Here is a 49247-nt window from a genome sequence, read left to right as displayed (position 1 = left end):
ACTCGACGCTCGACGACGACGAGGAACTCGAGGACCTCGAGACCGAGAAAGAGACGAGCGCGTAGACGGCTCCGCGACGCCGACCGATCTCCGCCGCGACGTTTTCTCCGACCGCCGTGGGCACGTGGCCTAGCGGACAGGGCGAGAGGTTCCTAACCTCTCGATCGCGGGTTCGAATCCCGCCGTGCCCGCTACCTGCGAACGAAGTGAGCAGTAGCGGCACATGCGGGATTCGAAGCAGGGAACGGAGCGAGCGTAGCGAGCGAAGTGAGTGAGGTTCGAATCCCGCCGTGCCCGTTCCGTCGCTTCGCTCAGTCACGGGCACGGCCGACCCTCGCTCGCTCACCTGCGTTCGCTCGCGAGGATCCCGCCGTGCTTTTTAATTAGTCCCGCCAAGCCGCGGAAACGACCGCCACGCGAGCCACACCGAGAACGCGGCGATCGCGAGCGTCGCGCCGGCCAGGGGCGGTCCGGGGTCGTACAACAGGGGCGGGTGGTAGCCGAGGCCGTAATCGAGGACGACGTTGCCGACCGCGAGCGCGAGGGCGACGGCGAGCGCCCCGCGCGTCGTCCGCCCGAACGCGGGGAAAAGCAGCGCGAGCCCGACGAAACAGAGGTGCGTGCCGAGCACGCCCCAGTAGTAGATCCAGGCGTCGGGAGCCGCGACGTACTGCGAGAACGCGAGGTTCAGCGAGACCAGCGGCCAGAGGCCGAAGGTGATCAGCCAGACGAACGCGAGCGTCTGGAGGTATGCCAGCGCCCGGGAGGTCGGCGCGTCGGCGACCGCGCTCCCGCCGGCCCGAACCGTCGGCACGAGCGCCAGGAGGACGGCCCCGCCGAGCGCGACAGCGACCGCCGAGTCCGCGTACAGCGGCCACAGCGGGACCGGCACGTCCCCGGCGGTCGGCGCGTAGTAGCCGACGCCGACCGCGAACATGAACGCGACGAACGCGAGCAAGACGCCGAGGCTCCGCGGAGTGCCGAGCAGCTCCTCGGCGATCGCCGCGCGGACCCGACGGCGGACGGACGGTCGCCTGAGGCGGCCGAGAGAGCGAAGGACCGAGCCGTCGTCCGGTTCTGTCACGCCGGCACTTCGGTCGCGGGGGATAAAAACCGCCCTCTCACTCGGTAATTATCAGAGTCGGGGTTTTGCGAGACACCTTTTTTAACGGCGGTAATGTTGACGGAGTCATGGCAACCGAGGACGCCGAGCGTTCGCCCCAGTCGTCCGACGAGGCGGCCGGAGTGCGGTCGGCGTCCGACGCGTCCGTCGTTCCCGTCGCGAGGGGTCGATACTCGTGGCGGGCGTTCCTGACCGACCGCGGCCGCCGCGACGCCGCGACGGAGTTGTACGCGGACGTGGGCGACGAGCCGGCGGTCCCGGCGAGCGCCGTCGCCGCGCACGCCGAGGACGAGGCCGCCCGCGTGATTCGCGCGTCCGGCGTCGACGAGCCGTTCGTGGCCGACGGCGACACGCCGGTCTCCGGGCACGGGACGCCCGAGGCGGGGACGCTCGTGGCCGGCGACGGCCACGTCGTGCTCGACGGCGACGCCGTCGTCCCCGACGGCACGTCGACGGCGGCGGCGGTCTCCGACGCGTTCAACGTCGAGCCCGAGCCGGGCCCGAGAGACGCGGAGAACGAGTCGGGGACCGAGGAGGAATCGGCGGCAGCGAGCGACGAGCCGGGTGCGGACGACTCGGCGGACGCCGATGAGGTGGACACGGACGACGCGGAGACGGACGACGAGGAATCGGACGCCGAGGGGCCCGGGGACGACGCCGACGGCGATACTGAGGAGACGGAGGCCCGCCGCGACGTGGAAGACGCGCTCGTCGTCGGCAGGGGGGGCGTGCCCGGTACGGTCGCCGTCGCCGCCGCGGACGTCGAGACGGTCCCGAGGCGCGCGCCGACCGCCGAGGAGTGGGCGCGCGTCGACGTCGACCCGAGCGAGTTCCTCGGGTTCGATCCCTCGGAGACGGGGTATCGCGTCGGAGCGGCCGCGGCCGTCGGCGACGTCATCTGGGACCTGTGTTCGGCCCGGTACGACCTCTACGAGGTGCCGGTGCTCAAGGGGTACTACACGTGGGACGACTACCGCGACGAGTTCTTCCTCGACGAGCAGGGGAACCCGCCGACCGACGAGGAGGGCGAGCCCCTGGCGTTCACCTCCGAGGACAAGACGGCGGCGCTGGGGTTCGACCCGGACCGGACAGAGGAGCTGCTGGACGCGGGCGGGACCGCCGCCACCGACCTCGCAGACCTCGTCGACGAGCGCACGGTGGACGTCAACCCCGAGGTCGACGAGGACGAGTTCTTCTCGACGGCCGCGGGCGACACCACCCTCGCGAACCGATACGACCTGGAGAAGGCGGTGCCGATGCCGAAGAAGACCCACTTCCGCGAGATAGAGCGGTACTGGGTGAACAAGCCGTACGCGTTCGTGATCGTGTTCCGGTCGACGAAGGAGAACGAGGTGAAGTACTACGCGGTCCAGCCGTACCGGACCGCGATCGAGACGGACCTCGTCGAGTTCATGACGGGGAAGCTCAGGACGTCGATCAAGTACGCCGACGAGGCGATAGCGGGCGGCGACGAGGCGTTCCGCAAGGACGTGATCGTCGACGAGGCGCTCACCCTCCTCGACCGGTACGACCTCTACGAGCGCGAGGACGACGACCGCGGGGTCATCGACGACCTCGTCGACGACGTGGTCGATCGGTTCGGGTTCGACGTCACGGAGGGGATCGCGGCTCGAATCACGGAGTCGCTCGGCTACGAGCCCCCCGCGGAGTCGGACTCCGAGTCGACGCCGACGAAGATACTCGCGCGACCCGAGCCGGCTTTGCTGGCCGAGGACCCGGAGACGCTGTCGACCCATCAGGTCGAGAAGCTGCTGTACTACCTCAAGCGCGACTTCATCGGCTACGAGCGGATCGACCCGATCAAGTACGACATCAACGTCGAGGACATCTCCTGTGACGGATACAACTCGCCCGTCTTCGTCTACCACTCCGACTACGAGCAGATCATCACCAACGTCTACCACGAGACCGACGAGCTCGACGACTTCGTCGTGAAGCTCGCGCAGCGCTCCGGCAAGGGGATCTCCAAGCGCCGGCCGCAGGTGGACGCCACCCTCCCCGACGGTTCCCGGGCCCAGCTCACGCTCGGCCGGGAGGTGTCCGACCACGGGACGAACTACACGATCCGCCAGTTCAACGACGTCCCGTTCACCCCGATCGACCTGATCAACTGGAAGACGTTCTCGCTCGACGAGATGGCGTTCCTCTGGCTCTCCATCGAGAACCACAAGAGCCTGATCTTCGCGGGCGGCACCGCCTCCGGGAAGACGACGAGCCTGAACGCGGTCTCCCTCTTTATCCCCTCGAACGCGAAGATCGTCTCCATCGAGGACACCCGCGAGGTCGAGCTTCCCCAGCGCAACTGGATCGCCTCCGTCACCCGGCCCTCCTTCTCCGACGACGACAAGGGCGACATCGACGAGTTCGATCTGCTGGAGGCCGCGCTCCGTCAGCGTCCCGACTACATCGTGATGGGCGAGATCCGCGGCGAGGAGGGTCGGACCGCCTTCCAGGTGATGTCGACGGGCCACACCACGTACACGACGTTCCACGCCGACACGGTCGGCGAGGTGCTCAAGCGGTTCACCACGGAGCCGATCAACGTCTCGAAGACGATGTTCACGGCCCTCGATCTGGTCTCCGTCCAGACCTCGACCCGGGTGCAGGGCAAGAAGGTGCGCCGGAACAAGTCGCTGACGGAGATCAACCACTACGACGCGGAGAACGACGAGATCAACGTCCAAGACGTGTTCCAGTGGCAGGCGGAGACGGACGAGTTCCTCCAGATGGGCGACTCGAACACGCTCGAGGACATCATGTTCGACCGCGGGTGGAGCCGCGAGACGCTGAACGAGGAGCTTCGGGAGCGTCGGGTCGTGCTGGCGTACCTCATCGACCGCGGACTCAACAGCTACGCGCAGGTGGCCGCCACGTTCCAGGCGTTCATCAACGACCCCGAAACGGTGCTCGCGCTGATGGCCAACGAACAGCTGGAGCGCTCGCTGGAGGACCTCCGGGAGATGGAGTCGGTGCTCATCAACGTCGACCGCGACAAGGAGGAGATGGTCCCCCGACCCGAGCCGGACGAGGCGGGCCGCGAGGAGGTCGAGCGGATCCTCGCCGACGCCGACGACCTGTTCGCGGAGTACCGCGGTCGGATGCCCGAGTCCGTCGCCGACGCGCTGCTCGAGGTGGCACCCGCCCCGGACGTCGAGGCGTCGCCCGACGCCCCGCACGAGACGCTCGCGGAGACGGCCTGCGAGGCGGCGGCGAACGACTCGGCGACGAACGGGTCGTCGGGCGAGAGCGACCCGGCGACGAACGGGCCGTCCGAGGTGAACGGCTCGCCGGTCCCGACGATCGACGACACGCGGGCCGAAGCCGACGGCGACATCGACGCTGATGCCGGTGTCGACACTGACACCGGTGTCGACGCCGACGCCGATGTCGACGGCGAGGACGAGGGACCGATCGACTTCGACGAGCCGTTCGACGGGGGTGTCGACGTGTTGGAGCCGGCCGTCGAGCGGGGCGAGACGAGCGATGTCACTCACGACGAGGCAGACGAGAGCGCCTCTGAAGGGGGAGACGAGAGCGCGTCCGAAGAGAGGGACGAGAGCGACTCCGAGGAGTCGGACGGGGGAGAGAGCGAGGACGACATCGGCGACTGGGGGTTCGGCACGGTCGAGTCCCCGGAGGAGGGGTAGCGCCGTGTCCCCGAGGAGGCGGTTCGCGTGAGTCTGGACACCGGGGTCGGTGGCGGGTCTGCCGACGCCGACGTCCTCGCGGAGCTGTTCTACCCCGTCTTCGAGCTCCTGTTCGACGCCGACGGCGACTTCGTCGGGGACATCGAGCGAAAGCTCGCGGAGGCGCGGATGCCGGACCAGGTGGAGATGTACGTGTCGCGGGCGCTCGGCGCCGGGCTGCTCGTCGGTGGACTCCTCTGGGCGCTCGGGACGCTGATCGGGTACGGCGTGTTCTCGCTCGGACTGATCGACCCGAACGCGCTCTCCCTCGGCATGCCGGCGCCCACGCCGGCGATCCAGGAGCTGCTGCGGTCGCTGGTCGTGCCGGCGGCGGTGCTGATAAGCGGCCTCGTCTTCGGCTCGCTGGGGTTCGCGTCGGGGTTCGGCGGCGTCGTCGCGGTCCCCTACTCACGGGCGTCCTCGCGGAAGCGCGAGATCAACCTGCTGCTGGCGGACTCCGTCTCGTTCATGTACGCGCTCTCGGTCGGCGGGCTCAATCAGCTCGAGATCCTCCGCGCGATGGCGACGGCGGAGGACACCTACGGCGAGGTCTCCCGCGAGTTCCAGAGCATCGTCAACGAGACGGAGTACTTCGGGACCGACTACCGGAACGCGATCCGACAACAGTCGATGGAGACGCCGTCCGACGAGCTCTCGCAGTTCCTCGCCGACATGCTCTCTATCGTCAACTCCGGCGGCGACATGGAGAGCTTCCTGAAGGACAAAAAGGAGAAACACCTCCGCACGTCGAAACAGGAGCGCGAGATGACCTTGGAGACCCTGGAGCTGTTCGGCGAGATGTACATGACGCTCTCGCTTTTCCCACTGCTTCTCATCATCATCCTCGTCATCATGGGGATGATGGGAGAGTCGGACGACTTCCTACTGTACGCGACGGTGTACGTCCTGATCCCGCTGACGGGTGTCGGCTTCCTCGTGCTCGTCTCCACCGTCAAGCAGGACGAGCCCGGCGACGGCTACCTCCGCCCGGACGGAGGGAGCGAGCGGCTCAGACAGACGAGCCGGGAGGGGTTGCTCCACTTCGGACTGATCGAGGGGTTCGTCGGTCGATTTGGCGTCTTCGACCGGATCCGCGACCGGGAAGGGACGTACAAGACGAAACAGATCGTCTCGGCACCGCACGTGTTCCTGCGCGACAACCCGCTGTACACGCTGGCGCTGACCGTGCCGGCCGCGGTCGCCGTCGTCGCCGTCGCGGCGCTCACCGGCAACGCGCCGACGACCTTCGACGGGTGGGTCGACCGCCCCGTCTGGTCGGCGTTCGTCTGGATCTACCTCCCGGCGTACCTCGTGTTGATCCCGCTCGCGGCCTTCCACGAGTGGAGCCAGCAGTCGAAACGGGCGATCACGGGCAAGCTCTCCGAGAGCCTCCGGAAGCTCTCCTCGGCGAACGACACCGGCCAGACCCTGCTGGAGTCTGTTCGGACGGTCTCGGAGACCTCCACCGGCCAGCTCGCCGAGGAGTTCGAGGTGATCCACGCGAAGGTGAACTACGGGATGAGCCTCCGGGACGCCATGGTCGAGTTCAACAACACGTACGCGGTCCCGCGGCTCGCCCGGACGGTGAAGCTGATCTCGGAGGCCCAGGAGGCCTCCTCGCAGATCACGGACGTGTTGACGACGGCGGCCCAGGCCTCGGAGAACCAGGACGACATCGAGCGCGAGCGGCGGTCCCGGACCCGGATGCAGGTGGCGATCATCGTGATGACGTACGTCACGCTCCTCGGTGTGATGGCGATTCTCCAGACCCAGTTCATCGACGTGATGGGCGGGCTCTCGTCGCAGGCGGACGGCGGCGGGGCGGCGGCCGGGGGCGCGGGCGGCGGCGCCGGCTTCGGGGGCGGTGGCGGCGTCGACCCCGACGTGCTCTCGATGCTCTTCTTCCACGCGGTGACCCTGCAGGCGGCGCTCTCTGGCTTCATCAGCGGCTACATCCGCAACGCCGACATCATCTCCGGGGTCAAGTTCGCGGTGATCCTGATGACGCTCGCGCTGGGGGTGTGGATCTATGTCGGCTGACCGGCGAGCGGACGACCGCGCCCAGACACCGATCGACTTCGCCGTCGGCGCGAGCGTGTTCCTGTTGACGCTCGGGTTCGTGATCGCCTTCGTCCCGACGGTGTTCGACCCCTTCGCGGGCGCCGCGACCGCCTCGCCGGCCCTGAGTGACCGGGTCGCCGCGGGGCTCGTCGGCGACCTCCTCGTCGCGTCGCCGACCGAGCCCGCGGTGTTGTCCCCCGCGTGTACGGCCGCGTACTTCGAGGGCGACGGGGGGAACGCCACCCTCGCCGACGCGGCCGGCTGCCCGGCGGGAGTCACGAACGACACGGCCGCGGAGTTCGGGATCGACGACGACGTGCTCGTCGTCGTCCATCCCATGGACGAGGCCGACCCGGTCGACAACGCCTCGACCGTCTCGTTCGACACGGAGTCAGGCACGCGGGCGGTCGAACTGCGTCGGAGCACGAGCGATCCGGTCCGCGTGGACCGCGGCGGCGTCAGCGTCTCGCAGCGGCTCGTCTCGATCGACGGGACGCAGTACCGACTCACGGTGTGGGTGTGGTGACCGTGCGACCGACCGACGACCGCGCGCAGGCGCACACGCTGGAGGCGTTCGCGGCGGCGATCCTGATCGTCGCCGGGCTCACCTTCGCGCTGCAGGCGACCGCGGTGACCCCGCTGTCGGCCAGCACGTCGAACCAGCACTTGGAGAACCAGCAGCGGGCGGTCGCGAACGACCTCCTGGAGACGAGCGCGGCGAACGGCGATCTCGAGGCCGCCCTGCTCCGCTGGGATCCGGACAGGGAGACGTTCACCGACAGCCGGAGTCCGAGGTACTTCACCGGCGGCGGACCGCCGAACGGGTTCGGCGCGGCGCTGAACGAGAGCTTCGGCGACCGGCGGATCGCGTTCAACGTCCACATCAGACACGGGCCGGACAACGCGGCCGAGACGACGCTTGTGAGCATGGGTGCGCCGAGCGACAACGCCGTGACGGCGACGCGAACGGTCGTCGTGACCGACGACGCGAACCTGACCGCGCCGGGACACGAGAACACGACGCTGCGGGCGCTCTCGGACGGGACGGCCGACGGCGAGTTCTACGCGACCGACGCCGCTCCCGGCGCGGTCTACGACCGACTGGAGGTGCGCATCGTCGTATGGCAGCTGTGATCCCGGGGCCGTCCGACGGCGACCGCGACGGTCGGCGGTTCCGCGTCGACGCTCGGGACGACCGCCGGTTCCGCGACGCCGACCGCGGCCAGCTCCTCCTGGTCACGGGGCTCGTCGTGGCCGTCTCCCTGGTGGCGCTCGTGGTGCTTCTGAACGCGAGCATCTACAGCGAGAACGCCGCGACCCGCGGGATCGAGGCCGCCGACGGCGAGGCGCTGGAGGTCCGCGCCGCCGCGGTCGAGGAGACGGGGGCGCTGATCGACGGGACCAACCGGGACCGGCCCGCGAACCACTCCGAGGCCACGGCGGCGGTCGAGGACGGCATCGCCGATCTCGACGAGTACCTCGCCCGTGCGTACGCCGATCGAGGTGGGGTGACCCACGTGGCGGGCGACGCCTCGACGATGCGGAACGGGAGCTACGTGACGGGTAACCTCACCGCGAACGGCACCGGCGACGCGAACGCGACCCTCGCCGCCGACGTCAACCGGACGCGGGGCTTCGTCGTCGAAGTCAAACCGGACACGCTCGCGTCCACGAACGAAGCCGACGCGTCCGACGACGCGTTCTTCATCGAGTTCGGCAACGCGAGCAACGACACGCGCGAGGTGTACGTGTACGAGAGCGACGACAACGTCACCGTCGCCGTCGGGGAGAACGGAAGCGACCCGAGCGTCGTCTGCTCGACGCCGTCCGCCGACCGCGTCGGGGTCGACCTGACGGGCGACCGGACCGGCGACGAGCGCTGTCCGGGGCTCTGGGCGGCGAGCGCCGGGTCACTGAAGGGTCCCTACGACGTGTCCATGGAACGGACCGACGAGGCGAACGGCACAGTGACCGCGACCGCGCGTCCCGACTCGGGAGACGCCGTCGGCTCGGACCTGACGGCGACTCCGGCGGTGTACGACGCGCAGATCGAGTTCGGCTACCGGACCGCGGAGCTCCGGTTCGAGACCGCCGTCCGGGTCGCGCCGGGTGAGCCCGATGCGTGATCCCGCGGGCGCGGGTGACCGCCGCTTCCGCGGCGACGAACGCGCGGTGAGCGTCACCGTCGGGTACGTGCTGACGCTCGCGATCGGCGCGGTGCTGCTCTCCGGGATCGTCATCGGGATCGGGGGCGTGGTCGACTCGCAGACGGACCGCGTCGTCAGAGGCGACCTCGCCGTGGTCGGGCAGACCGCTGTCGCGAACCTCGAGAGCGCGGACCGGCTCGCTCGCGCGGCGGAGGTCGACCGCCCGAGCGACGCCGACTCGGCGAACGTCAGCGTCGCGGTCGACCTCCCGACCCGGATCGCCGGCCGGCCGTACCGGATCGCGGTCGATAACCGGAGCGTGACGCTACGGACCGACGATCCGGAGGCCGTCGCCGAGATCCCCCACGTCGCGACGGTGCCGGTCGAGTCCTCGCGGGTGCGAGGCGGTCCGATCCGGATCCGGTACGACGGCTCGACGGGTCGACTGGAGGTGACGGAGCGGTGAGCCTGCGGCGGGTCCGCACGGTCTCGGTCGGGGGCGTCTCCTCGCTCGCCGGCGACGACCGCGGCGTGAGCAACGTCGTCGGCTACGTCCTCGTGTTCTCGCTGATCACGGTGACGATCGGGGCGGTGTTCGCGGTCGGCATCACGGGCGTGGAGGACCGTCGGGAGGCCGAGCGGGTCGCCAACGTCGAGCGCGCGTTCGACGTGCTCGACGATAACCTGCGAGACGTCCAGCGGTACGGCGACCCCAACCGGGCGACGGAGGTCCGGCTGGCCGGCGGCGCCCTGTCGGTCTCCGAGGAGACCCGCTTCGTCCTCGCCGACACCAACGAGACCGGCGACGTCGAAACCGGCACGTTCGCCGAGTGGACGTCGAGGGCGGTCACGTACCGCGAGGGAGATACGACGATCGCCTACGAGGCCGGCGCGCTGGTCCGCGGCGACGGCGACGGCTCCGTGATGCTGTCCGAGCCGCGATTCGTCGCCGTCGACGGACGGACGACGGTGCCGATCGTCGCGCTGGTTCGCGGCGACGGCGACGAGCGAGTCGCCGGCGACGGGACCGTCCAGATCACCGCGGTGGCGGATTCGAACGACGACTCCGAGACGAGGCGCTTCGACGCCGCGAGCGGCGAGACGCTGTACCTCTGGGTGGAGACTGACCACCCCGACGCGTGGGCGCGCTACTTCGACCGCGTCGACGGATTCGAGGACGCGACGCCCGCCGACGCCGACGGCGTCGCCGTGGCGGAACTGACTCACGACGACCGAGTGTACGTGCGCGAGACGGTCCGGTTCGTCGAGCTGCGGCGCTGACGTCCGGCGAGTCCCGACCCCACGTCAGCGGCCGCGCGCCCGTTTAATCGTCCTCGACCGTCACCCGGTGGCGGGAGACGTGGAGGTGACTCACGACGGGGACGGACTCCCCCTCGAACGGCTGGAGGGTGGCGAGCGACTCGTCGTAGTGGAGGCTGAGGTCGGCGTCGTCGAACGCGAAGCTCCCGGAGGTGAACGAACCCTTGAACGTCATCTGGTCTTTCAGCTCCACGTCGCTCGTGGGTGCGTACATCACCCCCGCGACGTCGATTCCGTTCCCCTCGTCGCCCTCGAAGTAGATCTCGTCTCCGCTCGAGTACAGCCACAGGTTCTTCGTCACGTCGTCGTCGGCGACGATCCGCACCTGGTCTTCCACGTCGACGTTGCCGGTGTTGTACAGCTCGAATCGGGTGTCGTTGGTCGTCTCGATCGACGCCTCGTCTCGAATCCCGACGGCGCCGTCGACGAACAGCTCGTTGCGATTCCCGCCGTCCGCGCGAATCCTGGACCCGTCCTGCATGGCGAGGTCGCCCTCGAGGAGGACCGCGACGTTGTCGTCATCGGTGCCGTCGTCTTCGCCGACGAACTCGATCCTGCTGTCGGCTTCCCTCACGTCGAGTCCGCCGTCGACGTGGACGGTCGCTCCGTTCTCGATTCGGAGCGTGCTGCCGTTGGAGACGGTGATGCCGCCGGTCACGTAGGTATCTTTACTGATCGTTTCGACCGTCCCGTCGTCAAGCTCGAATCCGGTGACGGTGTTCGATTCGAGGTCCTCACCACGGATCCGATTCATCCGCTCGGTTATCGCCCCGGAGATTGGGTCCGCCCCCTCGAGCGAGTCGTCGGTCCGCCGCTCGCCGGTGACAGTCAGCTTGTCTTCCTGTCCGGGGGCGATGTTGTAGGACTCCGCGACGAGATCGCCGCGGATCTCGATCGACTCGGTGTTTCCGCCCCCGCCGGCGGTGAGTTTGAACTCGTTGGTCGTCTGGACAGTCGCGGACTCGTCCGGGTCCGAGGCGTCGTACGGCTCGTCGCGGGAGTCGTAGCTGTCTGCGTACATCGTGTCGATCCCTCCCATCTCGAGCTCGGACCGGCCGACCGCCGAGACGCCCGCGCTGAGCGTCGGATGAACGGTCTCGGTCCGGAGCGCGACCCGGACCTCCGTCTGGGACAGCTGGGTCACGTTCGCCCGCGTCCGGGTCTCGAAGAACCGCCCCCACGCCTCCGCGTACTCGCTCTCGACCGTGATCGTCACGTTCCCGCCGAGCAGCGGGTTCGACACGTTCTCGGACGGGAACAGCCCCTCCGGGTGGTCGGACGTGCCCGTCACGACGGCGGCGTCTCCGAGCCGCCCGTCGACGCCGTCGATCGTCACGAGGGGCAGCGTGAGGGTGTCGCCGCGGTAGTGGAACTCGGGCGGGGAGACCATCCACGAGCCGTCGCCGTTCGACCGCCAGACGCCGCCGCCCTGGTACGCCACCCGGTCGTCGCCCCGCTCGTAGACGATGGCCCCGAGCGTGACGTTCTTCGTCGTCGTTTCCAGGTCTCCGGCGTCGTTTTCGGCCTCCGCCTCGATGCGCATCACTCCCGCCTCGTCGTCGACGCGCACGTCGGCGTTCCGACCGGGGTCGAGGCGGACGCGCTGGCTCGTCGACCCGCTGTGCGCGACGAGGCTGGCCTTCGAGTCCACCTGCGTCATCGCCCCCTCGATCCGCTGGACGTCGGCCGACGACTGCACGTCGGCGAGCGTGGTTGACCCCAGCGCGACCGTCACGCCGACCGCCGTGATCGTGAGTCCCAGCAGGAGGACGACCCCGATCACCTCGCTCTGGGCGCGGTCGGGACGGTGCATACGGGCGCTACACCGGCGGCACGGATAAACGTCGACACCCGAGTATCGAATCTGAGATCGGTGCAGTCCGCGCCGCCGCGCTCGCCTCTCGGGCCACGTCGCGGCGAGCGTCGCCCCCGAGCGCACGACCTAAGCCGACGGGCCCGCTCCGTTGTCGTATGACAGAAGAGTTGTACCTCGCCGACGACACGGTGACCGCCTTCGAGGCGACCGTCGAGCGCGCGCTCGACGACCGCGTGGTCCTCGACCGGACGCACTTCTACCCGACGGGCGGCGGGCAGCCCCACGACACGGGCACGCTCCGCGTCGCCGCCGACGAAGAGTGCGAGGGAGCGAGCGCCGCATGGGAGGTCGTCGACGTCCGGAAGAAGGACACGATCTACCACACCCTCGCGCCGGCCGACGGGAGAGGCGATCCCGCACCGCCCGCTCCCGGTACCCCCGTCGTCGGCGAGATCGACTCGGCTCGTCGAGCCGCCCACTCGAAGTACCACACCGCCCAACACCTGCTCTCCGCGCTGCTTTTAAACGAATTCGACGCGCAGACGACGGGGAACCAGTTGCACGAGGACCACGCGCACCTCGACGCGGCGTACGACCGCTTCGACGACGCCGACCTCGACCGGATCGAGTCGCGACTCAACGAACTCGTCGCCGACGGGCGACCCGTGACGAGCTACGCGATGGACCGCGCCGAGGCCGAGGCGAGCCTCGACCCGGAGCGCACCCGCATTCACCTCCTTCCGGACTCGATCCGGGAGCTCCGAATCGTCGAAATCGGCGCGGCGGACGCGGACGAGGCGGGTCTGGGGCGCGACGTCGACCCCTACGACCGAACCGCCTGCGCCGGGACCCACGTCGGGAACACCGCCGAGATCGGCGAGGTCGTCGTCACCGGCCGGGAGACGAAGGGGGCAGACGAGGAGCGCGTCCGGTTCGCGCTCGCCGAGCACCTCGACGGCGACGAGTGAGGCGCTCGGGGGACGCTCCCGCTCGTCTGCGATCCCGCCGCTTATATACGATCCGCGGCTGGTTCCGCCATGAAGTTCTGCGACGAATGCGGCTCGATGATGATGTCCGGCGAGGGCGAGGACCACTGGGTGTGTAGCTCCGAGGACTGCGACAACGAGCTCGGCCGCGAGGACGACGACGACGAGTGGACCACCGAATCGCAGGTCGAGTCCGAGGTCATCGACGTGAGCGACGCGGAGGACAAGGGGCTCCCGCAGACGACCGCCCACTGCCCGGAGTGCGGCAACGACCGCGCGTACTGGTACATGCAGCAGATCCGCTCGGCCGACGAGTCCGAGACGCGCTTCTTCGTCTGCACCGAGTGCGAGCACAAGTGGCGCGAAGACGACCACTGACCCGGCCCGCGGCGGCCCCTCCCGGTCGCCCGTCTCTCCGCCCCTCCGCCGTCCCGCCCGCGACCGCTTTTAATTACCTCCCCGGTGAACGGCGACCATGGACCCGCCCGTCGTGCCCGCCGACCGCCTCGGCGGCTGGCGACGCGTCGCCGAGACGACGGACCGACCGTTCGTCGCCGGCCCCGTCTCGGTGACCGCGAGCACGGTGCGCTACGAGCGGTCGGACGCCCCGGGGCCGCGGCCGTTCTGCTTCGCGAGCCGTCTGCGGATCCGCCCGGAAACCGCGCCGAACGTCGCGCTCACGCGGCTGGTCGAACGCCGGGCGCGGGAGGGGTTCCGCGATCGGCTCGCCGAGCGCGACGTCGAGGCGGTCGAGCGGCGCGGCGACCGCGAGATCGCGATCGATGACCCGGACGCCTCGCGCGCGACGCTCTGGACGTTCCGCGGCGACTGCCGGACCGACGCGGCGGACGGGCGCGACGGCGAGGGAGCCGGCGCGGTCCCGGTCGAGGCGCTGCTCGCGGTCTGGGCGACCGACGAGTACTTCCTCGCCGGAGGCGCCTACCCGCTCGACGCCGGCGCCTACTCGGACGGTCGCGGTCCCGCGGACGCGCGGCGGGAGCTGTTGGGGATCGTCCGCGGGGTCCGGCCGCCGGCGCGCGGGGCGAACCGGGACGGAAATGAGTGAGGCGATGGCGAGTGGCGGACGCGACGGTCGCGGCGGCTCAACAGGCCGCGGCGCCCGCGCCCGACTCGATCGGGGAGCCGTCGTCGCGGTAGTCGGAGTCGCCGACCGCCCCGTCGAACATCGGGAGATCGAGTTCGTAGGCGTACAGCACGTCGAACGCCGCGAACGGGTCGACACCGTTCGCGATCGCCTCGCGCGCGGTGAGCCGGACTCCCGCGGCGAGCGTCACGATGGGGTCTCCGTCGAGCGCACCGGCCGCCTCCACCCCGAACTCGTTACCCGCGGCGGGGTCGGTCAGCACGGAGAGGTGGACGACCGCGTGGATCGTCGCTCCCGTCTCGCCGATCGAGATCGGGTACCCCTCGCCCGCGAAACACCGCGTCGGGGGCGTGGCGGCGGCCGCCGCTGCGGACGGTCCGTCGGGAGCGTCACCGGGGGCGGCGACGCCGTCTGGCTGCGTCTTCTCCGCGCCGTCCGGCTGCGTCTTCTCCGCTCCGTCCGGCTGCGTCGCTCCCTCGCCGACGGCCGCCCCGCTCGCGACGAGCGCCGAGACGAGGAGCAGCGCGGCGGCGAAGACCGCGAGCCTGACCGCCGAGGGACGGGTCATCGGCTCGGAGTACGGGGGGGCCCGGTAAAACGACGTGCCCTCGGCTATCCGATCTGATACTCCAACGGGGACGGCGTCACGGCGAGTCGAGGAGCCCCTCGACGAGCAGTTCGCCGGAGGCGACGTTGGTCGCCAGCGGGACGTCCTTCACGTCGCAGACGCGGAGCAGCGCCGAGATATCGGGTTCGTGCGCCTGCGCCGTGAGCGGATCGCGGAGGAAAACGACGCCGTCGATCGCGTCGTTGGCGATCATCGCGCCGATCTGGAGGTCACCGCCGTAGGGGCCCGACGCCTGCCGGTTCACGGCGAGGCCGGTCTCCTCGGTGATGCGCTTCCCGGTCGTCCCCGTCGTCACGAGTTCGCAGTCGTCGAGGGCCGCGGCGTGTTTGGTGACGAACTCCACCATCTCGTCTTTCAGCTGGTCGTGGGCGATGAGCGCGAGTCGCATGGACCGAAGTTACCGCGTCGCCTGTTAAGTACTCGCGTCGGCGCAACGCCGACCGCGGCGTGCGGGGAGCGGAGAAAGGCGCGCGTTCGAGCGTCGCCTTACTTAAATCGGAACGTCTCCAGGTTCTTCGGCGCGAACGTCCGCATGTTGTAGTCGTGGTACAGCGCCGACGAGAGGTCCTGCACCGAGCGCTCGTCCCCGTGGACACAGAGGACCTTCTCGGGCCGCGGGTTCATCGTCTTCACGAAGTTCTCTAACCCCTGCCGGTCGGCGTGGCCGGAGAAGCCGTCGACGACCTCCGTCCCCATCTCGAGGGTGAGGGTGTCGCCGCGGCTCCCGCCGCCCCAGCCGTCGACCGGGATCTCGTCCCAGCCGTTCTGGATCCGGCGTCCGAGGGTCCCCTGCGCCTGGTAGCCGACGAAGACGAGATTCGAGTTCGGGTCGGGACCGATGTGGCGGAGCCACGACATGATCGGCCCGCCCTCGATCATCCCGGAGGTGGAGATGACGATGCACTGATCGCCGTCGGCGACCTCCTGTCGCTCGTCCTCGCCGGCGTCGATGTGGTTGAACTGCTCGGCGAGGAACGGGTTCTCGTCGTCGTGGAAGATCCGGTCGCGGAGGTCGTCGCGGAGGTACTCGGGGTAGGTCGTGTGGATCGCGGTCGCCTCCCAGATCATCCCGTCGAGGTGGACGGGCATCGTCGGGATGTCGCCCTCGCGCATCGCCTCCTCTAAGACGAGCATGATCTCCTGGGAGCGCCCCACGGCGAACGCGGGGATGACGACCTTCCCGCCCTGCTCGTACGTGTCGTTGATGACGCGCTTGAGCGCCGCCTCGGAGTCGGCCTGGTCGGTCTGGTAGTCGTCGCGGCCGCCGTAGGTGGACTCCAACACGAGCGTCTCGACCCGCGGGAAGTCGTTGACCGCGCCGTTGAACAGGCGGGTGTCCTCGTAGTGGATGTCCCCGGAGAACGCGACGTTGTAGAGCCCGTCGCCGATGTGGAAGTGCGTGACCGCGCTCCCGAGGATGTGGCCCGCGTTGTGGAAGGTGAGCTTCACGTCGGGCGCCACGTCGGTGACGTCGCCGTACTCCAGCGGGATTGTGTGTTTGATCGCGTCGCGGACCTGCGCCGACTCGTACGGGGGCGTCCGCCCCTCCTTGGCGGCGACGTCGAGGTAGTCCAGCGTGAGCAGCCCCATCAGGTCGCGCGTCGGCTCGGTCGTGTAGATCGGGCCGTCGTAGCCATACTTAAACAGGAGCGGCAGCAGCGCCGAGTGGTCGAGGTGGGCGTGCGTGAGGACGACGGCGTCGATGGTCGCCGCGCCGGCGCCGAGCGCCTCGGGGACCTGGAGGTACGGCACCTCGCCCTCCGCGCCGGGCTTGTCGCCGCAGTCGATGAGGATGCGCGTCTCGGGCGTCGAGAGGATGAAGGCGGCGCGGCCCACCTCTCGACAGCAGCCGAGCGTCGTGATCCGGACCCACTCGTCGTCGGACATCTTCTCGCGGTGGATCTGCCGACCGACGCGTTCGAGGATGTCGCGGCGCTCCTCGCGCTCGGTCTTCAGGAAGCCGCGGACGTTCGAGACGGTGGACGACTCGATCGGCGGCGTCCGAACGACCTCGGGGGTCCACCCGACCTCTTGGGTGATCTCCCGCAGCGTGGAGCCGCGGCGGCCGATCACCATTCCCGGCTTCTCCGCCTCGATGACGACCTCGCCGGTGTCCTCGTGGAAGTCGAGGTCGGTCACCCCGGCCTCCTCGGGGATGACCTCGCGGACCTCCTTCTCGGCGCGTGACGGCGGCGAGAGGGCGCTGGGATCGGGTCGGACCGTGATTCGCTTCCGGAGCTTGGAGGCGAGCCGGCGAATCAGGTCGCCGTCGCCGGCGAACCGCTTCGGGTCGCGGGTGTACACGACCAGTTCCGGGCCCTCGTACTTGACGTCGGTGACCGTGATGTCGTTCGGAATCTCCTGTTCGATCTCTGATTTCAGGGTATCGAGCTGCTTATCGACTTGACTCATATCTTACCGCGGGTAGTTGGGGCCGCCGTCGCCGTCGAGTCGGGCCGGTACGTGGCTCGTCGCCGAACGGTCGACCGTGACGGGGTAGGCATAGTGGTAGTACTGTCCGTAGGTGGCACCGCGCGGGAACAGCCGGCGAAAACCCGCTTGAATGGACGTATACTCCCGTTGTTATAAAACCCTTCGCAAAGGGCAAACCCCTTTTCCCGCCGCCGCCCTCAGCACTCGCATGCGCGTCACCCCGGAGACGGTCCGCGACGAACACGCGTGGGTGCGCGACCGCGACCAGGTCGTCGTCCCCCTCATCAACGAGATCCGCGATCGGCTCGGGACGCTGTTCGAGACGGAGGTCGATCCGGTGACCCGCGAGGCGTACCGCCGCGAGGTCGACGCGGTCTTCGCCGCCGGCGAGGTCGCGGTCAACGTCGCCGGCTGCGTCGCGCTCCTCCGCGACCTCGACGTCGCGGACGACTACCCCGGGTTCGTCCTCGACGAGGTGCTCGGCCGCGAGCTGGCGGCGACGGTCGCCGGGGGTCGGCCGCTCTCGTTGCTCGCGGAGGCGACGTTCCACTTCGCGGACGTTCACGTGAGCGAGGACGAGACCGCGCCGGGCGACGACACCGGAACCGCCGGCGCGGACGACCTCGACGCCGCGCTCGCCGCCGGCTTCCAGACGCGGCTCCCGGGCTGGGCGTGGCGAGAGGAAGAGAGCCCGTTCGCGGTCGGCTCGGACGGCGACGCCTGACCGGAGAGCGGCCGCCGCCGAGGCTACACGGTCCGGCTCGCGACCGTCTCGTTTCCGGCGTCGTCGACGACGGTGAGCCGGACCTCGGCGACCGAGGCTCGCCGGCTCTCGAGGTCGTCGACCCCCGACGCGGTCTCACCGCTCACGCTCGTCGAGACGGCGTCGGCGACGCTTCCGTCGCCGGTGAGCTGTTCGCTCGTGACGGTCGCGAGGTCGCCGTCGGCGTCGGAGACCGACCACTCGACCGTCTGGCGCGACCAGTTGGGGTTGCTGTCGTCGGTGACGACGAACTCGTCCACGGCGGGCGCGCTGTCGCCGTCGCCGCTCTCTTCCGTCTCCGTGACGCTCGCGGTGTCGGTCGCCGACGCGCCCTCGGTGTCGGTCACGACCAGTTCGACGGCGTACTCGTTCCCGCTGCCGTCGTCGCCGTCGGCGACCAGCCGCGTCGTGTCGCTCGCCGCGTCGCCGCTCACGTCGACCGCGGTCGTCTCCTCGGTCGCGCCGGCCGTGTCGTCGGTCAGGGTCAGGTCGACGGCGTCGAGGTTCCCGTCCGCGTCGGAGACCGCCCACGAGACGTCGAACTCGGCGTCCCCGTCGTCGGTCTCGACCTCCGAGACGGCGAGGTCGTCGACCGCCGGGGCGTCGTTCCCGTCGTCGGTGCCGCCGACCGCGTCCGCGACGTTGAGCCGTCCCGCTCCCTGCTCGTTGTCGGCGAGGCCGACGTCGTCGGCCGCGTCGAGGAGGGCGGTCCTGACGGCGTCGCGCTCCGTGGTTCCGTCGGCGATCACTTGCGCGGCCGCGCCGGCGACGTGCGGGCAGGCCATCGACGTGCCCGAGAACTCGGCGTAGTCGTCTCGAGGGACCGTCGAGAGGGTGTCCACGCCCGGCGCGGCGATCTCGACCTCCGGCCCGGTCGAGGAGAAGTCGGCGAGGTCGTCGTTCTCGTCCGTGGCGGACACGGCGATGACCCGGTCGTCGCGGGCCGGGAAGCCGACGCAGTCGGTGCAGGGGCCGCTGTTGCCGGCGGCGGCGACCATCACGACCCCCCGATCAGCCGCGTACCCGACCGCGTCCGCGACGACGGAGGAGTCGCTGTCCGCGCCGAGGCTCATGCTCTGCACGTCGTGTCCCTGGTCGGCGGACCACTCGATCCCGGCCGCGATGTCGTCGAACGAGCCGGAGCCGTCGCACGCGAGCACCTTCACGGCGTGGAGGGTCACCTCGGGCGCGACCCCGAGGACGCCGGTCCCGTCGTCCGCGGCCGCGGCGGTCCCCGCGCAGTGCGTCCCGTGGTCGTTGTCGTCGTCCCACTCGGCGAGGCACTCGTCGATGTCGTTGCCGCCGCCGCCGCCGGGCCCGCCCCCGCTGCAGTTCGTCGTGCACGCGGCGTCGGTGGTCGCGTAGCCCTCCCCGAGGTTCGCCTGGAGGGTCTCGTGTTGCGCGTCGATCCCCGTGTCTATCACGGCGACGTGGACCCCCGTGCCCGTGTTGCCGTCGTCGATCGCCACGTCGGCGTCGGTGATGTCGATCCCGTACGGCGTCGTCTGCTCGAACGCCTCCATCGTCCCGTTCTCCTCGACGTACCGGACGTTCGGGTTGTTCTCGAGGTTCGCGACCGCCCGCGGCGACGCCCGGATCGTCAGCGCGTCGAACGCGAACTCGCGTTTCACCTCGGCGGCCGCGCGCCTCGCGGCCGATCGCCCGGCGTCGTTCTCCACGCCGACGTTCACCTCGACGAGGTCGTCCGCGGACGCGTTCCCGGCGACCCCCAGCGCGCCGAACGTCCCGGCAGCCGTGAACAGCACCTCCCGTCTATCGAGTAATATGTCATCAGATGACATGATTTTCTGCTCTGATTACTTCGACTTAATTCTTTGGGATATTTAGTAAGGAATATAGCTCAGCGGTCGAAATGAGGTCGCTCTCCGGGGCTATCCGGTGTGTGAGCGACTACACGGGAAGCGTCGCGGTGGGTCGCGCCTGCGTACGCGGAAGCGTCGCGGTGGCTCGCGTCTGTGTACGCGGAAGTGTCGCAGTGGCTCGCGTCTGTGTACGCGGAAGCGTCGACGGTCGAGCGCGTCTACGACGTGAATTTCCGGAGGAACTCGTAGCCGCGGTCGAGCACCGCGTCGGGGAGGAACCGCGCCAGGACGCCGACGCGGGCGGTGGTGCCCGGCTGGACCCGGGCGGGCGGCCGCGTCGCGCTCGCTGCGTCGTAGATCGCGCCGGCGACGAGCTGGGGCTCGACCGCGCCGGGACCGTCGCCGCCGACCAGCTTCGCGTCTTCGAACATCGCGTAGAAGGGCTCGTACGCCTCGGTCCGCTCGACGCCGTCCGCCTCCTCGGGGTCGGTCTCGTTCTCGGCGCGCGTCGAGAAGTTCGTCTTCACCGGGCCGGGCTCGACGACGACCACGTCGACGCCGAACTCGGCGACCTCGTTGCGGAGGGCGTCCGACATCGCCTCGACCGCGAACTTCGAGCCGCTGTACACGCCGCCGCCCGGGAACGAGACGCGCCCGGCGACCGACGAGAGGTTGACGATGGTGCCGTCGCGCTCGCGGCGCATCGCCGGCAACACCGCGCGGATGAGCCGGTGGGGGCCGTACACGTTCACGTCGAACTGCTCGTGGACCCGTTCCGTCGACACGTCCTCTATCGGACCGAACTGGCCGTACCCCGCGTTGTTGACCACGGCGTCGATCGCGCCCTCCTCGTCTAAGACGCGGTCGACGACGCGGTCGACGTCGGACTGATCGGTCACGTCCAGCGTCGCGAGCTCGCAGCCCGCCTCGCCGAGCGTCTCGATGTCCGCGGGGTTCCGGGCGGTCGCGTACACGGTCCACCCCTCGTCGTTGAACGCGTGCGCCGTGGCGCGGCCGATACCCGAGGAACAGCCGGTGATGAGTACCGTCTTCTGCACGCGTCGTCGGTCGGCCCCCGTCGACATAACTCTCCCGACCGGGCGGTGGACGTCCGTTGGTCTCGCGGAAAAACTCGGGTGCGGCGGGTCGCTTACTCGTCGTCGGACTCCTCTTCGTCCTCGTCGGTCGCGAGCAGGTCGCGGTCGTCGAGGATCGATTCCAGCTCCTCGGCCGAGCGCTCGGTGTAGCCGTCCTCGGCCGTGATCGTGGCCACGCCGACGCCGTCGGGCGCCAACTCGCCGTCGTTCGACTGCGCGAGGGTGTCGAGCGCGAGCCCGACCGCCTCGTCGGTGGAGAGCCCCGCTTCGTACTCCGCCTCGAGGTAGTCGCGGAGGTCGCTCCGGTTGGAGCCGATCGAGAGCGCCTGCCACTCGTAGGGGGTGCCGGAGGGGTCGGTCTCGAACAGGCGCGGTTCGCCGTCGTCGACCCCGCCCACGATGAGCGCGACGCCGAAGGGGCGCGCCCCGCCGACCTGCGTGTACTGCTGGATGTGGTCGGTGATCGTTTTCGTCAGCGTCTCGATGCCGATGGCCTCGCCGTATCGAAGTCGGTTGACCTGCGCCTGTCGACGCGCGAAGTCGATGAGCTGACGCGCGTCGGCGACGTGTCCCGCGCTCGCGACGCCGACGTGGTCGTCCGCCTTGTGGAGCTTCTCGATGCTCGCCGGCTCCATCAGCGAGGAGCGGGCGCGCTTGTCGGCCGCGAGGACGACGGCGTCCTCGCCCCGGACGCCGACGCTCGCCGTTCCGCGTTTTACCGCCTCCCGGGCGTATTCGACCTGGTAGAGCCTGCCGTCGGGAGAGAAGATGGTGATTCCTCGGTCGTACGCCTGCTGTTGAGATTGGCCCTGCATGATATCACTCGATGTCGAACGCCGCCGCGCCGACGTAACCCGACCCGACCCGCACGTCGTACGCGTCATCGCGCACGACGGCAGGTCGCTCGGCGTCCCGGAACGCGACGTCTCGCTGTGTCGAAGATGCGCCCGCGCGACCCATATATCTTTCCTCACAGGCACGCACCGTCCCCGAGATTCCACGGACGTGGATCCCGACGGAGCGGCCGTCGACCTCGCTCACGCAGGCGATCGCGGCCCGCGCCTCGTCGACGTGACCGCGCCGCACTCTGACGACCGCCTCGCCGACGCCGTCGCCGTGTGTGAAATCGAGCAGCGCGAGGTCCGCGTCGGCGCTGCCGGCGTCGCCGATCAGGTTGCCGGCGGCGTACCAGAGCGCGCGCTGGAACGCCCGGCGCCGGAGGTCGGCGTCGGGCCACGTCTCGATTCCGAGCGCGACGTACCGCCACCGCGGTCGGAGGTGTTTCGGGAGGTGTTTCATCCGGCGGGCGTCACTCCGTCTCCGAGTCGTCGTCGAGCCGCTCCGCGACGATCACGGCGACCTGGTCGTGGACGCGCTCGACCGCCGTCACGGCGAACCCCTCTGCGGTGAACGCCTCGACGAGGGTGCCGACCGTCGCGGGATCGTCGACCTCGGGGCTGTAAAACGGCGCGTCGGCGTCCGGTCCCTCGAAGAAGGCCACGTCGCCGAGGACGATCCGGCGGGCGCCGGTGGCGGCCATCTCGCGGATCGCCTCGCGCTTCTCGTCGTCGGCGAGGTGGTGGAGGGCGAAGTTCGAGGTGACCGCGTCGACCCGCTGGCCGGCGTCGACCCCGGGCGCCCGAAACTCGCCGTACGCGAACTCGACGTTGTCGAGGCCGCGCTCCGCCGCCTTCCGGCGCCCCTCGTCCATCATCCCCTCGCTGATGTCGCGGGCGAGGACACGCTCCGCGTCGGGCGCGAGCGCCAGCGCGATGGCGCCCGTGCCGGCGCCCAGGTCGAGGACCACGTCGTCCGGGTTCGGGTCGGCGTAGTCGACGACGAGGCCCGCGCAGGCGTGGTACTCGTCGCTCTTGGAGTCGTCGTACGTGGCGGCTTTCTCGGAGAAGCGCGCGGCGTGCTCCTCAACGCTCTTCTTCATACCTCCCACGTCGGACCCCCGGCTCTATGAAGCCCTCGGAGCGCCGCTCCCGGTTGCGGGCCGCGACGTCGCCCCACGCCCGGAGCCCCTCGCGGACCCACTCGGGGTCGAACCCGACGGCCGCCGCGGCGGCGACGAGCTCGCGGGGCGCGCGGAGCGCGAGGTGCGACCGCGCGTTCGCGCTGACGACGTGGGGCGCGTCGTAGTACGTCACGATCTCCCGGAGCTTCCGGAGGTCCGCGAGCGCCCGCACCCGCTTGCCGCCGCTCGCGCGGAGCACCGGACCGAGGTCGAACTCCACGTGGACCCCGTTGTCGCGGGCCGCCTTCGCGAGGACGTGGTTGAAGTCGCCCGGCCCGCTCATCGGGCGCGCGAGCACGTCGACGCGCGGCTCCTCGACCGCGAAGCGGTTGAGGCCGTCGTCGCCGCCGACGAGGCAGACGACGGTGCGCTCGGACCGGTAGTTGCCGACCGATCCCGAGGCGCGCGTGGCGTCGTCGACGTCGATCTCCGCCGCGTCGACGACGTCGATCCCGTACTCCTCGCGGAGCGACGCCGCCTCGGCCGAGGGCTCGCCGGTCCCGCCGGCCGGAGCGAGCGCGTCCCGCGTGCGGACGACGATCCCGTCGTAGCCGTACCGCGCCGCGGTGGCCGCGTGGCGGGCGACGGTCGCGTCGCCGTCGGGGTGGGCGTGGACGGCCTCGTACATGCTCGGCCGTTTCGGCCCCGCCGGTATCGTCGTTGCGCTTTCGGGCGGCGCGCCCGCTTCGGGCGGGCGACGGCGGGTCGACGCGGCTCGTCCCCCGAGGGGTTTTTGCGTCCCTCGGGGAAACCGGAGCGCATGAGCGCCGATCTGGAGGAGAAGACGGGCCGCTACGAGCGGATGCTCGCGGACGCGCTGGCGGTCGCCGAGCCGCGGCCGCCGGCCGACACCGCCCTCGGCGACGCCGCGGCCGACGTGGTCGAGATGGCCGAGTCGTACCTCGAAGACGGGCGGCACTTCCGCGAGGCCGACGACCCGGTCAACGCGCTCGCGTCGTACTCGTACGGGTACGGCTGGCTCGACGCCGGCGTCCGGCTCGGGCTGTTCGCCGTCCCCGACGACACCGAGCTGTTCACGACGTGAGGTGCGGTCGAGGCGCGCCGGCGATCTCGCCGCGGGCCGCCCGTCTCACGCCGACGGGTCTTCGAGCCGCGACCGCGCGGCCCCCGGCGCGTCGCCGAGAATCCGGATCGGCGTGCCGGCTTCGATCGCGCCGTCCTCGACGATCCTGGCGCGGAGTCCGCCTCTGTGGACGAGCGCGTCGTGGAGCCCCTCGCGTTCGAGCAGCGACTCGAGATACGAGCACGGCTCGCAGAGCTCGACGCCCTCGCAGGTCGCGTCGCCGACGCGGAACCGCGCCCCGACGAGACGGTTGAGCCCGATACCCCTGGTGGTGAGGTTGCGCCGGTGCTCGTCCGGTCCGACGGCGATCCCGTAGTCGCGTTCGACGGCGTCGAGCGTCTCGGCCTCGATAAGCGACAGTTCGCGGCTCACGTCGCGCGCCGACTGCGAGTAGGTCCCGCGGTCGAGAAAGTACCGGTCGCCGCGCAGCCCTCGCCCGGAGACCGCTTCGGCGCTGTCCCGCTCCTCCATGGGCGCGCCCGACTCGGGCGCGACGTGAATCGCCTCGATCCGTCCGGTCATGGCGTCAGCAGGTCGACGACCGACAAAGCGGTTGCGGCGCGAGGGTCGTCGACGTCGCGTCACATACCGATCGACGCGACCGACAGTCGTCCGTTTATAAGGGATCGCTCCCGTCCCGCTCGCGCAGACCGGCGAGGACACTCGCCGTCCCGTCCATGTACGACTCCTCGAGGACGACGTCGGCGGCCTCGCGGGCGGTCGCGTCCGCGTTGGCGACCGCGTACGACTCGCCCGCGACGGCGAACGTGGAGGCGTCGTTCTCGCTGTCGCCGACGGCGACGAACCGGTCGGCGGGGAGGTCGAGCGCGTCGACGACGCGTTCGAGTGCTCGACCCTTGCTCACGTCGGGCGACTTGACGTGGTACGCGTAGCCGGTGTCGACGACCTCCACGCGTCCGTCGGCCTCCGCGGCGACCTCGCGGAGCAGCGCCTCGTCGGCGTCGAGCGACAGCGCCACCTCCGTCTCGCGCCAGCGGTTGACGGTGTCGCCGGCGCCCCACCCGATCTCCCCGCCGCGCGCCTCGAACGCCTCGACGACGGCCCGCGGAGCCGCCGGATCGCCGAGAACGATCGTCTCGCCGTCGACGTACGCGACCCCGCCGTTTTCGGCGATCACGACCTCGGGCCGACCGAGGAAGTGCGCCAGCCCGACCGGATAGGGGAACGACTTCCCGGTCGCGAAGACGACCGGCGCGCCCCACTCGGGCAACAGCTCGAAGACCCGGGCGTCGATCCGGCCGCTCCCCGTCGTCAGCGTCCCGTCGATGTCCAGCGCGAGGGGCGGAACCATACCGTCGATGGGGGGGCCGGGCGCAACTGTCTTGCGTTCGCGCGCGGCCCGGCGGACGATCGAAAAACGCCGCGGACGTCGACCGCGGCGGCTTGGTCAGCCGACTCGGCTCAGTTCCGCCACGCCGGCCGGTCGAACAGCGCTTCGAACACGAGCGTCGGGAACCGCGGCACGAGCCGGCTCGGGGGGCGGCCCTTGCCGTCGCTCCGGCGGACCGTCACCCGGTCGAGCAGCCCCGCGTCCGCGAGCTCGTAGAGCACCCGGCGCACCGTGGACGCCGAGAGGTCGACGTCGGGCCGCGAGGCGATCGTCTCCGTCGCGGCGCTCACAGAGGACCGGTCCTCCTCCGACAGCCTGACGAGCTCGTACAGCAGCCGCCGCCGGCTCTCGGAGAGCGCGAGGACGCGTCCCAGCGCCACGCCGGGCATCGGGACGGCCTCGATCCCCGCGTCGAGGTCGGTCGGTCGGATCGTCGACGCCCCGGCCCGCTCCGCGCTGATCGCGGCGCCGGTGACCGCGGCGAGCGCGTCGTGGGCGTCGCCCTCGGCCCACTCCGTCACCTCGCGGATCTGGTCGTGGCTGATCGCGTCGCGACCGAGCCCGGTCGAACACCGGCTCGTCAGCAGTTCGACGAGCACGTGCCGCCGATACGGCTCGAACGTCACGGTCGCCCCGGGCTCCCACGCGATCGCCTCGGGCGGGTCCCGGCCCAGGCACACGGGGGCGATGTGCTCGCTGATCGCCGTGAGCCACTCGACGACCTCGGACGCGTCCGGCGTCTCGGGCTCGTTGGTGTGATCCACCGCAACGACCACCTCCGGTCCGGTACGGAAGCCGTCCCTGAGCTCGTCGACCAGCTCGTCGGTGCCGATCCCGTGTTCGGGGATCGGGTCGTCGCCGAACGTCGAGAGGACGCGGTGGTACAGCTTGAACCGGGTCGAGCCCCGCCGCGCGTCGACGTACACGAACCCCGGGAGCGTCGGTTCGACCGCCCGCGTCGCGGTCTGGATCGCTCTCCGCGGCCCGCTGTGGGCCGCGAGGCGTTCGAACAGCGCGGAGACGACGGCCGACTTCCCGCTTCCCTTCGGGCCGTGCACGTAGGTACTCGGCGGGAGCGACCCGGAGAACGCCGGACTGAACACGTCGAGCAGGCGCTCGAACGACGGCCCGCGGCCGGTCGGGGAGTCGACGTGCGTGACGGGAGAGAGGGAGTCAAGATCGACGAGGACGTCGGCCCCGGTGTCGTACCCCAGCCGACGTTCGATCCGGTCGTCGATGTTCACGGTCGTCCCTCCTCAGTGGTCAGACGTCGGTCGTTCGAAACGGTCGAGGGACTCTCCCCGTGGCGGCTTCGGTGCAAGAGATACCGAGCGACTGTCACCAGTGAGCGGGCTTGTACCGGTTGATAACGACCGTTGAGATCACGAACATCGCCCCGCTCATGACGCCTGTTATCAGCCCGACGACGAGTCGAACGGCGAGCGTCCCTTCCGAAACGATCGCCATCACGACCGCCACGATAGCCATCACGACGAGGAGATTCCGCCGATCCCGCTCCTCGAACCCCAGCCGATCCAACATACCAGGTCATCCGCGGCGCGGTAATTAAATACCCCACGTTCGACCCGCGACGGCGACTCGGCGTGACTGCCGTACCGCGGGCGTGTGCCGTCGAGTCAGCGGCTACTCCGCCCCGATGGAAACCTATACGACCGTCGGGTGGACTACGACCGGTATGTCGAACGATCCGGCCGTGGAGACGCTGCACACGGTCGACGACCGAAGCAAAGTGATCGCCGTCCTGGCGACGCTGGCCGCGTTCGGAGCGGGCATGTTCACTATCGGCGACATCGAGTTCGTCTCCATCGCCGCGGCGGCGGTCGGCGTCGGCGTGCGGTTCGCGTCGGTCTGGTGGGGCGCTCGCGTCTTCGTCGAGGACGACGCGGTGAGGATCGCCGACCAGCCGACCGCCGGAAGCTACCACCACGGAGCGGTCGGCACCGCGCTCGCGGCAGCGGGTGCACTCGCGCTCCTCGCCCGGTACTTCGGCGGCGAGGTGTCGACGATCGCCGTCGCCGCCTCGGCGACCGCCGTCGTCGCGTTTCTCGGGCTTTCGGCGTTGCTCCCCGACTGACCGTCGCACCCGCTCGTGGACGGCCTCGCACCGGATGCTCTTCGGACGGCTCCAACCGACCGCAGGCGAGCGAAATGCCATGATAAAATACTGCCGAGAGTGAGGGCGCGTTAGATTCCCGTTCCGGGGATCCAGACGGCCCAGTTGAGCAGCCCGGCGATGACCAGCAGCCCGAGCGTCAGCGTCCAGACCACGATGGCGGCCGCTGGCGGGTCGAAGTGCGTGTCGGAGTGCGCGTAGAACACGCGCTGGGACGCCTCGCCGACGAGCGCGGAGAACAGCCCGAACACCGCACCGAACAGCAGTGCGGGCGTGGCGCCGAACGCAAGCGGCGCCGTCAGGTCCGCCGCCGCGACGTCGGTGAGCATCAGGATGCCCTCCTCCCACGTGGAGAGGAACGCGGTCGCCCCCGCCAGCGTCATGTGGTGTGTGACCGGGATCCGGTCGACGCCGAGGTTCAGGAACAGCAGTGACGCCGCGCTGATCCCGAAGCCGGCGAACACGGCGATGAGGCCGTGTCCGCCGCTGATCATGTTGTAGGTGATGACGGCTGCGCCGAGACCGGTGAAGAAGCCGATCGCGGCCACGTGCGACCACTTGTACATGTTCGGGAGCCACGGCTCGACGGCGAGGCGGTCCTCGCTGTCTTTTCCGCCGTCGCCCTTGACCTCGCCCGGGTCGCGCATCTCGCCACGCTCGAACGGTCCCATGTCGAAGTAGCCGCTCGCCTTGTCGCTCACCTTGCCGACGATGCTGTAGCCGAAGACGGCCCTGACGACGATCGCGCTGATAACGATGCTCACCGGGATCGGGTCGACCGGCAGCGCGAGCTGTCGGGAGATCTGTTCGATGAGCACGCCAAAGATCCCGAAGACGGCACCAACGGCGAGGACGTCCGGCTTACTCCCCAGCGCGAATCCGATGTCTTTCGCGTTGTGGTAGTCGAACCCGGACTCCATGTAGCCCTTGTTGGCCGCGTACCCGGCGGCGGCGACACCCCCCGCGAAGGAGATGTGCGGCCCGAACACCGGACCGAAGCCGACGTCGACGCCGAACCCCCCGCCGCCGAGTGACCCTCCGATCACGAGGAAGCCGGTGAAGATGAACGCCGGCAGCGCACCGAGCGCCGCCCCGAACGCGCCCCCGGCGAGTGCGCCGAGGAGGATCCCCGGGTTGGTGAGGCTCTGGATCACGTCGGTCGGCGCTCCGGGCTCGTACCCGACCTGCAGCACGGTGTCGGCCGCGACGGCCAACTCCGGGACCAGTTCGACACCCATTTATTCGTCCTCCTCGTCGTCCTGCGCCCAGTTGAGGGAGCGTTCGACCGCGTCGTCCCACCGGCTGTACAGCTTGTCGACCTCAGCCTGGTCCTTCTCGGGGGTGAACTCCCGATCGATCTGCCAGTTGTCGCGGAGCTCGTCGACGCTGTCCCAGTAGCCGACGGCGAGGCCGGCGGCGTACGCCGAGCCGAGCGCCGTGGTCTCGTCGACCTCCGGCCGGGCGATGTCCGTCTGGATGATGTCCGACTGGAGCTGACAGAGGAAGTTGTTTTTAACCGCGCCGCCGTCGACACGGAGACTCGTCATCTCGACGCCGGAGTCCGCCTCCATCGCTTCCGCGAGGTCGCGAGTCTGGTAGGCGATGCTCTCGAGCGTCGCTCGGACGATGTGCTCTTTGCTCGTCCCGCGGGTCATCCCGACGATAGTCCCGCGAGCGCGGCCGTCCCAGTGCGGGGCACCGAGGCCAGTAAACGCTGGGACCATGTAGACGCCGTCGGTCGAGTCCACCGAGCGTGCCAGCTCCGCGGTCTGAGCGGCGTTGTTGATCAGGTCGATGTCCTCTAAGAACTCGATCGCGGCGCCGGCGATGAAGATCGACCCCTCCAGCGCGTACTGGACAGGCTCACCGGACATCTGGAAGCCGACGGTCGTGAGCAGGCCGTTGTCGGACGCGACGGCCTCCTCGCCGGTGTTCATCAGGTAGAACGCGCCGGTCCCGTAGGTGTTCTTCGCGTCGCCCTCGTCGAAGCAGGTCTGTCCGAACAGCGCGGCCTGCTGGTCGCCGAGCGCGCCGGCGACCGGGACCTCCTCGCCGAGGAAGCCGTCGGCGTCCGTGTGGCCGTAGTAGTCCTCGTCGGAGGAGGGTCGTACCTCGGGGACCATCTCCTTGGGGACGTCGAACTCGTCGAGGAGGTCCTCGTCCCACTCCATCTCCCGGATGTTGTACAGCATCGTCCGAGAGGCGTTGGTGACGTCCGTGATGTGGTTGCCCGTCAGGTTGTAGATGAGCCACGAGTCGATCGTGCCCATGACGAGTTCGCCCTCGCGGGCGCGTTCGCGGAGGTCACCGCCGCGGGAGGCCTGCATTTTGAGCGGCTCCGCGTTGTCGAGGATCCACTCGGTCTTGGTCGCGGAGAAGTACGCGTCACACTCCAGTCCGGTCTTCTCGCGGATCTCCTCGACCTTGCCCGCCTCCTGGATCTCCTCGACGCGGTCCGTCGTCCGCCGGTCCTGCCACACGAGGGCGTTGTGGACCGGCCTCCCGGAGTCCTTGTCCCAGACGATCGTCGTCTCGCGCTGGTTGGTGATCCCGATCGCGTCGAGCTGGTTCGCTTCGAGCTCCGCGTCCGCGAGGCCGTCGAGGACGACCTGCTGCGTGTTCTCCCAGATCTCGATCGGGTCGTGCTCGACCCATCCGGGGTTCGGGTATATCTGTTCGTGCTGTTCGTATGCGTTCGCGACGACCTGCCCCTCGTGGTCGAACACCATGAATCGGGTACCGGTCGTCCCCTGGTCTATCGCACCGACATACTGTGTCATGTTTTGGATCCCTCCTGTGGCGCTGGTCCGTCTGCGGCGATGCCGCCGGCCCACTCCGGGCCGGTCCCACGCGGGACGCGTCCCGGCCCGCCCGGGAGTCGGTTCCGCGGAGTGACCCGCCTCGACAGACCGCGTCCGGCACGCGCGCCGGACCAACGGCCGAATTTCGGCGGGCATCAGCGTCGTCGCCGCGGGATATCTTCACGGAAGCTACCACGCCGTTCGTGAACATAATGTACTACCATAATAATCTAACTGTTAAAATCCGCTTCCGAGAGAGATTTAAAAAGGTAATATATAAACAAATCGCTCATCCCACCGATTGCATTACTTGAACGACTCTGATAGTTATGCCTGCCGCTGGGGAGGAGGTAAAGTAAAGTGGGCGCAGGCCGAGCGCTCGGTTATGGATCAACAGGTGGACGTCGTGGTCGTCGGCGGCGGATCGACCGGCTGCGGCGTCGTCAGGGACCTGGCGCGACGGGGACTCGACACCGTCCTCGTCGAGAAGGGGAACCTGACGCACGGCACGACCGGACGGATGCACGGGCTCCTTCACAGCGGGGGTCGGTACGCGGTGTCCGACCAGAAGAGCGCGAGGGAGTGTATCGAGGAGAACCGAGTGCTCCGCGACATCGCGGCGCACTGCGTCGAGGAGACGGGCGGGATGTTCGTCAAGCGTCCCGAGGACTCCGAGGAGTACTTCCAGGAGAAGTTGGAGGGCTGTCGCGCGTGCGACATCCCCGTCGAGGTGCTCGACGGCGAGGAGGCCCGTCGCCGCGAGCCGTACCTCGCGCGCGACGTCGAGAAGGCGATCGCGCTCCCGGACGGCGCCGTCGACCCGTTCCGGCTCTGCGTCTCCAACGCGGCCGACGCCCGCGAGCACGGCGCGCGGATCGAGACGCACGCCCCGGTGACGGACGTGCTCGTCGAGGACGGCGAGATCGTCGGCGTCGAGATCGAACACGAGACCGGTCCCGGCAAGCGCGTGCACCGCGAGCCCGGCACGACCGAGGAGATCCGCGCGCGCCACGTGGTCAACGCGACCGGCGCGTGGGCCGGGAACGTCGGCGAGATGGCCGGCGTCGACGTCGAGGTCCGCCCGTCGAAGGGCGTGATGACGGTGATGAACACCCGGCAGGTCGACACCGTGATCAACCGGTGCCGGCCGAAGGGTGACGCCGACATCGTCGTGCCGCACGAGACGGCCTGCATCCTCGGCACGACCGACGAGGAGGTCGACGACCCGGAGGACTACCCAGAGGAGGAGTGGGAGGTCGACCTCATGATCGAGACGCTCTCGGAGCTCGTGCCCGCGCTGAAGGACGCGCGGACGCTGCGGTCGTTCTGGGGCGTCCGCCCCCTCTACGAGCCGCCGGGGACCGGCACCGAGGACCCGACGGACATCACGCGCGACTACTTCCTCCTCGACCACGAGGAGCGCGACGACCTGCCCGGCATGACGACCATCGTCGGCGGGAAGCTCACCACCTACCGGATGATGGCCGAGTCCATCTCGGACCACGTCTGCGACCTCCTCGGCCACGAGGCGACCTGCGACACCGCCGACGCGCCGCTGCCCGGCTCCGAGAGCCCCGCGCGGATGGAGGAGCTCATGGACGAGTTCGGCCTCCGATCGCCGGTGGCCCGCCGCTCCGGCCAGCGGCTCGGGTCGCGGGCCGACGACGTGCTGTCGGAGTACGACCCGAACCCGGTCGTCTGCGAGTGCGAGGGCGTCACGCGCGCAGAGGTACAGGACGCCGTCGGCGAGGCGGGCAGCGACCTCAACGCGGTCCGGCTCCGCACCCGCGCCTCGATGGGGAACTGCCAGGGCGGCTTCTGCACCCACCGGATCGCCTCGGAGCTGGCACAGGAGTACCCGGAACCCGTCGTCCGCGACGCGGAGGACGAGCTGTACCAGGAGCGCTGGAAGGGCCAGCGCCACGCGCTGTGGGGCCGCCAGCTCTCGCAGGCGATGCTGAACCACCTGCTGCACGCGACGACGATGAACCGCGACGGCGACCCGGCGAACCTCGACGGCGAGGTCGACTTCGGCGCTTTCGACGCCGGCCCCGAGTCCGGACCGGCCGGATCCGAGGGCGGCGAGTCCGGCACGGCTGCGGCCGACGGTGGTCGCGCAGCGGACGACGCGACGACCGACGGTGGTCGCGCAGCGGACGACGGTGGTCGCGCAGCGGACGACGCGGCCACGGACGGGGGGAGCTGATGGCGATAGACAGCGACGTCCTCGTCGTCGGCGGCGGGCTGGCGGCGATCACGGCGGCGATCTCGGCGTCCCGCGAGGGCGCCGACGTGCGCCTCGTCTCCCACAAGGCGAGCACGCTCCGGCAGGCCTCCGGACTGATCGACGCGCTCGGCTACGTCCCGGCGACGGAGCCCGCGAAGCCGCTCCGCGAGGGGCCGCCGACCGCGGGCCGCGAGCTCGACCGCGACGAGTGGCCCGACCCGGAGGGCCCCCTCGCCGACCCCTTCGAGGGGATCGACCGGCTCCCCGAGACGCACCCCTACCGGATCGTGGGCGCGGACGCGCTCCGAGAGGGACTCGACCTGTTCGACGAGCTCGCCGGCGACGCGTACCGCGGGAGCCACACCGACCGCAACGCGCTCGTGCCCACCTTCGGCGGGAGCGTGAAGCCGACCGCGCGCTACCCGGCGGCCGCCGAGGCGGGGCTCGCGAGCGACGACGGACCCGCCCTCATCGTCGGGTTCAGGTCGCTGACGGAGTACGACGCGCGGGCGTTCGCCGGCCGGCTGGAGGCCGCCGGGGTCCCGTTCGACGTCGCCGGCGCGGAAGTGGAGTTCGCCGAGGCGTTCCGGGCCGACACCAAGGTCACCCGGCTCGCGAAGGCGCTCGACCACGACGAGGCGATCGACGGGGTCCCCGCCCGCGAGGCGCTGGCGAAGGCCGTCGCCCCGCACCTCCACGACGTGATCGACGAGGCGGGCGGCGTCGACCGCGTCGAACGCGTCGGCTTCCCGGCGTTCCTCGGCGACGAGCGCGGCGACGAGGTCCGCGCGGCGCTCGCCGACCGGCTCGGCGCGGACGTGTTCGAGATCCCGATGGGGCCGCCGAGCCTCCCGGGACTCAGGCTGGAGGACCGGCTCTACGACGCGCTCGACGCCGAGGGCGTCCGGTTCGAGACCGGCAACCCCGTCGTCGGGATCGAGACCGAGGCGGACGGCCGGGTCGAGACGGTCGCGGTCGACCGGAAGGGACGCGAGACGCCCTACGGCGCCGACGCGTTCGTCTTGGCGACCGGCGGGCTCGTTGGGAAGGGACTCGATTCGGACCGCGAGGGCGTCCGCGAGCCCGTCTTCGACCTCCGCGTCGAGCAGCCCGACGACCGCTACGAGTGGTTTGTCGACGACGCGTTCGGCGACCAGCCGTACGCGCGCTTCGGCGTGCGGCCCGACGAACGCGGGCGCCCGCTCGACGGCGACGGCGAGGCACAGTACGCGAACGTCTTCGCGGCCGGCGCGGTCGTCGGCGGCGCGGACGTGGCGCGCGAGAAGTCCGCGAGCGGGGTGTCGCTCGCGACCGGCCTCGTGGCCGGGCGGCAGGCGGCGACGGAGGCGACCCAATGACACGAGACACAGACGACGACACGGGGGAGGCGAACGGAACGGACGGCGACAGCGACCACGGGGGCGAGACGCGGGTCAGTCCCGGCGTCCCGGAGGCCGGCCGCGACGAACAGCCGTCGATATTCGTCCCCGACGACGGGGAGGTGGCGGCGGGCCCGAACGAGGCCGCCGAGCGGCCGGCCACCGATGGTGGACGCGCAGCGAACGACGCGGCCACCGATGGTGGACGCGCAGCGAACGACGCGGCCACCGATGGTGGACGCGCAGCGAGCGACGCGGCCACCGACGGCGGGGTCGAGAGCGCGACCGGCGGCTCTGAGTCGGCGGAGCTCGACCCGGACGCGTACGACCCGGTCGACGTGTTCCCCGGCGGCGACCTCGACCTCCGGGAGGGGGCGGACTCCTGTTATAAATGCACGAGCTGTGACACCTCCTGTCCGGTCGCCGAGGTGGACGAGGAGTTCCCGGGGCCGAAGTTCCAGGGCCCGGAGCAGTGGCGGCTCAAGCGCAAGGACGACCACGACATCGACGAGTCGATCACCTCCTGTTCGAACTGCATGCGCTGTGACGACGCCTGTCCGTCTTCGGTGCCGCTCTCGCAGATGCACAACGAGGCGCGCGGCCAGTTCGTCGAAGAGCAGATGGAGAAGCTGTCGGTGGAGTACGTTCGCAACCGAATCCTAGCGAACTACCACACCTCGGCACAGCTCGCGAGCGTCTTCCCGCGGACGGCATCATTCGTGATGAACTTCGGCCCGGTCCGCTGGGCGATGGAGAAGACGATGGGCATCCCGAAGGAGCGCGACTTCCCCGAGTTCGCCACCGAGACGTTCCGCGAGTGGTGGCAGGCCCGCGGCGGCGCGCAGGTCGAGAACCCGGACAAGCGGGTGGCGTACTTCCACGGCTGTTACTCCAACTTCAACACGCCGGAGGTCGGCAAGGCGATGGTCAACGTGTACGAGCACTTCGGCTACGAGGTGATGGTGCCCCCGCAGAAGTGCTCCGGCACCCCGATGTTCGCGAACGGCATGCTGAAAGACGCGCGCCGACACGCGGAGACGAACGTCGAGAGTCTGATCGAGGCGATCGGCGACGGCGCCGACGTGATCGCCTCCTGTACCTCTTGTTCGATGTCCCTGCGACAGGAGTACCCCGAGCTGTTCGACATCCACGGGATCGACGACGTCTCCGAGCACACCTACGAGGCGCTGGAGTACCTCCGGATCCACGAGGACTTAGAGAACGAGCTCGCGGGCACGACGCTCGCGGACGAGCAGTCCTTCGCGTACCACGCGCCGTGTCACGCCCGCAATCAGGGGCTCTCCCGGCAGGCCGTCGAGACGTTCCGCGACGTCGACGGCGTGACGATGGAGGACGTCGGCGACTCCTGTTCCGGCATCTCGGGGACCTACGGCTGGAAGGAGGAGAAGTACGAGAAGTCGATGAAGATCGGCGAGGAGATGTTCGAGCACATGGAGGACGCGGAGGGCGACGTCGGGATGACCGAGTGTCCCACCTGCGCGATGCAGATGGAACACGGCACCGGCTACGAGATCAAACACCCGCTCCAACTGCTCGAAGAGACGGTCGCGGCCTGATCGGGCGTCGTTTCGGTGTCGGGATCGCTCGTCGCAGCCTCGCACCGCTCCGAACGCCCCGCCGACCCGGTGCCGGGGAGACGGAGCCGCGCGGCTGACGCGGGAGGTGGACGTTCGAAGGAGCGTGCGTCCGCGCGGTGAGCCGGGATGTCGAGCGGACTTCATCTCTTAAGCACAGGCCCGTATTTATTTTTCTCGGGGTGAATCCAACCCGTGAGTTCATATTCCCTGAGCGGTGACGGGGGACCATGTTCACGGAGCGGTCCGACCTCGTCAGCGACGACGACCCGATCCGCGGGTACGGCGTCGCGGTGACGCCGGGACGGGACGGACCGCTCGTCTTCGTCGCCGGGTACGGCGAACCGAACCGCCTGTACGCCCGCGACGGCGACCGCTTCGTCGACACGGCCTGCGGCATCGTCGCGGACGGGACCCGCCACGGGATGGGCGTGTGCGCGGCCGACCTCGACGCCGACGGCTGCGAAGAGGTGTACGTGCACAACTGCACGATGGGCGTCGACGGCGGCGGCGACCCGGACCTCCTCTTGAGTCGACTCGAGTCCGACGGCTACCGATGGACCGACGTGTTCGCGCTCCCCGTGAACGCGGACCGCCTGGACGTGCGGGCCGGGCGCTCCGTCGCCGCGCTCGACCGACTGGGGACCGGTCGGTACGGGGTCGCGGTCTCCGGGTACGCCGCGCCCCTCGCGTTCTACGAGCTCGGAGACGACGGGGAGATCACCGACATGGCCGACGCCGTCGGGCTGGACGTCGACGGCGGCTGCCGCTCCCTGCTCGCGGTCCCGCACTGCTCCGGGGAAGGCGACCTGTTCGCGGGCGTCGAGCGCGGCCCGAACCGGCTGTTCCGGAACGAGAACGGCCACTACGCTCCGACTCAGGGCGGGGCGCTGGCCGATCCCGCGGGGGACACCCGGGGCGCCGCCCTCGTCGACGAGGGCGGCACGTTCGCCTTCGCGGTCGGCAACGAGGCCGGTCCCAACCGCCTCCTTCGGCACGCCGCGGCCGGCGGATTCGAGGACGTCGCGCCGGCGACGCTCCGGGAACCGGACCGGGTCCGGACCGTCGTCGCGGCCGACTTCGACAACGACGGCCACGAGGAGCTGTTTTATAACGTCTCTGGCGAGCCGAACCGCCTCTACGAGCGGGTCGGCGGCGACGGGTCGGACGCGGGCGACGACGACTCCCGCTGGCGCGCCGTCGACCCCGGACCCGCGGCCGAGCCGGACGGGTTCGGAACGGGGGCGGTGGCCGCCGACCTCGACGGCGACGGCGTCTTGGAGCTGGTCGTCGTCCACGGCGAGGTCGCCGCGCAGCCGATCGCGGCCTACGAGGTCCCGGGCGCCGCCGCCGCCGGGTGGCTCCGCGTGCGGCCGACGACGCGGCACGGGGCGCCCGCCCGCGGCGCCGTGGTGAGACTGGAGACGACGGCCGGGATCCAGCGCCGCACCGTCGACGCCGGCGGCGGCTGCCTCTGCCAGACCGAGCCGGTCGCGCACTTCGGTCTCGGCGGGGCGACGCCGCGTCGCGCCGTCGTCCGCTGGCCGGACGGTCGCGAGCGAATCCTCACCGACCCCGCGCCCGACGCGGAGATCGCGGTCGAACACCCGTCGCAGCGGCGGTCGGCGACGAGGGAGGGCCACCGGGTCCGCGGCGACCGCCCGCTCGGACGGTAGCGCGGCCGGGCCCCGTGACGGCCGGCCAGAACTGCCGCCCTTCGCGGGTTCAAGTGGCCGGGGACGCACGGACGGGTATGGTAGATCCGACTTCCGACCTCGAGGAGGACGTCGACGAGGAGTCCGCGCCGCGCTGCGTGACGTGTGGAGACCCGGCGCTGGGCGTCGGCCGCCGGACCGTCACGTGGGTCGATGGGACCGACGTCGTGCACCGACACTTCTGTTCGGAGGCCTGTCGCAGCGACTGGGAGGACGAGCGCCCGGAAGCGACCGGCTGAGCCGCCCTCGTGTCGCCCGGCGGTCGAACGAGCCGCGGCGCGGGAGGCTTTTTCACTACGGGGGTGGTATCGTTCGGTATGATATCGCTCGACGAGGCCGTAACGGCCCGACTGGAGTCACACGGCGAACGGTTCGAGGTATTGATCGACCCGGACGCGGCGCTCGCGATGAAACGCGGGGAGTTCGAGGGCGACCTGGAGGACGTGATCGCCGCCGAGGACGTGTTCGAGAACGCCTCGCGCGGCGACCGCCCGGCCGAGGAGGACCTAGAGACCGTCTTCGGCACCACCGACCCGCTGGAGATCATTCCGGAGGTCGTCGACCGCGGCGAGATACAGATCACCGCCGAGCAGCGCGAGGAGATGCTGGAGCGGAAGCACAACCAGCTCGTCACCGTCATCACCCGCAACGCGGTGAACCCGCAGATGGACGACTCCCCGCACCCGCCCGAGCGCATCGAGCGCGCGCTGGAGGAGGCGGGGTTCCAGGTCGACCCGATGGAGCCGGTCGAGAATCAGGTCGACGACGCGCTCGAGGCGCTCCGCCCCGTCATCCCGATCCGGTTCGAGGAGGTGACGATGGCGGTCCAGCTCCCACCGGACTACGCGGGCTCCGGCCAGGCACAGATCCGCGAGTTCGGCGACTTGGAGCGCGAGGAGTGGCAGAACGACGGCTCGTGGGTCGGCGTCCTGACGTTCCCCGCAGGGCTGCAGAACGACCTGTACGACCTCGTCAACGAGGTCACCTCCGGCGAGGGCGACGTCCGCGTGATCAAGGACAAAGACGAGCTGCGGACGCGGTAGCGCGTCGGCGCGCCGCGACCGACGAGCTCGCGGTCCCCTTTTCGCCCGGTTCTCCTCGCTCGCCATACGTGCCGCGGCCGGGAGCTTCATACCCAGCGGCGGACCTCTTTCTCCGCATGCACGAGCGCGCGGCGGAGTTCGCGGCACGGGCGCGGGACAGGTACGATGTCGACCTCGACGTGCTGGAGTTCGACGCCGGCACGGAGACGGCGGCCGCGGCCGCCGACGCCGTCGGCTGTGACACCGCGGCGATCGCCTCCACGATCGTGGTGTCGCTCTCCGGCGGGGACGCTGTCGGCGGTAGCGACGACGACACCGACGGGGGTCGACTCGTCGCCGCCGTCACCAGCGGTGCGAATCGGCTCGATCTGGATGCGGTGGCGGCCCACTTCGGGGCGGACGACGCCGCCATGGCGGACCCGACGCGGATCCGCGAGGTGGTCGGCTGGAGCATCGGCGGCGTGCCCCCGCTGTGTCACGACGCGACGCTCCCGACGGTCTTCGACCCGACGCTCGCCGAGTACGACACCGTGTACGGCGCCGCGGGAACCCCCAGCGCGGTGTTCGCGATCGACCCCGAGCGGCTGGCCGCCCTCGCGGAGTCGACGACCGTCGACCTCACGGAGTGAGCGCGATCGAGAGCGCAGTCGGGCGAGCTCCCATCCGCGGCAGTCGGTGCCGTCTCCGCCCGCCGTTGTTAATCGGACCCGCTCTCGCCCGCCGAGTTATTAACTGAAGGTTATGAAATAACAATGCTTTTCTATTAACGGCCGGTAGGAATCGGTATGAGTCACTCACGTCGTTCGGTCTTACAGCGCGGAGTCGGGTTGTTGGCCGCCGGTGCGGCGACCTCGGTCGCCGGCTGTTCGGGCGCCGCGGACGGCGGATCCGCGGGGTTCGACGGCGGGTACACCGCCTTCTTCACCCTGAACGACTGGGCGAACGAGGTCGTCGGCGACCACGCGAGCTTCGAGAGCCCCGTCGAGGTCGGTCGGCTCGGACACGGTTGGAGCCCGGACGGGAACCTGGCCGCGGACGTCGCCTCGACGGACGCGTTCGTCTACCTCGACAACCCCGAGTTCGCGTGGGCGCAGGATCTCGCGGAGACGCTCGAAGCCGACTACGACTCCGTCGCGGTCGTCGACGCGCTCGCCGACGTCGAGGACGACCTCCTCGACTGGGACCACTCGCACGAGGGGGACGAAGAGCACGACGACGACGAGGACCACGACGACGAAGAGCACGACGACGACGAGGACCACGACGACGAAGAGGACCACGACGACGACGAGCACGACGACCGCCAGTACGACCCCCACGTGTGGGTCGATCCGCTCTTCGCGGCGACGATGGTCGAGACCATCGCGACGGGGATCGGCGAGGCCGATCCCGACAACGCCGAGGCGTACGCCGACAACGCGGCCGCGTACGCCGCGGAGCTCGACGAGGTCGACGCGGCCCTCGAGTCGATCGCCGCGGACGCCGACCGCGACGTGGCGGTCATCGCGGGTCACAACTCCTTCCAGTATCTGGAGGCGCGCTACGGGTTCCGCCTCCACTCGCCGGTGGGCGTCTCGCCGCAGAACGAACCGAGCCAGAGCGAGATCGCCGACACCATCGAACTGGTGAACACGGAGGGGATCGACACGATCCTCTACGACCGGTTCGAGTCGACGACGCTCGCCGAGACGATCGTCGAGAACAGCGACGCCACGGAGACGACGGCGGTCAGCCCGGCCGGCGGGACGACGGAGGAGTGGAACGACGCCGGCTACGGCTACCTGGAACAGATGACCGAGATCAACGTCCCCGCGTTCGAGCGCGCGTTCGGCGTGCAGTGACCCGGCACCCCGACGCGGCGCCGTCGGTCGGCCGCCCAGCCGCCGGCGACGGACTAAAAGAGCTAAACGTTCGGACGACCCAGACACGGCACACGCAGTGACCGCAATCGTCGACCTCGACGGCGTGACGTTCGCCTACGGCGACACCGTCGCCGTGAGCGACGTCTCTCTGACGGTCGAGGCGGGCGAGTTCCTCGGGCTCGTCGGTCCGAACGGCTCCGGGAAGACCACCCTGCTCCACCTCATGCTCGGGCTGCACGACCCCGACGAGGGCACCGTCGAACTGTTCGGGCGGCCGGTGGACGAGTTCGACGACGGCGGCCGGATCGGCTACGTCTCTCAGCAGGCGACGAGCCGCGGGGGTGCGATGCCCGTCACGGTTCGCGAGTGCGTCACCATGGGACGGTTCGCGCACGCCGGCCGGGGCCGGCTCTCCGAGGCCGACCGCGCCGCCGTCGCCGCCGCCATCGAGACGGTCGGGATCGCCGACCTCACGGACAGGCTCGTCACCGAGCTGTCGGGCGGGCAGAAGCAGCGCGCGTACATCGCCCGCGCCCTCGCGAGCGACGCCGACCTCCTCGCGCTCGACGAGCCGACCGTCGGCGTCGACGCCGAGTCGCGCGACGCGTTCTACGCGCTCTTGGACGAGCTCAACGACGACGGGATCACCATCATTCTCATCGAGCACGACATCGGCGTCGTCACCGACCGCGCGAACCGCATCGCCTGTATCAACACCGAGCTGTACCACCACGGCGACACCGAGTCGTTCGTCGAGAGCGACGCCCTCGCGGAGGCGTACGGCGCGACCGGACAGGTCGTCCACCACCACCACTGATGAGCGAGACCACGGCGTCGGACGGCGAGCAGAGCGTGACCGCCGACGCGAGGCCCGACCGAGGCCCCCGGCGCGCGATCGAGCTCGCGGGAATCGGGATCACTGGGGTCGTCGCGGTCGGCATGCTCGGGTTCCTCCTCCTGTACTGGGCGCGGGACGTCCCGGTCGCGAGCGACCTGTACGCCGCGTTTCGCTCGCTCGGGCGGGGGATGGACGCCGCGTTCGGGACGAACGTGTTCCGGCACCCGATCATGTGGCAGTCGATGGCGGTCGGCGTGCTCGTCGGCGTCGTCGCGCCGCTCGTCGGGTCGTTCCTCGTCCACCGCGAGATGGCGCTGATCGGTGAGACGCTGGCGCACACGGCGTTCGCCGGCGTCGCGATCGGCATCCTCGTCAACGCCTCGACCGGCTGGGACGGCTCCCTGCTGTTGGTCGCGCTCGTCGTCGGTGTCCTCGGCGCGCTCGCGGTCCAGTGGCTCACCGAGCGGACCGACGCCTACGGCGACGTGCCCATCGCGATCATGCTCAGTGGGAGCTTCGCGGTCGGCACGCTGATCGTCAGCTACGGGCGCGGGCTGACGGCGATCAACATCGAGGGCTACCTGTTCGGGAACCTCGCGGTCGTCACGGCCGAGGGAGCGCGGCTGATGGGCGCGCTCTCGGTGCTCGTCGTCGCCGGCGTGGCGCTGACGTACAAGCAGCTGCTCTTCATCACCTTCGACGAGCAGGCGGCGCGCGTCGCCCAGCTGAACGTCACCGGGTACAACACGCTGTTGGTCGTGCTCACCGCGGTCGTCGTCGTCGGCTCGATGCAGGTGCTCGGCGTCATCCTCGTCGCCGCGATGCTCGTCGTTCCGGTCGCGGCCGCCTCACAGGTCGCGCGGAGCTTCCGCGAGGCGACGTACCTCTCCGTGATCTTCGGCCAGCTGTCGGTGTTGGGCGGCTTCGCCGTCTCGATCGGGCTCGGCCTCCCCTCCGGCGGGTCGATCGTCGTCACCGCGATCGCCGTCTACCTCGCGACCATCGCCCTCTCCGGGTTCTCGGTGAAGGCCATCTCGGCGCACGGGTGAGCGCACGGCGCGTCGGTTCCGCTCCGCCGCTCTCCGTCGCGTCGACCCACTCCTCGAACGCGTGCGCGCCGGGAGCGCGCTTTCCACAGACCCTTATGTCCCGACCGCGAGTGGACCGTATGGGAGAGACGGAAACCTACACGATCACCGGTCCCGACGGTGACGAGGAGTCGTTCGAACTGCCTGCCGGTCTCGTCGACGTGCTGAGCGAGCAGGGCGAGCAGTCCACCCGCGTCGTCAGCGACGTCGTCGTGCAGGCGATGGCCCAGCAGGCGCACGTCATCGTTCACCACAGCGAGGGCGACGTGCCCGAGGACATCGCGGAGATGAACGAGACGGCCGGGGAGCTGTTCGAGGAGCGGTTCGGGCAGTCGCTGGAGGACGCGCTCGGCCACTCGCACTGAGACGCGTTCGCCGCGCCCGCCTTCGGTTTTCCGCCCGCCGGCCGGCCGCTTAAGCCGCCGCGGGACGTACGGTTATCCATGAGTTCCGACTCGGACGCACCGGTGCTGATCTTCGACGGCGACTGCCCGTACTGCTCGGTCGCGGCGCTCGCGCTCCGCCGGCTGGAGGGCGTCGTCGCGGTGCCGTGGGAGGCCGAACCGGTCGGTCCGTTCCTCGACGCGCAGTTCGGCTCGCGCCCGTTCGCGATGGTGCTGGTCGACCCCCTCGAGCGCCGCGTGTACGCCGGCCGCTCGGCGGCCAAGGAGCTAGCCGACCGGGCCGGCACGCCGGGGATCGTCGGCGGGCTCGTTCGCGACAACTACGACCGGATCGCCGACGCCGTGGGAACGCTGTCGGGCCGCGGCCGCGACCCCGCCGACGTCCACGAGGTGTACCGGCTGACCGACGCCGCGCGCGACCTCGTCGACGACCTCCGGCCGGCGGCGAGCGACCCCCCGGCGGCGCTGTCGTGAGCGGGGACGGACGCGACGAGGAGGCCGGCCGGATCGCCGACGCCGGCGGCGGTACGTACACCCTGGTCATCGACCTCGCGGCGACCGCCGCCATCGACGTCGGCGCGCTCGGGGAGCGTCGCTTCGGGGCCGGTCGCTACGCGTACACCGGCAGCGCGCTCGGCGCGGGCGGGTTCTCGCGGGTCGACCGACACCGTCGGACCGCGCGCGGCGAACACGACGTCCGGCACTGGCACGTCGACCACCTGCTCGGCCACCCGGACGCCCGGATTGACCGCGTCGTCCGGAGCGTCGGCGCCGACGTCGAGTGCGCGGTCGCCGACCGGCTCCCGGCGGGTCCGGTCGACGGATTCGGCGCGTCCGACTGCGGCTGTCCGACTCACCTCGCCGCCGCCGAAGGGGACTCGCTCGACGCGTTCGTCGCGCGGGTCCGCGAGGCGCACGAGGCCGCGGTCGCGGCACTCGACGGCGACGCGGCCGACCGCGACACGCGGGTCGACGTTCTCGCCGTCGACTAGCGGTCGTACCGGCCGACGGCTAGATATCGTACCGGCCGACGGCTAGATATCGTACCGGCCGACGATAGTGGCGAGCTGTTCGCGCCGTCCCGCGATCGCCTCCTCGCGGAGGGCCTCCTCCTCGGGCGTCGGACTGGTCAGCTCCGGGACGCTCGCCGGGGACCCCTCGTCGTCGAGCGCGACGAAGGTGAAGTAGGAGGTCGTCGTCCGTCGCTGCTCGTCGGTCCGAGGGTTCTCGGCGCGCACGTCGACTTTCACGTCGAGGCTCGTGCGCCCGACGTTGAACACGTACCCCTCGATCACGGCGACCTCGCCCATCTCGATGGGCGCGATGAAGTCGACGTGGTCCATCGAGGCGGTGACGACCTGCCGGTTCGCGAAGCGCATGCCGGCGATGGCGCCGCAGATGTCCATCCAGTGGAGGACGGCGCCCCCGAGCGCCCGCCCGAGGTTGTTGGTGTCGTTCGGGAGCAGCATCTCGGTCATCTCGGTGTACGACTCCGCGACGGTCGCCGTCTCGTCCATAGTGCCGCTGGGCGGGCGGGCGACTTGAAACTCCGGCTCCCGTCGATCGATCGGCGGCTCGCCCGTCAGGAGTCGCCTATCGACTCGTCGTCGAAGCGGACGGAGTCATGCGACCGGCCGGCCTCGTCGACGACCTCGTCGGAGATGATGATCGGACAGTCGACCCGAACGGCGAGCGCGAGCGCGTCGGAGGGGCGCGCGTCGAAGACGAACCGCTCCGGCTCGCCGTCTTCGTACCGCTCCGCGTCGATCTTCGCGTAGAAGGTGCCCTCGCGGAGGTCGTCGACGCGGACGCGGTCGATCGCGCCGCCGAATTCGGTGAGGATATCGACGAGCAGGTCGTGCGTCAGCGGTCGGTCGAACGGCTCGCCCTCCAGCGCCATCCCGATCGACTGCGCCTGATCGGCGCTGACGAAGATGGGGACGTACTCCCCGCGGGCGGAGAGTATGACCGCCGGTACGTCGCCGCCGGGTGCGGAGCCCGCTCCGACCCCGACGACCTCGGCCTCGTGTTCCATATCGGATCGTGGTGGCGGCGGCATGAATAGCTGTCCCACGCGCGGTGGGCGAGCCCGGTCACATCTCCGCGGTTCTGTACCAGTACGCCCACGCGACCGTGAACACGAGCGCCGCGCCGAGGAAGAAGACGACGCCGGGCTCGAGCAGCGAGACGGCGTACTCGGCGAGCGGGTCGACGACGTACTCGACGGTGCCGTCGACCGCCGCGTCGCCGCTCTCTGTGGCGGTCTCCTGTCCCCCGGCGTCGTCCGAAGCGCTCCCCGCGTCTCCGCCTCCGGTCTCGGTCGTCACCCGGACCGTCGGTTCCGCGACGGAGAGCGCGCGCTGGGCGGCGGCGGCCGCCACCCCGATGAGCGCGTAGCCTCCGAGCAGCCGCAGGAGCGCGCTCTTGATCCCGGCCGACTCCTCGTGGCCGCCGGCGAACAGGACGAGCGGCTCGTCCGCGGCCGCGTACACGTCCATCTCCCGGCCCTTCTCGGAGTAGGTCGTGTCGACGACGTCGACGAGGTCGGCGCCGTCGAGCTTCGCGAGGTGGTACTGCACGTTCTGGAGCGAGGTGTCGACCTCGGCGGCGAGTTCCGACTTCGTCGCCGGCTTGTCGTGGAGACACGTGAGTATCTCGCGGGCGGTCTCGGAACCGAGCGCCGCGATGAGGTCGTCGGCGTCCTCGTCGTCGACGCCCACGACCCGCGGCTCCCGATCGTCGGGGGTCGCGTCGGGGAGGGAGGGCAACAGCCGCGACATATTCGGTACTCTACGCCGTGAGGATACAAATTTGTTGGATCCTCTAAGCCATCACCGACCCGACATCGACTCACAAACCCTAAACGCGGTGAGAGGGTACGTCTCGTCAATGACAGAGACGCCAGGGGGCTCCGACGGCGCGTCCGTGCCCCCGACGGCGAGCGATCCCTCGGCGGCGTCCGAGACGGACGCCGCCGTCGAGGCCGAGGGCGGCTCCGTGACGGTCGTCGGGACCGCGCACGTCTCCGAGCGCTCGGTCGACGAGGTGGAGGAGGCGGTCGAGCGGGAGCGTCCCGACGTAGTCGCGGTCGAGCTCGACGAGGGCCGGTACCGACAGATGCAGGGCGAGACGCCGGACGACCTCGACGCGGGCGACCTCCTGCGCGGGAACACCGTCTTCCAGTTCCTCGCGTACTGGATGCTCTCGTACGTTCAGACCCAGCTCGGCGACCGCTTCGACATCGAGCCGGGCGCGGACATGCGCGCGGCCATCGACGTCGCCGAGGGGCTCGGCATCGACGTCGCGCTCGTCGACCGGGACATCCAGACCACGATCCAGCGGTTCTGGGCCCGGATGACGCTCACCGAGAAGCTCCGGATGGTCGGCGGGCTCGCGTTCGGCGTCACCGATTCGCGGATCGTCGGCGTGGTCGCGGGGCTGTTCGTCGGGATCATCGCGGGGCCGGCGATCGGTCTGTTCGGCGGCAGCTTCGGGGTGACCGACGCGCTGCTGACGAGCGTGACGGGCGGCGTGCTCGCCGCGCTCGTCGTGGGGGTCGCCGTCGATCAGGTCGGGAAGGCCGCGCTCTCGCCGGACGGCCGGCTCTACGCCGCCGCCGCTCTCGGCGTCGGCGCGGGGATCGCGGCCGCGGCGTTCGGCGCCCTCGACGGGGTCGTCGCGACGTATCTCGGCGGCTTCGCCGTGACGGCGATCGGCAGCATCGGGCTCGGGCTCGCGCTTGGACTGTCGCTCGGGGTTCTCGTGTCGGCCGCGCTCGGGCTGGTCGGCCGCGGCGGGGAGCCGGAACACGGCGGCATCGAGGCGATCGACGTCGAGGAGCTCACCGACACCGACGTGGTGACGATGATGATGGAGGAGTTCCGTCAGTTCTCGCCGGGCGGCGCCGAGGCGCTCATCGACGAGCGCGACGCGTTCATCGCTCACCGGCTCGTCGCCCTCCGGGAGGCCGGCCACGACGTCGTCGCCGTCGTCGGCGCGGGCCACCGAGCCGGAATCGAGCGGTACCTCGCGGCCCCGGAGACGCTCCCGCCGATGGCGGACCTGGTCGGTCGCGAGCGCGGCGGCGGGCTCCCGTGGAAGAAGGCGGTCGGCTACGCGATCACCGTCGGGTTCGTCGGCTTCTTCGTCCTGCTCGCGCTGGCGGGCGTCGAGAACGCGTTCCTGTTCCGCCTGTTCGGCGCGTGGTTCCTCATCAACGGGATATTCGCGTTCGCGTTCGCGAAGGTCGCCGGCGCGCGCTGGACCGCCGCCGGCGTCGGGGGCGCGGTCGCGTGGATGACCTCTATCAATCCGGTCCTCGCGCCCGGCTGGTTCACCGGCTACGTGGAGCTCCGTCACCTCACCGTGAACGTCGGCGACATCGGGACGCTCAACGACCTCCTCTCCGACGAGACGCTGTCGCCCTCGGACCTGGTCTCCCGGATGCTCGACGTGCCGCTGTTCAAGCTCATCGTCGTCGTCGCGATGACGAACGTCGGCAGCATCGTGGCGAGCTTCCTGTTCGCCGTCTACGTGATCCCGGCGATGTTCGGCAGCGAGGTCGGCGGCGTCGACGAGGTGGGACGGCTCATGGTCGAGGGCGCCAGGACCGGCGCGGAGCTGATTCGGAGCGTGCTGGTGGGCGGGGGTGGCGCGTGAGCTCGGCGTTCCGGGGCCGCCGGATCGCCGGCCTCTACTTCAGCGGCACGGAGCTCCGCGACCTGCTCGTCGCGTGGCTCGCGCTCGGCGTGGCGTTCACGCTCTTCTTCGTCAACGGCACCGCCGGCTTCGACCGGCTGCTCGCGGCGGGCGTCGTGCCGCCGCTGCTCGTCGGGCTGCTCACCGCGGGCGTCGCGTTCCTCCTCCACGAGGTCGCACACAAGGTCGTCGCGGTCCACTACGATCAGGTGGCCGAGTTCCGGGCCGACAACAGCATGCTGTTCCTGGCCGTGATGAGCTCGCTCCTCGGGTTCATCTTCGCCGCGCCCGGCGCGGTCCACCACCGCGGGCGACTGACCCCGCGGGAGCACGGCCACATCGCGCTCGCCGGCCCCGTAGTCAACCTGCTCCTCACGTTCGTCTTCCTCCCGGCGCTCCTGCTCGGCCCCGTCGTCGGGAGTCCGGTGATCACCCTGGTCGGCTCCCGCGGGATCGCGATCAACGTCTTCCTCGCGGCGTTCAACCTGATCCCCTACGGTCCGCTCGACGGGAAGACCGTGTTCGACTGGAGCAAGGGCGTCTGGGCCACCTTCTTCGTCGTCTCGGTCCTGCTCACGGTGGGACTCGTCTTCGTCGGCGGGCTCGGCTTCGGCGGGCCCTTCTGAGTCGGGCTGACGATCGGTCGCGGACGGTCCGGCCGTCCGGCGGGAACGGTGCGCTTTTGCTCCGCGGGCGTCCCTCGACACACATGACCGAGGACGGCGGCGGAGACGACGGCGAGGCGAGCGGGAGCGACGAGCGGGAGGGGAGCGAGGCCGACGACGGGCTCACCTACGCCGACGCAGGCGTCGACATCGACGCGAGCGAGGCGGCGACCGCGGCGCTGATCGGCGCGGTCGGCGAGACCGAGGGCGACTACGCCGGCCTCCTCGACATCGGCGACCGGTACCTCGCGCTCGCGACCGACGGCGTGGGGACGAAGCTGCTCGTCGCCGAGGCGCTGGGCGACTACTCGACGGTCGGCATCGACTGCATCGCGATGAACGTCAACGACCTGGTCGCCGCGGGCGTCCGTCCCGTCGCCTTCGTCGATTACCTCGCCGTCGACGAGCCAGACGAGCGGTTCGCCGAGCAGGTCGGCGACGGGCTCGCCCGAGGCGCCGAGCTCGCCGACATGGAGCTCATCGGCGGCGAGACGGCGGTGATGCCCGACGTCATCTCGGGGCTCGACCTGGCGGGGACGTGCGCCGGGCTCGCCGCGAAGGGGGCCGTCTTCGACGGCGCGGCGGAGCCGGGCGACGCGCTGGTCGGCTGGCGCTCCTCGGGGATCCACTCCAACGGGCTCACGCTCGCGCGAGAGGCCGCCACCCGCGAGCACGCGTACACCGACCCGTGTCCCTTCGAGGGGTACGAGACGGTCGGCGAGGCGCTGCTGGAGCCGACCCGGATCTACACGGACCTGCTCGACCCCATGCGCGAGCACGGCGTCCGCGGCGCGGCCCACGTCACCGGCGGCGGGTGGACGAACCTGACGCGGCTCGGCGACCACCGGTACGTCGTTGAGGACGCCTTCGACCCCCAGCCCGTCTTCGAGTTCGTGCAGTCGGAGGGGAACGTCCCGGACGAGGAGATGCACCGCACGTTCAACATGGGGACCGGCTTCGTCGCTGCGCTGGACCCCGACGCCGCCGAGTCGCTGGCCGCCGAGACCGGTGGTCGCGTGATCGGGCGGGTGGAGGAGGGGGACGACGACGAGGCGGGAACCGTCTCGATCCGCGGCTTGGAGTTGTAAGCGGGCCGCCGTATATACCAGCAATCGTTGCTGGTATGCGAGAGCAGCGGTTCGATTTACGGAGAATCGAGGAGAAAGCCTCGCGCTTCAGCGCGGGGATGAATCCGACACTACCCTTCACAGTCCACCGTCCGATGGACGGCTGGATATTCCACGTTCTAACCCATACCTTCAAATTAGTTTGTCTACATAGGTTACGTATGGCGAAACAGGTCGTTACTCGCACCTACACTGCGTCCATACGGA

General features: G+C 70.2%; 49 protein-coding genes and 1 tRNA gene. 30 read left to right on the top strand and 20 right to left on the bottom strand.

Going from position 1 to position 49247, the window contains the following annotated elements; all coding sequences use genetic code 11:
* Positions 1-118 precede the first annotated feature (118 nt).
* Positions 119-191, top strand: a tRNA-Arg gene (locus R6U01_RS07555).
* A gap of 188 nt (positions 192-379) precedes the next feature.
* Here the strand turns inward: R6U01_RS07555 and R6U01_RS07550 are convergent.
* The gene (locus R6U01_RS07550; RefSeq protein ID WP_410285851.1) at positions 380-1084 is read right to left on the bottom strand and encodes a DUF1405 domain-containing protein; all 705 of its coding nucleotides are present in this window, start codon (positions 1082-1084) and stop codon (positions 380-382) included.
* A gap of 107 nt (positions 1085-1191) precedes the next feature.
* Between R6U01_RS07550 and R6U01_RS07545 the strand changes: the two genes are divergently transcribed.
* Genes R6U01_RS07545 through R6U01_RS07515 form a run of 7 tightly spaced genes read left to right on the top strand, consistent with a single transcriptional unit; the run spans position 1192 to position 10319 of the window.
* The gene (locus R6U01_RS07545; RefSeq protein WP_410285850.1) at positions 1192-4791 is read left to right on the top strand and encodes an ATPase, T2SS/T4P/T4SS family; all 3600 of its coding nucleotides are present in this window, start codon (positions 1192-1194) and stop codon (positions 4789-4791) included.
* A gap of 27 nt (positions 4792-4818) precedes the next feature.
* The gene (locus R6U01_RS07540; RefSeq protein ID WP_410285849.1) at positions 4819-6870 is read left to right on the top strand and encodes a type II secretion system F family protein; all 2052 of its coding nucleotides are present in this window, start codon (positions 4819-4821) and stop codon (positions 6868-6870) included.
* A complete protein-coding gene (locus tag R6U01_RS07535; RefSeq protein WP_410285848.1) occupies positions 6860-7417 on the top strand; it encodes a hypothetical protein in 558 nt (185 codons plus the stop codon). The genes R6U01_RS07540 and R6U01_RS07535 overlap by 11 nt, the downstream gene beginning before the upstream one ends.
* Positions 7414-8025 carry a hypothetical protein gene (locus R6U01_RS07530; RefSeq protein WP_410285847.1) on the top strand — a complete coding sequence of 204 codons (612 nt, stop codon included), beginning with the start codon at positions 7414-7416 and terminating at the stop codon, positions 8023-8025. Before R6U01_RS07535 ends, R6U01_RS07530 begins: the two co-directional genes overlap by 4 nt.
* A complete protein-coding gene (locus R6U01_RS07525; protein ID WP_410285846.1) occupies positions 8013-9017 on the top strand; it encodes a hypothetical protein in 1005 nt (334 codons plus the stop codon). Before R6U01_RS07530 ends, R6U01_RS07525 begins: the two co-directional genes overlap by 13 nt.
* Positions 9010-9504, top strand: coding sequence for a hypothetical protein (locus R6U01_RS07520; RefSeq protein WP_410285845.1), 495 nt, complete (start codon positions 9010-9012; stop codon positions 9502-9504). The genes R6U01_RS07525 and R6U01_RS07520 overlap by 8 nt, the downstream gene beginning before the upstream one ends.
* Entirely contained in the window at positions 9501-10319 is an 819-nt protein-coding gene (locus R6U01_RS07515) for a hypothetical protein (protein WP_410285844.1), read from the top strand. The genes R6U01_RS07520 and R6U01_RS07515 overlap by 4 nt, the downstream gene beginning before the upstream one ends.
* A gap of 43 nt (positions 10320-10362) precedes the next feature.
* Here R6U01_RS07515 and R6U01_RS07510 read toward each other — a convergent pair whose 3' ends face one another.
* A complete protein-coding gene (locus R6U01_RS07510; RefSeq protein ID WP_410285843.1) occupies positions 10363-12171 on the bottom strand; it encodes a hypothetical protein in 1809 nt (602 codons plus the stop codon).
* A 158-nt stretch (positions 12172-12329) separates the two neighbouring features.
* On the opposite strand from R6U01_RS07510, the gene R6U01_RS07505 reads away from it, so the two are divergent.
* From R6U01_RS07505 to R6U01_RS07495, 3 genes are all read left to right on the top strand, one after another.
* A complete protein-coding gene (locus tag R6U01_RS07505; protein WP_410285842.1) occupies positions 12330-13142 on the top strand; it encodes an alanyl-tRNA editing protein in 813 nt (270 codons plus the stop codon).
* A gap of 69 nt (positions 13143-13211) precedes the next feature.
* Entirely contained in the window at positions 13212-13538 is a 327-nt protein-coding gene (locus R6U01_RS07500) for a transcription factor S (protein ID WP_410285841.1), read from the top strand.
* A 97-nt stretch (positions 13539-13635) separates the two neighbouring features.
* Complete coding sequence (locus R6U01_RS07495) at positions 13636-14226, top strand: hypothetical protein (protein WP_410285840.1); 591 nt, start codon at positions 13636-13638, stop codon at positions 14224-14226.
* Between the two features lie 37 nt (positions 14227-14263).
* Here R6U01_RS07495 and R6U01_RS07490 read toward each other — a convergent pair whose 3' ends face one another.
* From R6U01_RS07490 to R6U01_RS07480, 3 genes are all read right to left on the bottom strand, one after another.
* The gene (locus R6U01_RS07490; protein ID WP_410285839.1) at positions 14264-14833 is read right to left on the bottom strand and encodes a hypothetical protein; all 570 of its coding nucleotides are present in this window, start codon (positions 14831-14833) and stop codon (positions 14264-14266) included.
* A 76-nt stretch (positions 14834-14909) separates the two neighbouring features.
* Positions 14910-15281, bottom strand: coding sequence for a methylglyoxal synthase (locus R6U01_RS07485; RefSeq protein ID WP_410285838.1), 372 nt, complete (start codon positions 15279-15281; stop codon positions 14910-14912).
* A gap of 98 nt (positions 15282-15379) precedes the next feature.
* Positions 15380-17305: a beta-CASP ribonuclease aCPSF1 gene (locus tag R6U01_RS07480; RefSeq protein WP_410285837.1), complete on the bottom strand. Its 1926-nt coding sequence runs from the start codon at positions 17303-17305 to the stop codon at positions 15380-15382.
* A 229-nt stretch (positions 17306-17534) separates the two neighbouring features.
* Between R6U01_RS07480 and R6U01_RS07475 the strand changes: the two genes are divergently transcribed.
* Positions 17535-18050, top strand: coding sequence for a hypothetical protein (locus R6U01_RS07475; protein ID WP_410285836.1), 516 nt, complete (start codon positions 17535-17537; stop codon positions 18048-18050).
* A gap of 23 nt (positions 18051-18073) precedes the next feature.
* On the opposite strand, the gene R6U01_RS07470 is transcribed toward R6U01_RS07475, so the two are convergent.
* From R6U01_RS07470 to R6U01_RS07445, 6 genes are all read right to left on the bottom strand, one after another.
* Positions 18074-19891, bottom strand: a complete 1818-nt coding sequence (locus tag R6U01_RS07470; protein WP_410285835.1) for a S8 family serine peptidase — start codon at positions 19889-19891, stop codon at positions 18074-18076.
* 239 nt (positions 19892-20130) lie between these two features.
* Positions 20131-20997 (bottom strand): SDR family oxidoreductase, encoded by an 867-nt coding sequence (locus R6U01_RS07465; RefSeq protein WP_410285834.1) that lies wholly within the window; start codon positions 20995-20997, stop codon positions 20131-20133.
* 65 nt (positions 20998-21062) lie between these two features.
* Positions 21063-21824, bottom strand: a complete 762-nt coding sequence (psmA, locus tag R6U01_RS07460) for an archaeal proteasome endopeptidase complex subunit alpha (protein ID WP_410285833.1) — start codon at positions 21822-21824, stop codon at positions 21063-21065.
* Between the two features lie 4 nt (positions 21825-21828).
* The gene (locus tag R6U01_RS07455) at positions 21829-22308 is read right to left on the bottom strand and encodes an Rpp14/Pop5 family protein (RefSeq protein WP_410285832.1); all 480 of its coding nucleotides are present in this window, start codon (positions 22306-22308) and stop codon (positions 21829-21831) included.
* A gap of 10 nt (positions 22309-22318) precedes the next feature.
* Entirely contained in the window at positions 22319-22948 is a 630-nt protein-coding gene (locus tag R6U01_RS07450; protein ID WP_410285831.1) for a class I SAM-dependent methyltransferase, read from the bottom strand.
* On the bottom strand, positions 22932-23657 hold the full coding sequence (locus R6U01_RS07445) for an RNase P subunit p30 family protein (RefSeq protein WP_410285830.1): 726 nt from the start codon (positions 23655-23657) through the stop codon (positions 22932-22934). The genes R6U01_RS07450 and R6U01_RS07445 overlap by 17 nt, the downstream gene beginning before the upstream one ends.
* A gap of 132 nt (positions 23658-23789) precedes the next feature.
* Between R6U01_RS07445 and R6U01_RS07440 the strand changes: the two genes are divergently transcribed.
* Positions 23790-24074: a DUF357 domain-containing protein gene (locus tag R6U01_RS07440; protein ID WP_410285829.1), complete on the top strand. Its 285-nt coding sequence runs from the start codon at positions 23790-23792 to the stop codon at positions 24072-24074.
* Positions 24075-24119: 45 nt separating this feature from the next.
* Here the strand turns inward: R6U01_RS07440 and R6U01_RS07435 are convergent, their stop codons facing one another.
* The 4 genes from R6U01_RS07435 to R6U01_RS07420 form a co-directional block, all read right to left on the bottom strand.
* Complete coding sequence (locus R6U01_RS07435; RefSeq protein WP_410285828.1) at positions 24120-24635, bottom strand: MOSC domain-containing protein; 516 nt, start codon at positions 24633-24635, stop codon at positions 24120-24122.
* A gap of 94 nt (positions 24636-24729) precedes the next feature.
* A complete protein-coding gene (locus tag R6U01_RS07430) occupies positions 24730-25425 on the bottom strand; it encodes an HAD-IIB family hydrolase (protein WP_410285827.1) in 696 nt (231 codons plus the stop codon).
* Positions 25426-25535: 110 nt separating this feature from the next.
* Positions 25536-26708, bottom strand: a complete 1173-nt coding sequence (locus tag R6U01_RS07425) for a Cdc6/Cdc18 family protein (protein WP_410285826.1) — start codon at positions 26706-26708, stop codon at positions 25536-25538.
* 94 nt (positions 26709-26802) lie between these two features.
* Positions 26803-27006 carry a hypothetical protein gene (locus R6U01_RS07420; RefSeq protein WP_410285825.1) on the bottom strand — a complete coding sequence of 68 codons (204 nt, stop codon included), beginning with the start codon at positions 27004-27006 and terminating at the stop codon, positions 26803-26805.
* Between the two features lie 154 nt (positions 27007-27160).
* Between R6U01_RS07420 and R6U01_RS07415 the strand changes: the two genes are divergently transcribed.
* Positions 27161-27559, top strand: coding sequence for a hypothetical protein (locus tag R6U01_RS07415; RefSeq protein WP_410285824.1), 399 nt, complete (start codon positions 27161-27163; stop codon positions 27557-27559).
* Between the two features lie 110 nt (positions 27560-27669).
* Here the strand turns inward: R6U01_RS07415 and R6U01_RS07410 are convergent, their stop codons facing one another.
* Entirely contained in the window at positions 27670-28836 is a 1167-nt protein-coding gene (locus R6U01_RS07410; RefSeq protein WP_410285823.1) for a hypothetical protein, read from the bottom strand.
* Positions 28837-30378 carry a glycerol kinase GlpK gene (gene glpK / locus R6U01_RS07405; RefSeq protein ID WP_410285822.1) on the bottom strand — a complete coding sequence of 514 codons (1542 nt, stop codon included), beginning with the start codon at positions 30376-30378 and terminating at the stop codon, positions 28837-28839.
* Between the two features lie 406 nt (positions 30379-30784).
* Between glpK and glpA the strand changes: the two genes are divergently transcribed.
* The 13 genes from glpA to R6U01_RS07340 all read left to right on the top strand — a co-directional run bounded on the left by glpA (position 30785) and on the right by R6U01_RS07340 (position 43542).
* The gene (gene glpA, locus R6U01_RS07400) at positions 30785-32605 is read left to right on the top strand and encodes an anaerobic glycerol-3-phosphate dehydrogenase subunit GlpA (protein WP_410285821.1); all 1821 of its coding nucleotides are present in this window, start codon (positions 30785-30787) and stop codon (positions 32603-32605) included.
* A complete protein-coding gene (glpB, locus tag R6U01_RS07395) occupies positions 32605-33984 on the top strand; it encodes a glycerol-3-phosphate dehydrogenase subunit GlpB (RefSeq protein ID WP_410285820.1) in 1380 nt (459 codons plus the stop codon). The genes glpA and glpB overlap by 1 nt, the downstream gene beginning before the upstream one ends.
* Positions 33981-35582, top strand: coding sequence for an anaerobic glycerol-3-phosphate dehydrogenase subunit C (locus R6U01_RS07390; protein WP_410285819.1), 1602 nt, complete (start codon positions 33981-33983; stop codon positions 35580-35582). The genes glpB and R6U01_RS07390 overlap by 4 nt, the downstream gene beginning before the upstream one ends.
* 248 nt (positions 35583-35830) lie before the next feature.
* Positions 35831-37276, top strand: coding sequence for a CRTAC1 family protein (locus tag R6U01_RS07385; protein ID WP_410285818.1), 1446 nt, complete (start codon positions 35831-35833; stop codon positions 37274-37276).
* Positions 37277-37353: 77 nt separating this feature from the next.
* A complete protein-coding gene (locus R6U01_RS07380) occupies positions 37354-37554 on the top strand; it encodes a hypothetical protein (protein WP_410285817.1) in 201 nt (66 codons plus the stop codon).
* Between the two features lie 78 nt (positions 37555-37632).
* Positions 37633-38358 (top strand): ribosome assembly factor SBDS, encoded by a 726-nt coding sequence (locus R6U01_RS07375; protein ID WP_410285816.1) that lies wholly within the window; start codon positions 37633-37635, stop codon positions 38356-38358.
* Positions 38359-38474: 116 nt separating this feature from the next.
* Positions 38475-38987 carry a YbaK/EbsC family protein gene (locus R6U01_RS07370; protein ID WP_410285815.1) on the top strand — a complete coding sequence of 171 codons (513 nt, stop codon included), beginning with the start codon at positions 38475-38477 and terminating at the stop codon, positions 38985-38987.
* Between the two features lie 156 nt (positions 38988-39143).
* Entirely contained in the window at positions 39144-40199 is a 1056-nt protein-coding gene (locus tag R6U01_RS07365; RefSeq protein WP_410285814.1) for a metal ABC transporter substrate-binding protein, read from the top strand.
* A gap of 97 nt (positions 40200-40296) precedes the next feature.
* Complete coding sequence (locus R6U01_RS07360; RefSeq protein ID WP_410285813.1) at positions 40297-41037, top strand: metal ABC transporter ATP-binding protein; 741 nt, start codon at positions 40297-40299, stop codon at positions 41035-41037.
* The gene (locus R6U01_RS07355) at positions 41037-42107 is read left to right on the top strand and encodes a metal ABC transporter permease (protein WP_410285812.1); all 1071 of its coding nucleotides are present in this window, start codon (positions 41037-41039) and stop codon (positions 42105-42107) included. Before R6U01_RS07360 ends, R6U01_RS07355 begins: the two co-directional genes overlap by 1 nt.
* 119 nt (positions 42108-42226) lie before the next feature.
* Positions 42227-42511, top strand: a complete 285-nt coding sequence (locus tag R6U01_RS07350) for a hypothetical protein (protein ID WP_410285811.1) — start codon at positions 42227-42229, stop codon at positions 42509-42511.
* A 78-nt stretch (positions 42512-42589) separates the two neighbouring features.
* Positions 42590-43024 carry a DUF393 domain-containing protein gene (locus R6U01_RS07345; protein ID WP_410285810.1) on the top strand — a complete coding sequence of 145 codons (435 nt, stop codon included), beginning with the start codon at positions 42590-42592 and terminating at the stop codon, positions 43022-43024.
* 32 nt (positions 43025-43056) lie between these two features.
* The gene (locus tag R6U01_RS07340; RefSeq protein ID WP_410285852.1) at positions 43057-43542 is read left to right on the top strand and encodes a GIY-YIG nuclease family protein; all 486 of its coding nucleotides are present in this window, start codon (positions 43057-43059) and stop codon (positions 43540-43542) included.
* Positions 43543-43584: 42 nt separating this feature from the next.
* On the opposite strand, the gene R6U01_RS07335 is transcribed toward R6U01_RS07340, so the two are convergent.
* The 3 genes from R6U01_RS07335 to R6U01_RS07325 all read right to left on the bottom strand — a co-directional run bounded on the left by R6U01_RS07335 (position 43585) and on the right by R6U01_RS07325 (position 45330).
* A complete protein-coding gene (locus R6U01_RS07335) occupies positions 43585-44067 on the bottom strand; it encodes an acyl-CoA thioesterase (RefSeq protein ID WP_410285809.1) in 483 nt (160 codons plus the stop codon).
* Between the two features lie 65 nt (positions 44068-44132).
* Complete coding sequence (locus R6U01_RS07330; protein WP_410285808.1) at positions 44133-44585, bottom strand: bifunctional nuclease family protein; 453 nt, start codon at positions 44583-44585, stop codon at positions 44133-44135.
* Positions 44586-44643: 58 nt separating this feature from the next.
* Positions 44644-45330, bottom strand: a complete 687-nt coding sequence (locus R6U01_RS07325; protein ID WP_410285807.1) for an ArsR/SmtB family transcription factor — start codon at positions 45328-45330, stop codon at positions 44644-44646.
* 109 nt (positions 45331-45439) lie between these two features.
* On the opposite strand from R6U01_RS07325, the gene R6U01_RS07320 reads away from it, so the two are divergent.
* From R6U01_RS07320 to purM, 3 genes are all read left to right on the top strand, one after another.
* Positions 45440-47209, top strand: a complete 1770-nt coding sequence (locus tag R6U01_RS07320) for a TraB/GumN family protein (RefSeq protein WP_410285806.1) — start codon at positions 45440-45442, stop codon at positions 47207-47209.
* Positions 47206-47874 (top strand): metalloprotease, encoded by a 669-nt coding sequence (locus R6U01_RS07315; RefSeq protein ID WP_410285805.1) that lies wholly within the window; start codon positions 47206-47208, stop codon positions 47872-47874. Before R6U01_RS07320 ends, R6U01_RS07315 begins: the two co-directional genes overlap by 4 nt.
* Positions 47875-47957: 83 nt before the next feature.
* On the top strand, positions 47958-49001 hold the full coding sequence (purM, locus tag R6U01_RS07310) for a phosphoribosylformylglycinamidine cyclo-ligase (RefSeq protein ID WP_410285804.1): 1044 nt from the start codon (positions 47958-47960) through the stop codon (positions 48999-49001).
* The last annotated feature ends 246 nt before the right edge of the window (positions 49002-49247 follow it).

Origin of the sequence: Halorubrum sp., assembly GCF_046498025.1 — an archaeon.
In the GTDB taxonomy this organism is placed as follows: domain Archaea; phylum Halobacteriota; class Halobacteria; order Halobacteriales; family Haloferacaceae; genus Halorubrum.
Note: the sequence above shows the minus strand (reverse complement) of the source record. Positions and strands in the feature narration are given on the sequence as shown.

What these genes read in the sequence shown, in the direction of transcription:
- R6U01_RS07525 (WP_410285846.1), top strand. Translation starts at nt 8,013, where the DNA reads ATGGCAGCTGTGATCCCGGGGCCGTCCGACGGCGACCGCGACGGTCGG.
- R6U01_RS07325 (WP_410285807.1), bottom strand. Translation starts at nt 45,330, where the DNA reads ATGTCGCGGCTGTTGCCCTCCCTCCCCGACGCGACCCCCGACGATCGG.
- R6U01_RS07465 (WP_410285834.1), bottom strand. Translation starts at nt 20,997, where the DNA reads ATGTCGACGGGGGCCGACCGACGACGCGTGCAGAAGACGGTACTCATC.
- glpA (WP_410285821.1), top strand. Translation starts at nt 30,785, where the DNA reads ATGGATCAACAGGTGGACGTCGTGGTCGTCGGCGGCGGATCGACCGGC.
- R6U01_RS07480 (WP_410285837.1), bottom strand. Translation starts at nt 17,305, where the DNA reads ATGAGTCAAGTCGATAAGCAGCTCGATACCCTGAAATCAGAGATCGAA.
- R6U01_RS07445 (WP_410285830.1), bottom strand. Translation starts at nt 23,657, where the DNA reads ATGTACGAGGCCGTCCACGCCCACCCCGACGGCGACGCGACCGTCGCC.
- R6U01_RS07520 (WP_410285845.1), top strand. Translation starts at nt 9,010, where the DNA reads ATGCGTGATCCCGCGGGCGCGGGTGACCGCCGCTTCCGCGGCGACGAA.
- R6U01_RS07365 (WP_410285814.1), top strand. Translation starts at nt 39,144, where the DNA reads ATGAGTCACTCACGTCGTTCGGTCTTACAGCGCGGAGTCGGGTTGTTG.
- R6U01_RS07545 (WP_410285850.1), top strand. Translation starts at nt 1,192, where the DNA reads ATGGCAACCGAGGACGCCGAGCGTTCGCCCCAGTCGTCCGACGAGGCG.
- R6U01_RS07510 (WP_410285843.1), bottom strand. Translation starts at nt 12,171, where the DNA reads ATGCACCGTCCCGACCGCGCCCAGAGCGAGGTGATCGGGGTCGTCCTC.
- R6U01_RS07420 (WP_410285825.1), bottom strand. Translation starts at nt 27,006, where the DNA reads ATGTTGGATCGGCTGGGGTTCGAGGAGCGGGATCGGCGGAATCTCCTC.
- R6U01_RS07320 (WP_410285806.1), top strand. Translation starts at nt 45,440, where the DNA reads ATGACAGAGACGCCAGGGGGCTCCGACGGCGCGTCCGTGCCCCCGACG.
- R6U01_RS07380 (WP_410285817.1), top strand. Translation starts at nt 37,354, where the DNA reads ATGGTAGATCCGACTTCCGACCTCGAGGAGGACGTCGACGAGGAGTCC.
- R6U01_RS07470 (WP_410285835.1), bottom strand. Translation starts at nt 19,891, where the DNA reads ATGTCATCTGATGACATATTACTCGATAGACGGGAGGTGCTGTTCACG.
- R6U01_RS07450 (WP_410285831.1), bottom strand. Translation starts at nt 22,948, where the DNA reads ATGAAGAAGAGCGTTGAGGAGCACGCCGCGCGCTTCTCCGAGAAAGCC.
- R6U01_RS07335 (WP_410285809.1), bottom strand. Translation starts at nt 44,067, where the DNA reads ATGGACGAGACGGCGACCGTCGCGGAGTCGTACACCGAGATGACCGAG.
- R6U01_RS07440 (WP_410285829.1), top strand. Translation starts at nt 23,790, where the DNA reads ATGAGCGCCGATCTGGAGGAGAAGACGGGCCGCTACGAGCGGATGCTC.
- R6U01_RS07410 (WP_410285823.1), bottom strand. Translation starts at nt 28,836, where the DNA reads ATGGGTGTCGAACTGGTCCCGGAGTTGGCCGTCGCGGCCGACACCGTG.
- R6U01_RS07475 (WP_410285836.1), top strand. Translation starts at nt 17,535, where the DNA reads ATGCGCGTCACCCCGGAGACGGTCCGCGACGAACACGCGTGGGTGCGC.
- R6U01_RS07375 (WP_410285816.1), top strand. Translation starts at nt 37,633, where the DNA reads ATGATATCGCTCGACGAGGCCGTAACGGCCCGACTGGAGTCACACGGC.
- psmA (WP_410285833.1), bottom strand. Translation starts at nt 21,824, where the DNA reads ATGCAGGGCCAATCTCAACAGCAGGCGTACGACCGAGGAATCACCATC.
- glpB (WP_410285820.1), top strand. Translation starts at nt 32,605, where the DNA reads ATGGCGATAGACAGCGACGTCCTCGTCGTCGGCGGCGGGCTGGCGGCG.
- R6U01_RS07415 (WP_410285824.1), top strand. Translation starts at nt 27,161, where the DNA reads ATGTCGAACGATCCGGCCGTGGAGACGCTGCACACGGTCGACGACCGA.
- R6U01_RS07430 (WP_410285827.1), bottom strand. Translation starts at nt 25,425, where the DNA reads ATGGTTCCGCCCCTCGCGCTGGACATCGACGGGACGCTGACGACGGGG.
- R6U01_RS07485 (WP_410285838.1), bottom strand. Translation starts at nt 15,281, where the DNA reads ATGCGACTCGCGCTCATCGCCCACGACCAGCTGAAAGACGAGATGGTG.
- R6U01_RS07490 (WP_410285839.1), bottom strand. Translation starts at nt 14,833, where the DNA reads ATGACCCGTCCCTCGGCGGTCAGGCTCGCGGTCTTCGCCGCCGCGCTG.
- R6U01_RS07355 (WP_410285812.1), top strand. Translation starts at nt 41,037, where the DNA reads ATGAGCGAGACCACGGCGTCGGACGGCGAGCAGAGCGTGACCGCCGAC.
- glpK (WP_410285822.1), bottom strand. Translation starts at nt 30,378, where the DNA reads ATGACACAGTATGTCGGTGCGATAGACCAGGGGACGACCGGTACCCGA.
- R6U01_RS07350 (WP_410285811.1), top strand. Translation starts at nt 42,227, where the DNA reads ATGGGAGAGACGGAAACCTACACGATCACCGGTCCCGACGGTGACGAG.
- R6U01_RS07385 (WP_410285818.1), top strand. Translation starts at nt 35,831, where the DNA reads ATGTTCACGGAGCGGTCCGACCTCGTCAGCGACGACGACCCGATCCGC.
- R6U01_RS07435 (WP_410285828.1), bottom strand. Translation starts at nt 24,635, where the DNA reads ATGACCGGACGGATCGAGGCGATTCACGTCGCGCCCGAGTCGGGCGCG.
- R6U01_RS07330 (WP_410285808.1), bottom strand. Translation starts at nt 44,585, where the DNA reads ATGGAACACGAGGCCGAGGTCGTCGGGGTCGGAGCGGGCTCCGCACCC.
- R6U01_RS07370 (WP_410285815.1), top strand. Translation starts at nt 38,475, where the DNA reads ATGCACGAGCGCGCGGCGGAGTTCGCGGCACGGGCGCGGGACAGGTAC.
- R6U01_RS07390 (WP_410285819.1), top strand. Translation starts at nt 33,981, where the DNA reads ATGACACGAGACACAGACGACGACACGGGGGAGGCGAACGGAACGGAC.
- R6U01_RS07495 (WP_410285840.1), top strand. Translation starts at nt 13,636, where the DNA reads ATGGACCCGCCCGTCGTGCCCGCCGACCGCCTCGGCGGCTGGCGACGC.
- R6U01_RS07505 (WP_410285842.1), top strand. Translation starts at nt 12,330, where the DNA reads ATGACAGAAGAGTTGTACCTCGCCGACGACACGGTGACCGCCTTCGAG.
- R6U01_RS07535 (WP_410285848.1), top strand. Translation starts at nt 6,860, where the DNA reads ATGTCGGCTGACCGGCGAGCGGACGACCGCGCCCAGACACCGATCGAC.
- R6U01_RS07455 (WP_410285832.1), bottom strand. Translation starts at nt 22,308, where the DNA reads ATGAAACACCTCCCGAAACACCTCCGACCGCGGTGGCGGTACGTCGCG.
- R6U01_RS07345 (WP_410285810.1), top strand. Translation starts at nt 42,590, where the DNA reads ATGAGTTCCGACTCGGACGCACCGGTGCTGATCTTCGACGGCGACTGC.
- R6U01_RS07500 (WP_410285841.1), top strand. Translation starts at nt 13,212, where the DNA reads ATGAAGTTCTGCGACGAATGCGGCTCGATGATGATGTCCGGCGAGGGC.
- purM (WP_410285804.1), top strand. Translation starts at nt 47,958, where the DNA reads ATGACCGAGGACGGCGGCGGAGACGACGGCGAGGCGAGCGGGAGCGAC.